The organism is Streptomyces sp. NPDC051136 (genome assembly GCF_044455745.1).
GTDB lineage: Bacteria > Actinomycetota > Actinomycetes > Streptomycetales > Streptomycetaceae > Streptomyces.
Genome location: NZ_JBITFE010000002.1, coordinates 721,289 through 776,380, shown reverse-complemented (window position 1 = coordinate 776,380; position 55,092 = coordinate 721,289). Strand labels below are relative to the sequence as shown.

The 55,092-nt window shown below is 73.1% G+C and carries 54 protein-coding genes, 1 tRNA gene and 1 riboswitch; of the genes, 27 read left to right on the top strand and 28 right to left on the bottom strand.

What is annotated here, in order from left to right; all coding sequences use genetic code 11:
* The first annotated feature begins 100 nt into the window (after positions 1-100).
* Both ACIBCJ_RS09010 and ACIBCJ_RS09005 read left to right on the top strand, forming a co-directional pair.
* Positions 101-982, top strand: coding sequence for a DUF5336 domain-containing protein (locus tag ACIBCJ_RS09010; protein WP_133885969.1), 882 nt, complete (start codon positions 101-103; stop codon positions 980-982).
* A 106-nt stretch (positions 983-1,088) separates the two neighbouring features.
* The gene (locus ACIBCJ_RS09005; protein WP_362098856.1) at positions 1,089-1,376 is read left to right on the top strand and encodes a hypothetical protein; all 288 of its coding nucleotides are present in this window, start codon (positions 1,089-1,091) and stop codon (positions 1,374-1,376) included.
* A 211-nt stretch (positions 1,377-1,587) separates the two neighbouring features.
* Here ACIBCJ_RS09005 and ACIBCJ_RS09000 read toward each other — a convergent pair whose 3' ends face one another.
* Genes ACIBCJ_RS09000 through ACIBCJ_RS08990 form a run of 3 tightly spaced genes read right to left on the bottom strand, consistent with a single transcriptional unit; the run spans position 1,588 to position 4,789 of the window.
* Positions 1,588-2,667, bottom strand: coding sequence for a prenyltransferase (locus tag ACIBCJ_RS09000; RefSeq protein WP_362098859.1), 1,080 nt, complete (start codon positions 2,665-2,667; stop codon positions 1,588-1,590).
* Positions 2,664-3,398 (bottom strand): class I SAM-dependent methyltransferase, encoded by a 735-nt coding sequence (locus ACIBCJ_RS08995; protein WP_109031652.1) that lies wholly within the window; start codon positions 3,396-3,398, stop codon positions 2,664-2,666. The genes ACIBCJ_RS09000 and ACIBCJ_RS08995 overlap by 4 nt, the downstream gene beginning before the upstream one ends.
* Entirely contained in the window at positions 3,392-4,789 is a 1,398-nt protein-coding gene (locus ACIBCJ_RS08990; RefSeq protein WP_365979237.1) for a glycosyltransferase family 4 protein, read from the bottom strand. The genes ACIBCJ_RS08995 and ACIBCJ_RS08990 overlap by 7 nt, the downstream gene beginning before the upstream one ends.
* Positions 4,790-4,951: 162 nt before the next feature.
* On the opposite strand from ACIBCJ_RS08990, the gene ACIBCJ_RS08985 reads away from it, so the two are divergent.
* From ACIBCJ_RS08985 to ACIBCJ_RS08960, 6 genes are all read left to right on the top strand, one after another.
* Complete coding sequence (locus tag ACIBCJ_RS08985; protein ID WP_365979236.1) at positions 4,952-5,629, top strand: TetR family transcriptional regulator; 678 nt, start codon at positions 4,952-4,954, stop codon at positions 5,627-5,629.
* A gap of 149 nt (positions 5,630-5,778) precedes the next feature.
* Positions 5,779-5,869: riboswitch (cobalamin riboswitch) on the top strand.
* Positions 5,870-5,999: 130 nt separating this feature from the next.
* The gene (locus ACIBCJ_RS08980; protein ID WP_365979235.1) at positions 6,000-7,247 is read left to right on the top strand and encodes a prenyltransferase/squalene oxidase repeat-containing protein; all 1,248 of its coding nucleotides are present in this window, start codon (positions 6,000-6,002) and stop codon (positions 7,245-7,247) included.
* Positions 7,244-7,888, top strand: a complete 645-nt coding sequence (locus ACIBCJ_RS08975) for an SCO2322 family protein (RefSeq protein ID WP_365979234.1) — start codon at positions 7,244-7,246, stop codon at positions 7,886-7,888. Before ACIBCJ_RS08980 ends, ACIBCJ_RS08975 begins: the two co-directional genes overlap by 4 nt.
* Before the next feature lie 76 nt (positions 7,889-7,964).
* On the top strand, positions 7,965-9,206 hold the full coding sequence (locus tag ACIBCJ_RS08970; RefSeq protein ID WP_365979233.1) for an energy-coupling factor transporter transmembrane component T: 1,242 nt from the start codon (positions 7,965-7,967) through the stop codon (positions 9,204-9,206).
* Positions 9,203-10,888 (top strand): ATP-binding cassette domain-containing protein, encoded by a 1,686-nt coding sequence (locus ACIBCJ_RS08965; RefSeq protein WP_365979232.1) that lies wholly within the window; start codon positions 9,203-9,205, stop codon positions 10,886-10,888. Before ACIBCJ_RS08970 ends, ACIBCJ_RS08965 begins: the two co-directional genes overlap by 4 nt.
* Entirely contained in the window at positions 10,885-11,772 is an 888-nt protein-coding gene (locus ACIBCJ_RS08960) for an ECF transporter S component (protein ID WP_365979231.1), read from the top strand. Before ACIBCJ_RS08965 ends, ACIBCJ_RS08960 begins: the two co-directional genes overlap by 4 nt.
* Here the strand turns inward: ACIBCJ_RS08960 and ACIBCJ_RS08955 are convergent.
* The 5 genes from ACIBCJ_RS08955 to ACIBCJ_RS08935 form a co-directional block, all read right to left on the bottom strand.
* A complete protein-coding gene (locus ACIBCJ_RS08955; RefSeq protein WP_365979230.1) occupies positions 11,738-12,457 on the bottom strand; it encodes a GDSL-type esterase/lipase family protein in 720 nt (239 codons plus the stop codon). The genes ACIBCJ_RS08960 and ACIBCJ_RS08955 overlap by 35 nt on opposite strands.
* Complete coding sequence (locus ACIBCJ_RS08950) at positions 12,454-12,924, bottom strand: cupin domain-containing protein (RefSeq protein ID WP_365979229.1); 471 nt, start codon at positions 12,922-12,924, stop codon at positions 12,454-12,456. Before ACIBCJ_RS08950 ends, ACIBCJ_RS08955 begins: the two co-directional genes overlap by 4 nt.
* An 85-nt stretch (positions 12,925-13,009) precedes the next feature.
* Entirely contained in the window at positions 13,010-13,846 is an 837-nt protein-coding gene (locus tag ACIBCJ_RS08945) for a helix-turn-helix domain-containing protein (protein ID WP_365979228.1), read from the bottom strand.
* Positions 13,847-13,899: 53 nt separating this feature from the next.
* Positions 13,900-14,745: a methyltransferase domain-containing protein gene (locus tag ACIBCJ_RS08940; protein ID WP_365979227.1), complete on the bottom strand. Its 846-nt coding sequence runs from the start codon at positions 14,743-14,745 to the stop codon at positions 13,900-13,902.
* A gap of 102 nt (positions 14,746-14,847) precedes the next feature.
* Positions 14,848-15,849, bottom strand: a complete 1,002-nt coding sequence (locus tag ACIBCJ_RS08935; protein ID WP_362098893.1) for a DJ-1/PfpI family protein — start codon at positions 15,847-15,849, stop codon at positions 14,848-14,850.
* A 161-nt stretch (positions 15,850-16,010) separates the two neighbouring features.
* Between ACIBCJ_RS08935 and ACIBCJ_RS08930 the strand changes: the two genes are divergently transcribed.
* The 4 genes from ACIBCJ_RS08930 (at position 16,011) to ACIBCJ_RS08915 (ending at position 20,381) form a co-directional block, all read left to right on the top strand.
* On the top strand, positions 16,011-16,601 hold the full coding sequence (locus ACIBCJ_RS08930; RefSeq protein WP_362098896.1) for a cysteine hydrolase family protein: 591 nt from the start codon (positions 16,011-16,013) through the stop codon (positions 16,599-16,601).
* Positions 16,601-17,323 carry an isochorismatase family protein gene (locus ACIBCJ_RS08925; RefSeq protein WP_362098899.1) on the top strand — a complete coding sequence of 241 codons (723 nt, stop codon included), beginning with the start codon at positions 16,601-16,603 and terminating at the stop codon, positions 17,321-17,323. Before ACIBCJ_RS08930 ends, ACIBCJ_RS08925 begins: the two co-directional genes overlap by 1 nt.
* A gap of 115 nt (positions 17,324-17,438) precedes the next feature.
* The gene (locus tag ACIBCJ_RS08920; protein WP_362508856.1) at positions 17,439-18,575 is read left to right on the top strand and encodes a hypothetical protein; all 1,137 of its coding nucleotides are present in this window, start codon (positions 17,439-17,441) and stop codon (positions 18,573-18,575) included.
* 168 nt (positions 18,576-18,743) lie between these two features.
* Positions 18,744-20,381, top strand: coding sequence for a hypothetical protein (locus tag ACIBCJ_RS08915; RefSeq protein ID WP_362508853.1), 1,638 nt, complete (start codon positions 18,744-18,746; stop codon positions 20,379-20,381).
* Here the strand turns inward: ACIBCJ_RS08915 and ACIBCJ_RS08910 are convergent.
* On the bottom strand, positions 20,335-22,434 hold the full coding sequence (locus tag ACIBCJ_RS08910; RefSeq protein ID WP_365979224.1) for a bifunctional glycosyltransferase 87/phosphatase PAP2 family protein: 2,100 nt from the start codon (positions 22,432-22,434) through the stop codon (positions 20,335-20,337). The two genes, ACIBCJ_RS08915 and ACIBCJ_RS08910, sit on opposite strands and share 47 nt — an antisense overlap.
* A 411-nt stretch (positions 22,435-22,845) precedes the next feature.
* Here ACIBCJ_RS08910 and proP point away from each other — a divergent pair, with 411 nt between their 5' ends.
* Positions 22,846-24,231, top strand: coding sequence for a glycine betaine/L-proline transporter ProP (gene proP / locus ACIBCJ_RS08905; protein WP_362098911.1), 1,386 nt, complete (start codon positions 22,846-22,848; stop codon positions 24,229-24,231).
* Between the two features lie 133 nt (positions 24,232-24,364).
* Entirely contained in the window at positions 24,365-24,952 is a 588-nt protein-coding gene (locus ACIBCJ_RS08900) for a GNAT family N-acetyltransferase (RefSeq protein ID WP_365979223.1), read from the top strand.
* On the opposite strand, the gene ACIBCJ_RS08895 is transcribed toward ACIBCJ_RS08900, so the two are convergent.
* Positions 24,937-25,329, bottom strand: a complete 393-nt coding sequence (locus ACIBCJ_RS08895) for an FHA domain-containing protein (RefSeq protein WP_365979222.1) — start codon at positions 25,327-25,329, stop codon at positions 24,937-24,939. The genes ACIBCJ_RS08900 and ACIBCJ_RS08895 overlap by 16 nt on opposite strands.
* 117 nt (positions 25,330-25,446) lie before the next feature.
* On the opposite strand from ACIBCJ_RS08895, the gene ACIBCJ_RS08890 reads away from it, so the two are divergent.
* Positions 25,447-25,854 (top strand): DUF1992 domain-containing protein, encoded by a 408-nt coding sequence (locus ACIBCJ_RS08890; protein WP_362098920.1) that lies wholly within the window; start codon positions 25,447-25,449, stop codon positions 25,852-25,854.
* 10 nt (positions 25,855-25,864) lie between these two features.
* On the opposite strand, the gene ACIBCJ_RS08885 is transcribed toward ACIBCJ_RS08890, so the two are convergent.
* Both ACIBCJ_RS08885 and ACIBCJ_RS08880 read right to left on the bottom strand, forming a co-directional pair.
* A complete protein-coding gene (locus tag ACIBCJ_RS08885; RefSeq protein WP_399282093.1) occupies positions 25,865-26,641 on the bottom strand; it encodes a hypothetical protein in 777 nt (258 codons plus the stop codon).
* A gap of 4 nt (positions 26,642-26,645) precedes the next feature.
* Positions 26,646-27,317, bottom strand: coding sequence for a hypothetical protein (locus tag ACIBCJ_RS08880; protein WP_365979221.1), 672 nt, complete (start codon positions 27,315-27,317; stop codon positions 26,646-26,648).
* 165 nt (positions 27,318-27,482) lie between these two features.
* On the opposite strand from ACIBCJ_RS08880, the gene ACIBCJ_RS08875 reads away from it, so the two are divergent.
* Positions 27,483-27,983, top strand: coding sequence for a GNAT family N-acetyltransferase (locus tag ACIBCJ_RS08875; protein ID WP_365979220.1), 501 nt, complete (start codon positions 27,483-27,485; stop codon positions 27,981-27,983).
* 27 nt (positions 27,984-28,010) lie between these two features.
* Here ACIBCJ_RS08875 and ACIBCJ_RS08870 read toward each other — a convergent pair whose 3' ends face one another.
* A complete protein-coding gene (locus tag ACIBCJ_RS08870; protein ID WP_365979219.1) occupies positions 28,011-30,062 on the bottom strand; it encodes an MFS transporter in 2,052 nt (683 codons plus the stop codon).
* A gap of 201 nt (positions 30,063-30,263) precedes the next feature.
* On the opposite strand from ACIBCJ_RS08870, the gene ACIBCJ_RS08865 reads away from it, so the two are divergent.
* Positions 30,264-31,541, top strand: coding sequence for a peptidoglycan-binding domain-containing protein (locus ACIBCJ_RS08865; protein ID WP_365979218.1), 1,278 nt, complete (start codon positions 30,264-30,266; stop codon positions 31,539-31,541).
* 341 nt (positions 31,542-31,882) lie between these two features.
* Here the strand turns inward: ACIBCJ_RS08865 and ACIBCJ_RS08860 are convergent, their stop codons facing one another.
* Positions 31,883-32,548, bottom strand: a complete 666-nt coding sequence (locus ACIBCJ_RS08860) for an HAD family hydrolase (RefSeq protein WP_365979217.1) — start codon at positions 32,546-32,548, stop codon at positions 31,883-31,885.
* A 172-nt stretch (positions 32,549-32,720) separates the two neighbouring features.
* A complete protein-coding gene (locus ACIBCJ_RS08855; protein ID WP_133885943.1) occupies positions 32,721-33,302 on the bottom strand; it encodes a TMEM165/GDT1 family protein in 582 nt (193 codons plus the stop codon).
* A 544-nt stretch (positions 33,303-33,846) separates the two neighbouring features.
* On the opposite strand from ACIBCJ_RS08855, the gene ACIBCJ_RS08850 reads away from it, so the two are divergent.
* The 4 genes from ACIBCJ_RS08850 (at position 33,847) to ACIBCJ_RS08835 (ending at position 37,807) form a co-directional block, all read left to right on the top strand.
* Complete coding sequence (locus ACIBCJ_RS08850; RefSeq protein ID WP_362508825.1) at positions 33,847-34,491, top strand: HNH endonuclease family protein; 645 nt, start codon at positions 33,847-33,849, stop codon at positions 34,489-34,491.
* An 89-nt stretch (positions 34,492-34,580) separates the two neighbouring features.
* Complete coding sequence (locus ACIBCJ_RS08845; RefSeq protein WP_365979216.1) at positions 34,581-36,215, top strand: alkaline phosphatase D family protein; 1,635 nt, start codon at positions 34,581-34,583, stop codon at positions 36,213-36,215.
* A 264-nt stretch (positions 36,216-36,479) separates the two neighbouring features.
* Complete coding sequence (locus ACIBCJ_RS08840; protein ID WP_362098950.1) at positions 36,480-36,941, top strand: DoxX family protein; 462 nt, start codon at positions 36,480-36,482, stop codon at positions 36,939-36,941.
* A 230-nt stretch (positions 36,942-37,171) separates the two neighbouring features.
* Positions 37,172-37,807, top strand: a complete 636-nt coding sequence (locus tag ACIBCJ_RS08835) for a VTT domain-containing protein (protein ID WP_362098953.1) — start codon at positions 37,172-37,174, stop codon at positions 37,805-37,807.
* Between the two features lie 359 nt (positions 37,808-38,166).
* Here the strand turns inward: ACIBCJ_RS08835 and ACIBCJ_RS08830 are convergent, their stop codons facing one another.
* Both ACIBCJ_RS08830 and ACIBCJ_RS08825 read right to left on the bottom strand, forming a co-directional pair.
* A complete protein-coding gene (locus ACIBCJ_RS08830; protein ID WP_133885938.1) occupies positions 38,167-38,400 on the bottom strand; it encodes a DUF2277 domain-containing protein in 234 nt (77 codons plus the stop codon).
* 4 nt (positions 38,401-38,404) lie between these two features.
* Positions 38,405-38,947: a GNAT family N-acetyltransferase gene (locus ACIBCJ_RS08825; RefSeq protein ID WP_365979215.1), complete on the bottom strand. Its 543-nt coding sequence runs from the start codon at positions 38,945-38,947 to the stop codon at positions 38,405-38,407.
* Between the two features lie 115 nt (positions 38,948-39,062).
* On the opposite strand from ACIBCJ_RS08825, the gene ACIBCJ_RS08820 reads away from it, so the two are divergent.
* Positions 39,063-39,419: a hypothetical protein gene (locus ACIBCJ_RS08820; protein ID WP_133885936.1), complete on the top strand. Its 357-nt coding sequence runs from the start codon at positions 39,063-39,065 to the stop codon at positions 39,417-39,419.
* Between the two features lie 72 nt (positions 39,420-39,491).
* Here ACIBCJ_RS08820 and ACIBCJ_RS08815 read toward each other — a convergent pair.
* Positions 39,492-39,566, bottom strand: a tRNA-Val gene (locus ACIBCJ_RS08815).
* Between the two features lie 227 nt (positions 39,567-39,793).
* Between ACIBCJ_RS08815 and ACIBCJ_RS08810 the strand changes: the two genes are divergently transcribed.
* The 3 genes from ACIBCJ_RS08810 to ACIBCJ_RS08800 all read left to right on the top strand — a co-directional run bounded on the left by ACIBCJ_RS08810 (position 39,794) and on the right by ACIBCJ_RS08800 (position 42,375).
* Positions 39,794-40,564, top strand: coding sequence for a DUF4097 family beta strand repeat-containing protein (locus ACIBCJ_RS08810; protein WP_362513641.1), 771 nt, complete (start codon positions 39,794-39,796; stop codon positions 40,562-40,564).
* A 71-nt stretch (positions 40,565-40,635) separates the two neighbouring features.
* Entirely contained in the window at positions 40,636-42,048 is a 1,413-nt protein-coding gene (locus ACIBCJ_RS08805; RefSeq protein ID WP_365979214.1) for a hypothetical protein, read from the top strand.
* Positions 42,049-42,144: 96 nt separating this feature from the next.
* Positions 42,145-42,375: a zinc ribbon domain-containing protein gene (locus ACIBCJ_RS08800; protein ID WP_365979213.1), complete on the top strand. Its 231-nt coding sequence runs from the start codon at positions 42,145-42,147 to the stop codon at positions 42,373-42,375.
* Positions 42,376-42,466: 91 nt separating this feature from the next.
* On the opposite strand, the gene ACIBCJ_RS08795 is transcribed toward ACIBCJ_RS08800, so the two are convergent.
* A complete protein-coding gene (locus ACIBCJ_RS08795) occupies positions 42,467-43,111 on the bottom strand; it encodes a response regulator transcription factor (RefSeq protein ID WP_166661642.1) in 645 nt (214 codons plus the stop codon).
* Entirely contained in the window at positions 43,102-44,244 is a 1,143-nt protein-coding gene (locus ACIBCJ_RS08790; RefSeq protein ID WP_365979212.1) for a histidine kinase, read from the bottom strand. The genes ACIBCJ_RS08795 and ACIBCJ_RS08790 overlap by 10 nt, the downstream gene beginning before the upstream one ends.
* Before the next feature lie 132 nt (positions 44,245-44,376).
* On the opposite strand from ACIBCJ_RS08790, the gene ACIBCJ_RS08785 reads away from it, so the two are divergent.
* Positions 44,377-45,183, top strand: a complete 807-nt coding sequence (locus ACIBCJ_RS08785) for a DedA family protein (RefSeq protein WP_365979211.1) — start codon at positions 44,377-44,379, stop codon at positions 45,181-45,183.
* Here the strand turns inward: ACIBCJ_RS08785 and ACIBCJ_RS08780 are convergent.
* From ACIBCJ_RS08780 to ACIBCJ_RS08770, 3 genes are all read right to left on the bottom strand, one after another.
* Complete coding sequence (locus tag ACIBCJ_RS08780) at positions 45,125-45,937, bottom strand: HAD family hydrolase (RefSeq protein ID WP_362098979.1); 813 nt, start codon at positions 45,935-45,937, stop codon at positions 45,125-45,127. The genes ACIBCJ_RS08785 and ACIBCJ_RS08780 overlap by 59 nt on opposite strands.
* The gene (locus ACIBCJ_RS08775; RefSeq protein WP_365979210.1) at positions 45,937-48,444 is read right to left on the bottom strand and encodes a phosphoribosyltransferase; all 2,508 of its coding nucleotides are present in this window, start codon (positions 48,442-48,444) and stop codon (positions 45,937-45,939) included. The genes ACIBCJ_RS08780 and ACIBCJ_RS08775 overlap by 1 nt, the downstream gene beginning before the upstream one ends.
* 79 nt (positions 48,445-48,523) lie before the next feature.
* Positions 48,524-49,690: an HpcH/HpaI aldolase/citrate lyase family protein gene (locus ACIBCJ_RS08770; RefSeq protein ID WP_365979209.1), complete on the bottom strand. Its 1,167-nt coding sequence runs from the start codon at positions 49,688-49,690 to the stop codon at positions 48,524-48,526.
* A gap of 208 nt (positions 49,691-49,898) precedes the next feature.
* Between ACIBCJ_RS08770 and ACIBCJ_RS08765 the strand changes: the two genes are divergently transcribed.
* Positions 49,899-50,879, top strand: a complete 981-nt coding sequence (locus ACIBCJ_RS08765; protein ID WP_362513663.1) for a TerD family protein — start codon at positions 49,899-49,901, stop codon at positions 50,877-50,879.
* A gap of 57 nt (positions 50,880-50,936) precedes the next feature.
* Here ACIBCJ_RS08765 and ACIBCJ_RS08760 read toward each other — a convergent pair whose 3' ends face one another.
* The 5 genes from ACIBCJ_RS08760 to ACIBCJ_RS08740 form a co-directional block, all read right to left on the bottom strand.
* On the bottom strand, positions 50,937-51,674 hold the full coding sequence (locus ACIBCJ_RS08760) for a Tellurium resistance (protein ID WP_365979208.1): 738 nt from the start codon (positions 51,672-51,674) through the stop codon (positions 50,937-50,939).
* A 151-nt stretch (positions 51,675-51,825) separates the two neighbouring features.
* Entirely contained in the window at positions 51,826-52,968 is a 1,143-nt protein-coding gene (locus ACIBCJ_RS08755) for a DUF475 domain-containing protein (RefSeq protein WP_362098992.1), read from the bottom strand.
* A 49-nt stretch (positions 52,969-53,017) separates the two neighbouring features.
* Entirely contained in the window at positions 53,018-53,593 is a 576-nt protein-coding gene (locus ACIBCJ_RS08750; protein ID WP_356197082.1) for a TerD family protein, read from the bottom strand.
* A 142-nt stretch (positions 53,594-53,735) separates the two neighbouring features.
* Positions 53,736-54,311, bottom strand: a complete 576-nt coding sequence (locus ACIBCJ_RS08745) for a calcium homeostasis/redox stress adaptation protein (protein ID WP_133885924.1) — start codon at positions 54,309-54,311, stop codon at positions 53,736-53,738.
* A gap of 151 nt (positions 54,312-54,462) precedes the next feature.
* Positions 54,463-54,921: a peroxiredoxin gene (locus ACIBCJ_RS08740; RefSeq protein WP_362098998.1), complete on the bottom strand. Its 459-nt coding sequence runs from the start codon at positions 54,919-54,921 to the stop codon at positions 54,463-54,465.
* Between the last annotated feature and the right edge of the window lie 171 nt (positions 54,922-55,092).

Here is a 55,092-nt window from a genome sequence, read left to right as displayed (position 1 = left end):
ACGATGAGGGGCCACCCCCGCGCTTCACACCGGAACCTTTCGGCGCCATCGTGACAGCGACGCCTCTACCGACGACGAGACGACCTACGAAGGACCTGAAGTGAATATCCGCTCCCTCACTCGAGGCGACGGCGTGGTGATCGGAGCAGCGGTGTTGCTGTTGATCGCGTCGTTCCTCGACATCTACTCGTTCGAAGGTGCGCCGGACAGCGCCGACATCCCCAGCCTGTGGGGCAGTGGACCGGTCGTGCTCGGTGTCGTCCTGGCGGGCGTCATCGGCGCCGCGCTCGTCGTCGTGGCCCGTGCCATGCCGCAGCCCCTGAAGGTGGCCGGTCTCGACCTCGGCCAGTTCGGCATCGCGTTCACGGTCTTCGCCGCGTGGTGCGCGCTCGGCAACATCTTCGACCCGGCGGGCGCCTTCGACAACGACGGGGGTGTGAGCGGTCTCAGCGCCGGCACCGGCCTGATCCTCGCCCTCGTCGCCACGCTGCTCATGGCCGCCGCGGCCGTGGCCACGCCGCTGCTCCCGGCCCTCAAGGGCTCCCTGATCCCGGCCTCCCGCCCCGCCGCCCCGCAGCCCTACGGCGGCCAGCCCCAGGGTGGTTACGGCTACCCGGGCGCCCAGCAGCAGCCGTACGGCGCCCAGCCGGGTCAGCCCGGTCAGCCCGGCCCGTTCGGCGGCCAGCCGCAGCCGGGACAGCCGCAGCCCGGTCAGCCGCAGGCCGCTCAGCCGCAGGCTCCGCAGCCGCACGCCCCGCAGCAGGCGCAGGCCCAGCCCGCCGGGGACTTCTCCCCGTTCTGGTTCGCCGTGCCGGTGCCGCGTCCGCTGTTCGCGGAGGACGGCTCGCCCACGCCCATCGCCGAGCTGGCGCCGGGCACCTGGTACCTGGCCGTCGAGCAGCGCGGCGCCAACCTGGTCGCGCAGACCCAGGACGGCCGTCGCGGCGTGCTCCAGGACACCTCGGGCATCCAGCGCGGCTGATCGCTCCGCCCCGCCGAAGCCTCAACGGCCCCCTGTCCGGAACCTGTTCCGGGCGGGGGGCCGTCGGCGTAGGTTTCCTCCCGCCCTGCGCGGCCATACGCAAGGCATGTCTAGATACCACGGTTCGAACTCCGCGGGCAGGGCCGTCGCGATCGTCGCCGACATCATGGCCCTCATCCTCGGCCTGTGGATACTGATGTACCTGTTGGACGCCAACCGGGCCAACGACCTGGTGCAGTTCGTCCATGACGCGGCCAACTGGCTGGCCGGCTGGTCCCGGGACCTGTTCACCTTCGACGAGGACTGGGCGCGTGTCGTCGCAGGCTACGGCCTGGCCGCGGTCGTCTACCTCTTCGTCGGCCACGCCCTCGCCAACCGCCTGGGCCGCCACTGACGCGCCACCCCCGGCCGGGCCCACACCGCCCCCGCCCGGCCGGCCGATCAGGCGCAACAGCCCGTCGCCCGCCCCGGCCGGTCACGGGACCAGGGGGCCCGGGGGCACCCCCGGAGAACGCAGCGACTTCGACGGGCACCGGGCCCGCGCCACCGCGGACCGGGCCACGTCGGCGGGCCGGACCGCCACCGGCCACCGCCCGCCCGGCCGGTCAGACGCAGCAGTCCGGGTCCAGGCCCCGCGGCAGGCGGTCGCCGGCGAAGACCTGGCAGGTGGCCTCGTGGCCGCCGAGTGCGGCGACGGCGAGGAGCAGCGAGCCGGCCGTCCAGGTGGTCAGCTCGCGGGGCCAGATCGCCTCGTCCTCGAAGACGTAGCCCGTCCAGTACAGGCCGCTGTCCGCGTCCCGCAGGTGCTGGATGGACTGGAGGATCTCCAGCGCGTGGTCGGACTCGCCCACCGCCCACAGGGCGAGCGCGAGTTCGGCCGACTCGCCGCCGGTCACCCACGGGTTGGGGACGACGCAGCGCACACCGAGGCCCGGGACGACGAACCGGTCCCAGCTCTCCGTGAGGCGGCTCCTGGCCTCCGTGCCGGTCAGCGCGCCACCGAGGACGGGGTAGTACCAGTCCATCGAGTAGCGGCCCTTGTCCAGGAACCGCTCCGGATGGCGTCGGATGGCGTGCCGCAGTGCACCCGCGGCCAACTCCCAGTCGGGCTGCGGCTCCTCGCGCTGTTCGGCGATGGCCAGCGCGCACCGCAACGCGTGGTGGACGGACGAACTGCCGGTCAGCAGCGCATCCGTGGTGTCCGTGCCGTCGTCGTCGCGGCGCCAGCCGATCTGCCCGCCCGGCTGCTGCAGGCGCAGCACGAACTCGACGGCCGCGTGGACGACGGGCCACATCCGGTCCAGGAAGGTGTCGTCGCCGGTGGCGAGGTAGTGGTGCCAGACGCCGACGGCGACGTACGCGACGAAGTTGGTCTCCCGGCCGCGGTCGGTGACGTCGGCGGAGTCCCCGTCGGCGTAGGCGGCGTACCAGGAGCCGTCCTGGTTCTGGTGCCGCGCCAGCCACGCGTACGCCCGCTCGGCGGCCTCGTGCTCGTCGGCCGTGTCCAGGGCCATCGCGGCCTCGACGTGGTCCCACGGGTCGAGGTGGTGCCCGCGGAACCACGGGATCGCCCCGTCCTCGCGCTGCACGGCGAGGATGCCGCGGACGGTCGCGGCGGCCTCGGCGGCGGTGAGGACGCCGGGCAGGACGAGGTGTTCGGTGCGGGGGGAGCGCGAGGCCGTCACGCGGCGTCCACCGGCGGCAGGTGCGGCTTGGTCGCGTAGGCCACGAAGCTCTTGCCGATCAGCGGGTTCAGCGCCTGCTCGGCGACCCGCGTCGCCAGCGGCTTCTTCATGATGTCCCACACCAGCAGCTTGTGGTACGCCCGCACCGGCAGCGCCTTGTCGTTGTCGACGCCGAACGCGCACTTCAGCCACCAGTACGGCGAGTGCAGCGCGTGCGCGTGGTGGGTGCCGTACGGCTTGAGGCCGGCCTCGCGGATGCGGGCGAGGAGCTGGTCGGCGCGGTAGATGCGGATGTGGCCGCCCTCGACCTCGTGGTAGGCGTCGGACAGGGTCCAGCAGACCTTCTCGGGGCCGTAGCGCGGCACGGTGATCGCGATGCGTCCGCCGGGCTTGAGGACGCGGACCATCTCGGCGAGGACGCCCTTGTCGTCGGGGATGTGCTCCATCACCTCGGAGATGATGACGACGTCGAAGGACTCGTCGGGGAAGGGCAGGGCCAGCGCGTCGCCCTCCATGGCGGTGGCGGTGGCACCGGCCGGGGCCTCACCGGCCTCCTCCATCGCCGCGAACCACTTGGCGACCTCGCGGATCTCCTCGGCGTTCTGGTCCAGCGCGACGACCCGGGCCCCGCGCCGGTAGCACTCGAACGCGTGCCGGCCGGCGCCGCAGCCGAGGTCCAGGACGCGGTCGCCCGGGGCGAGCGGGAACCGGGAGAAGTCGACGGTCAGCACGTGGCCCTGCTTTCGGGATAGACGCCGGTGTCACTGGTGGTCGGGGTCGGGGGCACGGCCTCCTGGGCGGCCGTGGCGGAGGGGCGCTCTCCGATCGCCTCGCGGTACCGGGCGACCGTGCCCTCGGCAGCGCGTGCCCAGGTGAAGTGCTTCAGCACCCGTTGCCGTCCGGCGGCGCCGAGCCTGGCGCGCAGTTCGCGGTCGCCGAGCAGCCGGTTCAACCCGGCGGCCAGCGCGTCCGCGTCACCCGGCGGCACCGCGAGGCAGGTCTCCCCGTCGGGTCCGGCGACCTCCGGGACGGCCCCGCCGGTGGTGGCGAGCAGCGCCGTGCCGGTCGCCATCGCCTCGGCGGCGGGCAGCGAGAACCCCTCGTACAGCGACGGCACGCACGCGACTTCGGCGGAGCGCACGAGGTCGACCAGCTCGGCGTCGGAGATGCCCTTGACGAACTCGACGGCGCCTTCGAGGCCGTACCGCTCGATCGCCTGCGCGACGGGTCCCTCGGCGGGCCGTTTGCCGACGACGACGAGGTGCGCCCTGGGGTGCTCGGTGCGCGCCTTGGCGAGCGCCTCGACGAGGAAGACCAGGCCCTTGAGCGGCACGTCCGCGCTGGACGTGGTCACGATCCGGCCCGGCACCCGCGGCACCGACGGGTCGGGGGAGAAAAGGTCGGTGTCGGCCCCGATGTGGACGACGTGGATGCGGTCGTCGCGTACGCCGAGGTGGTCGACGATCTCCTGGCGGGAGGTGCCGGAGACGGTGAGCACGGAGGGCAGTCGGCGCGCGACGCGCTTCTGCATCCGGGTGAAGGCGTACCACCGGCGCACCGAGTAGCGGCGCTTGCGGCCGTCGGCCGCGTCCAGCTCCAGCTGCCGGTCGACGGTGATGGGGTGGTGGATGGTGGTGACGAGCGGGGCGCCCACGTCTCCCAGCAGCCCGTACCCGAGGGTCTGGTTGTCGTGCACGACGTCGAAGTCGCCGCGGCGGGCGCGCAGATGGCGCCGGGCGCGCAGCGAGAAGGTCAGGGGCTCCGGGAAGCCGCCGGTCCACATGGTGCCGACCTCGAGTGCGTCGATCCAGTCGCGGTACTCGCCCCGCTTCGGGGTGCGGAAGGGGTCGGGCTGGCGGTAGAGGTCGAGGCTGGGCAGCTCGGTGAGGGAGAGCCGGTCCTCGCGGCCGTCGACGACGTCCAGCACCGGGTAGGGCTGGGCGCCGATGACCTCGACGCGGTGGCCGAGGCGGGCCAGTTCGCGCGAGAGGTGGCGGACGTAGACGCCCTGGCCGCCGCAGAACGGATTCCCCTTGTAGGTGAGGAGTGCGATGCGGAGCGGTCGCAACCCGTCGGCGGCGGGCTCCGGACGGGGAGCCGTCCGACTGGCCTCGGCGGTCACTCTGGGCCCCCTTCTCGCTGCGCTGTCCCGCGACACTACGTCGGGAGGCTAATCTAGAACAAGTTTCAGACTTGATCGTCAGAGCCTCCGAATCTACCGGCAGGTAGCCGGGCTGTGACGAGTGGATCAGGTGATTCGCGCCACGGCCGTGAGGGGGACGAGGTGACCGAGGCGGAGAAGCCGGCGGCAGAGGCGCCGGGTCCGGCGCACCGCGCCACGGCCCTGCCCCTCACGGAGCGTCAGCGGGAGCGCCGCGGCCGCATCCTGCGCGCCACCGCCCAACTGGCCTGCCGGGGTGGTTTCGAGGCGGTCCAGATGCGCGAGGTCGCGGAATCCTCGCAGGTCGCCCTGGGCACCCTGTACCGCTACTTCCCCTCGAAGGTCCACCTGCTCGTCGCCACGATGCACGACCAGCTGGAGCGGCTGCACGGCACCCTGCGCGAGAGCCCGCCCACCGGCGAGACGGCGGCGGACCGGGTGGCGCAGACGCTGATGCGGGCGTTCGGCGCGCTGCGACGCGAACCCCGGCTGGCCGAGGCGATGGCCCGCGCCCTCACCTTCGCCGACCGCAGTGTCTCCCCGGAGGTCGACCGGGTCTCCCGGCAGACCGCGGCGATCATCCTGGACGCCGTGGGCGGCCCGCGGAACCCGACCCCGGGGCAGCTCTCCGCGGTCCGCGTCATCGAGCACACCTGGCTCTCGACGCTGATCACCTGGCTGGCCGGCCGCACCTCCCTCGACCAGGTGCGGGTGGACATCGGGACGGTCTGCCGCCTGATCGACCTGACGGACGACGGCCCGACGGACACCCCGGCGGGAGACGAAGCCAGGCGTTCCTGAGGGCCGCCGCCCGGCCCGGCCGGCCGCTCCCGCCTCCCGGGCCGCTCCCGCCGCCCGGCTCCGCGCCGCTCCCGCACCTCCCGTCCGGCCGCCCCTCGGCCCGCGTCCCGCCGCCGGGTAAAGTGGCGGCGTCGTCATCACCCGTACGGGGGGAAGCCGGTGCAATTCCGGCGCTGACCCGCAACCGTGAGCCGCCCGCCGAGTCCCCGAGGGACTCCCGGACGGTGAGCCGGACTGCCCCGCACGGACGTGACCGGCTCACGTGCCCGGCGCCCGCCGGCGCACGGGCACCGTCGAGGCATACGGGGCCGAGCCGCCGGGGGGTGCCCCGTGCTGCCGGGCCTCGCACAGGGAAAGGCACCCGCCGATCATGAACGTCCGCCGTCGCAGCAGCGCCGCGGCTCTGGCCGCCATAGCCGTGCTCGGCGCCGCCACCGCGCCCGCGGTCGCCGCCGGTCCGTCGCCGTCCGCCTCCGCGTCCACGCCGTCCGGGCTGTACGGAACCACCGACCCCCAGTACGACGGGGTCTGGCGCCAGTCCCTCGCGCTGCTCGCGCAGGACACGGCGGGCGTCGTGCCGTCGTCGAAGGCCGTGAAGTGGCTCACGGACCAGCAGTGCGCGAACGGTGCCTTCGCCCCCTTCCGCGCCGACCCGGCCAAGGCCTGTGACGCCAAGACCATGGTCGACAGCAACAACACGGCCGCCGCCGTCCAGGCGCTGTGGGCCGTCGGCGGGCACGGCGACGTCGTCGAGGACGCCCTCGGCTGGCTGAAGTCCGTGCAGAACAAGGACGGCGGCTGGGGCTACAGCCCCGGCACCCCCAGCGACGCCAACTCCACCTCCGTCGTCATCGGCGCCCTGACCGCCACGGAGACGGACCCGGCGAAGGTCGTGAAGGACGGCAAGTCCCCCTACGACGCCCTGCTGACGTTCGCCCTGCCCTGCGCGAAGGACGAGGGCGCGGGCGCCTTCGCCTTCCAGCCCGACAAGGACGGCAAGCTCCTGCCCAACGCGGACGCGACCGCCGCCGGCGTCCTCGGCGCGCTCGGCAAGGGCCTGGTCGTCAAGTCCGGCGCCCCGTCCGGCGCCGCCGCCTGCGCCGACGGGGACGCGCCGACCCGCGAGCAGGCCGCCGCCAACGGCAGCGCGTACCTCACCGCCACGCTCGCGAAGAAGGGCCACCTCGTCTCCGCCCTCGGCGGCTCCGCCGACCAGCCCGACTACGGCAACACCGCCGACGCCGTCGTGGCCCTCGCCGCGCAGGGCGGCGCCGACCGGGCGGCCGAGCCGCTGGCCTGGCTGAAGAAGAACGCCGCGACGTGGGCCGCGGAGAGCGGCCCGGCCGCCTACGCCCAGCTGATCTTCGCCGCCCACGCCACGGGCACCGACCCGCGCGACTTCGGCGGCACGGACCTGGTGGAACGGCTGAACGCGACGGGCCCGGCCCCGCAGGGCGCGACGGCGGAGGACACGGCGACCGCGAGCGACGAGGGCAAGGACGAGAAGAAGGACGACGATTCCCCCTTCGGCGTCTGGTGGTTCGTCGGCGTCTGCCTGGTCTTCGGCATCGGCATCGGCTTCCTGCTGAGCAACCGCAACAAGAAGCAGCAGCCGTGACCCGCCGCGTCGTCCTCCTCTTCCTGGCCGCGTTCCTGCTGACCGGGACCGCGGGCCAGGCGCAGGCCGCCGGGTACCGCTACTGGTCCTTCTGGGACCGCGACGGCGGCACGTGGGTCTACGCCACCCAGGGCCCGTCGCTGGTCCGCCCCTCCGACGGCGACGTGCAGGGCTTCCGCTTCTCGGTGAGCGAGGACTCGGACGACGCGGCCCGGCCACGCGGCACGGCCGACTTCGCGTCGGTCTGCGCGAAGACACCGGCCGAGGGGGGCAGCAAGCGGGTGGCGCTGGTGCTCGACTTCGGCACGGCTCCCGACGCCCCGCCCGGCGAGACCCCGCCCGCCCCCCGCACGGCCTGCGCCCGGGTCTCCCCCGACGCGACGACGGCCGACGCCCTGGCCGCCGTGGCCGGCCCCCTGCGCTACGACACCAACGCGCTGCTGTGCGCGATCGCGGGCTATCCGAAGTCGGGGTGCGGGGAGCAGGTGTCGCGGAAGAACACGGCCGCCCCGCGGCAGCAGGACACCTCGGACGACGGGGGCGGCCCCTCGGTCGGCCTCGTCGCGGGCATCGCGGTGATCGCCGCCCTGGCCGGCACAGCCACCTGGCAGGCAAGGCGGCGCAGGAATGCCACCCGCTGAACCAGCGCGCAACGATCCCCCGCAAGCTGCGGGCAGCAATGCCCCGCAACCTGCGGGCAGTCGTGCCGCTGGGGCGATGGGGGTCCCCCCGCGCGAGCGAAGCCGAGCGTGGGGGAGGGTGGGCGCTGGGGGTGCCCCCTCTGGGGGAGGCACCCCGTCAGCTCCGGCCAGCGTCCCCACCCCCCGCCGACAACTCACCGCACCCGTACACCCCGGCGCCTGGTGGCTCTGGGCCCTGTCCCTCGGCACCGCCGCCACCCGCACCACCAACCCCCTCCTCCTCGCCCTCCTCGTCACGGTCTCCGCCTACGTCGTCATCACCCGCCGCCCGCACGCCCCTTGGTCCCGCTCCTACGGAGCCTTCGTCAAACTGGCCCTCGCCGTCATCGTCATCCGCATCCTCTTCACCACCTTCCTCGGCTCCCCCGTCCCCGGCACCCACACCCTCGTCACCCTCCCCGAAGTCCCCCTCCCCGACTGGGCGCAGGGCATCCGCCTCGGCGGCCGGGTCACCGCGGAGGGCCTCGCCTTCTCGCTGTACGACGCGATGAGGCTGGCCACCCTCCTCATCTGCGTCGGCGCCGCGAACGCCCTGGCCAACCCCTCCCGCCTCCTCAAGTCCCTCCCCGGCGCCCTCTACGAGATGGGCGTCGCCGTCGTCGTCGCCCTCACCTTCGCGCCGAACCTCATCGCCGACGTCCAGCGTCTGCGCGCCGCCCGCCGGCTGCGCGGCCGCCCGGACCGGGGCGTACGGGGTCTGCTCCAGGTGGGCCTCCCCGTCCTGGAGGGCGCCCTGGAACGCTCCGTCGCCCTCGCCGCCGCGATGGACGCCCGCGGCTACGGCCGTACCGCACGCGTCCCGGCCCCCGTCCGCCGTACCACCGCCGCCCTCACCCTGGGCGGTCTGCTCGGCGTCTGCGCGGGCACGTACGGGCTGCTGACCGCCGCGGGAGGCACGTACGGCATCCCCGTGCTCGTGGCGGGTGTCGCCGCCGCGGTCGCGGGGCTGTGGCTCGGCGGACGGCGCACGGTCCGCACCCGCTACCGCCCGGACCGCTGGGACGCCCGGGCGTGGCTGGTCACCGCCTCCGGCGCGGCGGTCGCCGCGCTGCTGTTCCTCGCCGCCGCCCGCGATCCGGCGGCGCTGCACCCGGGCGTGGTCCCGCTGACCGCGCCCACCCTGCCCCTCTGGCCGGCGGCGGCCGTCCTCGTCGGCCTGCTCCCCGCGTTCGTCACCCCCGCGCCCGAGCCCTCCTCCCCCGAGACCCCGGCACCCCGGACCCCCGCACCCAAGACCGCCCTGAAGGAGCCGTCGTGATCCGCTTCGAGGACGTGTCGGTCACCTACGACGGTGCGGCCGAACCCACCGTACGGGGCGTGGACTTCGAGGTTCCGGAGGGCGAACTCGTGCTGCTCGCCGGTCCCTCCGGGGTCGGCAAGTCCACCGTTCTCGGCGCGGTCGGCGGCCTCGTCCCGCACTTCACCGGCGGCACGCTCAGCGGCCGGGTCACCGTGGCCGGCCGCGACACCCGCACCCACAAGCCGCGCGAACTCGCCGACGTGGTGGGCACGGTCGGCCAGGACCCGCTCTCCCACTTCGTGACGGACACCGTCGAGGACGAGCTGGCGTACGGCATGGAGTCGCTGGGGCTCGCCCCGGACGTGATGCGCCGCCGCGTCGAGGAGACCCTTGACCTGCTGGGCCTGTCCGACCTCCGCTCCCGCCCGATCGCCACGCTCTCCGGCGGCCAGCAGCAGCGGGTCGCCATCGGTTCCGTCCTCACCCCCCATCCTCAGGTCCTGGTCCTGGACGAGCCGACCTCCGCCCTGGACCCCGCCGCCGCCGAAGAAGTCCTGGCGGTCCTCCAGCGCCTGGTCCACGACCTCGGTACGACGGTCCTGATGGCCGAGCACCGCCTGGAGCGGGTCATCCAGTACGCCGACCGGGTCGTCCTGCTCCCGGCCCCGGGCGAGGCACCGCTCCTCGGCGCCCCGGCGGAGGTGATGGCCGTGTCCCCGGTGTACCCGCCGGTGGTGGGCCTGGGCAGGCTGGCGGGCTGGTCCCCGCTGCCGCTGACGGTCCGGGACGCCCGCCGCCGTGCGTCCGGGCTGCGTGAGCGCCTGGCCGACCGGGAGATCCCGGACCACACCCCGCCGGCCTCCGCCGTGCTCCCGGCGCCGCCCGCCCCGCGCCCCGCCGCCTCCCGGTGGCGCCGCCGCGCGAAGCACCCGGAGCCGGCCCCCGCCCCGTACGCCGCCGAGGTCCGTTCCCTCTCCGTGCGCCGCGACCGCGTCCAGGCGTTGCGCCATGTCGACCTGACCGTCTCCCCCGGCGAGACGGTCGCCCTGATGGGCCGCAACGGCGCCGGGAAGTCCACCCTGCTGTCCGCGCTGGTCGGCCTGGTCGAACCGTCCTCCGGTGCGGTGCGGGCCGGGGACGCCGTACCGCACCGTACGGCCCCCCGCGACCTCGTCCGCCGGGTCGGCCTGGTCCCGCAGGAGCCGCGCGACCTGCTCTACGCCGACACGGTCGCCGCCGAGTGCGCGGCCGCCGACCGGGACGCGGACGCGACGCCCGGCACCTGCCGTGCCCTCCTCACCGACCTGCTCCCCGGCGTCACGGACGACACCCACCCCCGGGACCTCTCGGAGGGCCAGCGCCTGACGCTCGCCCTGTCCGTCGTCCTGACGGCCCGCCCTCCGCTCCTCCTCCTGGACGAGCCGACGCGCGGCCTGGACTACGCGGCGAAGGCCCGGCTGTCCGGCATCCTGCGCGGTCTGGCCGCCGAGGGTCACGCGATCGTGCTGGCGACGCACGACGTGGAACTCGCCGCCGAGCTGGCCCACCGGGTCGTGCTGCTCGCCGAGGGCGAGGTGATCGCCGACGGTCCGGCCGCGGACGTGGTGGTGGCCTCCCCGTCCTACGCCCCGCAGGTCGCCAAGGTGCTGGCGCCGCGCAAGTGGCTCACGGTGGCGCAGGTGCGGGAGGCGCTGGCATGACCGGCGGCCCCCCTCCCCAGCGCCAGGCCCGCGCCGTCCGCCTCGGCCCCCGCTCGGTCGCCGCCCTCGTCCTGGTCAGCGCGGTGGGTGTGGCGGGCTTCGGCTGGCCCTTCCTGGCCCCGCCGGACGCCTCGCTGAACGCCCACACGCAGGACGCGCCGTGGCTGTTCGCAGGCGTGCTGGTGCTGATGGTGGCGGTGGTGGCGGCGACGATCTCGGAGTCGGGCCTGGGCCCCAAGGCGGTGGCGATGCTCGGCGTGCTGGCGGCGGCGGGGGCGGCGCTGCGCCCGATCGGCGCGGGGACGGCCGGCCTGGAACCGATGTTCTTCCTCATGGTCCTCAGCGGTCGCGTCCTCGGGCCCGGCTTCGGCTTCGTCCTCGGCTCGATCACGATGTTCGCGTCCGCGCTGCTCACGGGCGGGGTGGGGCCGTGGATGCCGTTCCAGATGCTGTCGATGGGCTGGTTCACGATGGGCGCGGGCCTGCTGCCGGGTCCCGACCGGCTGCGCGGCCGCGCCGAGCTGCTGATGCTGGCCACGTACGGTTTCCTGGCGGCGTTCGCCTACGGCACGGTGATGAACCTCGCGGGCTGGACCTTCATGAACACCCTCGCATCGAACATCGCCTTCGACCCGGACGCGTCGGTTCCCGACAACCTGGCCCGCTTCCTCTCCTACTGCCTGGCCACGTCGCTGGGCTGGGACGGCGGGCGCGCCGCCATGACGGTCGTCCTGACCCTGGCGCTCGGCACCCCCCTCCTCAAGGCCCTGCGCCGCGCGACCCGCAGGGCGGCCTTCGAGGCACCGGTCACGTTCGAGGAGGCATCCGACCGGCCGGGCGCCGGACCGGCTACACCCTCCGGGTCAGCAGACCGGTGTCGATGACCTCGGCGATGAGGGCGGCGCCGCGGCTGTTCTGGTGGATGTGGTCGGTCGTGAGCACGAGGCCCCGCCGCCGCGAGATCGTGTCGAGGCCGCGGCGCAGCACCGCGCGCTGGACGAGCACGCCGACGGCCGCCGCGGGCGTCACCTCCCGGTACGGGATTGGCGGCGGGTCCGCTCGGCGCAGTTCCTCCGTCTGGCGTTCGTGGAGCGGAAGGTAGGCCACCTCGTCGGCGGCGGCGACCTCGGCGATCAACCGGCTGTACGCCAGCGACGCCTGGGCCGCCGCCCCGTCGAGCTGTTGGCCGAGTACTGGTATCGACAGCAGCCCGATCGTCGCGTCGGTCTCCGCGCGCAGCCGTGCGACGACGGCTCCCAGACACTGCTGGAACCAGCCGGCCGACGGGCGCTCGGGGAGCCGCTTGCGCTTCATGGCCTGCTCGACGGGGTAGCCGGCGAGGCTCGCTCGGGCGTCGTTGGTACCGATCAGCACGGTGATCACCTCGGGTGGGTCCGCGACGACGGCGTCGAGGCCCTGCAAGAGGTTGTGGGCGAAGTCGCCGTTGGCACCGAAACGGGCCGGCCGTACGTCGCCGGGAGCGTGGCGCCGGCCGAGGGGTTCCAGGTAGTCGGCGCTGAACTGCGCGCGGGTGAGGCTGTCGCCGAGGCACGCGATGCGGGTCGTCACGGCGTCTCCTGCGCGCTGGGCGTGCCGACGCGGTCCGCCGGGCGGGTGCCGGTCCGAGGCCGGTGGTCGGTGCCGAGGCCCGCGGTGACGGCCAGGATGGTCGCCGGCCCGTCCATGTCCACCACGTGCCACACCCCGGCCGGGTTGACGGTGGCCTCGCCCGGCCCGAGCCTGACGTGGTCGGGCACCCCGTCCACGTCACGGGTGACCGTCACGGAGCCGCTGAGGCACACGACGAGTTCGTCACCCGCGGGGTGGCGCTCCTCGTGGTCGCCGGGCCCCTCGCCGTCGAAGACCATGACCATCCGGCCCTCGGCGCCGTCCGCCGCGACCGCGGCGCTGTAGGCGCGCAGCACCTCCGGATCCCAGGCGAAACCCTCGACGGGTCTCGCCGTCGATCCCAGTCCGAGGTGCACGGGAGTGGTCCGCAGATCCATGGCCTTGCGTGCGTGGTTGCCGAGTCTCATGCCCACGATCGTCCACGACGGCGATCGGGCGGTCTTGAAGAAAAGGGAAGGGAAGCGGAGGCGAAGGGAGTCGGCGGCTGCCCGGCTACCCGGCTCCGAGAAGGACTTCGCCGCGCCGCCAGGCCGTCGGCGACCGGCCGGTGAACTCGCGCCAGTCCCGCACGAGATGGGCCTGGTCGGCGTAGCCGGAGACGGTCGCCACCTCGCCCCACGGGAGCGGGTTCCGCGCCGCCGCGAGTTCGTGGGCGTGCTCGAAGCGCAGGACGCGGGCGAGGGTCTTCGGCGACAGGCCCACCTCACCGCGGAACCGCTCGGTGAGGTACCGGCGGCTCCAGCCGAGTTCCGCGGCGACCGCGCCGACCCGGACGCGTCCCCGCGCGGCGACGAGGCGGCGCCACGCCTCGGCCACCTCGGGGCGCACCCGGCGCCCGTGGTCGTCGCGGGCGTCACGGCCGACGGCCCGGAGGAGCAACTCGTCCAGCGCGGCGAACCGGGCCGCCCACGTGGTCGCCGCTCGGAGCCGGTCGACCAGCTCGACGGTGAGCGCTCCGAGAAGCTCGTCGAGGGGGACCAGCCGGCGGGCGAGTTCGGCGGAGGGCATGCCGTAGACGGCCCGGGCCCCGAGCGGTGTCAGCGCCACCTGAACACCGTGCTGGCGGCCGTCGTGGTGGATCGCGACGGACCGGCACATCAGACCGCCGGCCACGCTGTCGAACGGGGTGACCGGTGACCCGTCGTCGACGCCCGCCGCCACCTCCAGGGGATCCGACAGGCTGATCACCGCGGTGAGCGCACGGCCCGGCGGGCCGCAGTGCACCCCCGTCGGGAGCCCGCGGAGGTCGAAGCCGACGTACGAGGAGACGTACTCCCGCAGGACGGGCGCCGGACGTGCACTGATCCCGGTGGCCGTGTGGTCCTCCATCCGCACCAGTGTACGAGCCGCCCCGCACGGGGAGTTCGCGGTCCGAGGACCGGTCACCACCGTTTCCCGGCTCGCTCGACGCGCTGTCCGACACGCAGGAAGCTCAGGTAACGGCGTGATGCCCGATCACCCATCCGCGTGCGGATGCGCTCGGCCACGGCGTCGAGCAGGGGCTCACGGACGTCGCGGTCGAGCTTGCGGTACAGCGACAACGAGCGAAGGTGATCGGCGAAGCCGTCCCCGTCGAACCACTGAACGGTCGGACACCAGCGCACGATCGCCTGGCCGAACAGTCCTCCGGGAGCGTCGACCCGGCCCCAGCCCTCGTCGGTGGCGCGCACGTGGTCCTCCAGCGGCGGATGACCCCAGCCGGGGTTCCCGGGGCAGAACCGCTCATGGAGATCGGCGGTCTCGGCGTACACCTCCGGCTCTCCCGGCCGGCGGACGACGACGTGGCCGAGCAGCGCCATCCAGCCTCCGGGACGGAGCACGTCGTGCGCCCGCTGCCAGCCGGTCGGCGGGTCGACCCAGTGCCACGACGACGCGGCCACGACAACATCGAAGCGTCGGCCGCCGCCGTCCCACTCCTCGAACGTCGACGTCTCGACCTCGACGTTGCGCAAGGATGCGAGCTTTCGGCGAGCGAGCGCGGCCATGTCTGCGCCCGGCTCGACGGCGGTCACCGAGCATCCGAGTGCCGCCAGCGAGCGCGTCGCCTGACCGGTGCCGCAGCCCACCTCCAGCACCGACGACCTGTCGTCCGCACCGGTGACGGCGACGAGGTCCGCGAACAGCTCGTCGGGGTATCCCGGCCGGACCCGGTCGTAGAGCTCCGGCACCTCGTTGAACACCCGGCCGAGGTCCCGTGGAGTCGGGCGCTTCTTCGGAACATCGGTCACGAGCGCACAAGTTATGCGGTCCCTCGACGGGGTGCCAGTGGGGGGCCGCACGAGACCGGCCTGAAAGCTGCGCGAGGCCCGTAGGCCGTCGGCGAAGCCGGCCTAGCCCTGGGCGCCCGCGCCGGTCCGGAAGCGGCGGCGGTACTCGGTCGGTGTCGTGTCGAGTCTGCGGCGGAAGGCCCTGACCAGGGTGTCGACGGTGCCGAAGCCGCAGGCGGAGGCGACGCGTTCGAGGGTCGCGTCGGTGGATTCGAGCTGCTGGCGGGCCACTTCCACGCGCGCCGACTCGACGTAGGCGTGCGGGGTCGTGCCGAGTTCGGTCTTGAAGATGCGGGTGAGCTGCCGGTCGCCGACGTGGGCGTGGGCCGCGAGGTCGGCGACGGTGAGGGGTGCGGCGATGTTGCGCAGGATGTGGTGGCGGAGGTCCTCGATGCGCCGGGTCGCGGAGACCTGCTCCAGGGGCACGCTGAACTGGCTCTGCCCGCTGGGCCGTTTCAGGTACATCACGAGCTGCCGGGCCACGCGCAGCGCGACGGCCTCCCCGAGGTCGTCGGCGATCAGCGCGAGGGACAGGTCGAGGCAGGCGCTGATCCCCGCGCCCGTCCACACGTCGCCCTCGCGGATGAAGATCGGGTCGGCGTCGACCTCGATGGCCGGGTGCTCGTCGGCGAGTTGCCGCGCGGTCGACCAGTGGGTGGTGGCGCGCTTGCCGTCGAGGAGGCCGGCGGCCGCGAGGATGTGCGCCCCGACGCAGACGGAGGTGACCCGCCGGGTCCGGCCGGCGAGCTGCCGGACCCGCTCCACCACGGCGGGGTCGGTGAGCGGGTGCACGCGGCGCTGGTCGTCCATCCGTACGGCGCCGGGCACGATCAGGGTGTCGATGCGCCGGGTGGCCAGCTCGTCGAAGGTGGTGTCGGGCAGGACCCGGACCCCGGCGCCGGTGATGACCGGGTCCATGGTCTCGGCGGCGAGGACGACGTCGTAGCCCGCCGCCTCGTCGGTCTCGCGGCGCGCGAGGGAGAACACCTCCGGCGGTCCGGTGACGTCGAGCAGGTCGACGTCCTCGAAGAGGACGATCGCGATCAGTCGTCCGACGGTGCTCAAGGGACCCCCCAGGTTCGGCGACCGTCATGCCGGTATCTGCCATGTCGGTATCTGCATGTTAGACGACATTGCCGACACGGGCCGGTGGCCATAGCGTCGTAGGCGCAGCTCACCGCACCGGTGAACTGCCTTCCCCTCCACGTGAATCCAGGTGGTTCCCCATGCCCAGAACGACGCTGCGCGAGCTCAACGGCTTCGACCAGACCCCGGCGAAGCTCGCCGGGTCCACGCTGATCCTCGTCGACTACCAGAACACCTACACGACCGGCGTCATGGAGCTGGACGGCTGGCGGGAGGCGCTCGACGCCGCCGCCGAACTGCTGGCCCGGGCCCGCCAGGAGGGCGCGAAGGTCATCCACGTCGTCAACGACGGCGGCGAGGGCACGCCGTACGACATCCGGGCCGAGATCGGGCAGATCCACCCGAGCGTGGCCCCGCTCGACGGCGAGACCGTGGTCGTCAAGAAGGTGCCGAACGCCTTCGTGGACACGGACCTCGCCGAGCACGTGGACGCCGCGGGCCACAGCGACGTCGTCATCGCCGGCTTCATGACGCACATGTGCGTGGCCTTCACCGCCCAGGGCGCCTTCCTGCGCGGCAACCGTCCCACCGTGGTGGCCGACGCCAGCGCCACCCGTGCGCTGCCCGTCGCGGGCACCGAGGTGGACGCCCGCCAGGTGCACTACGGCGCGCTCGCCACCATCGCCGACCTGTACGGCGTCGTCGTTGCGTCGCAGAAGGAGATCGCCTGATGAAGCTGCTCCGCCCGGCCGCCGCACTCGCCGCCGCCACCGTCCTCGCCGTCACCGCCACCGCGTGCGGCGAGTCGGAGGCCGCCTCCTCCGAGGGCGAGCCGTCGGCCTCCGCCACCACCGCGGCGGCCAACGTCGCGAAGGACACCACGACGCTGCGCGAGCTCAACGGCCTGGACGAGACCCCGGCCACGCTCTCCGACGCGACGCTCATCCTCGTCGACTACCAGAACACCTACACCGAGGGTGTGATGGAACTCGACGGCTGGAAGCCGGCCGTGGACAACACCGCGGCGCTCCTGAAGCGGGCCCGTGCGGCGGGTACGCCGGTCATCCACATCGTCGACAAGGGCTACGACCTGAAGTCGAAGGCGGGTCAGATCATCCCGGCGCTGAAGCCGGCCGAGGGCGAGCCCGTCGTCGAGAAGAGCGTCCCGAACGGCTTCCACGGCACCGACCTCGCCGCGCAGGTGAAGAAGGCCGGCCGGGAGAACGTCATCATCGCGGGCTTCATGACCAACATGTGCACGCTGTTCACCACCCAGGGGGCCTTCCTCAACGGCAACAAGCCGACCGTGGTGGCCGACGCCTCCGCGACCCGGCCGCTGCCCCTGAAGGGCGACCCGGACGGCATTCCCGCGCAGCAGGTCCACGAGGCCGCTCTCGCCACGGTCCAGGATCTCTACGGAGTCGTGGTCCCGTCGCAGAAGTCCCTGACCTGAGACTTCCCCCCACCCTGAAGCACCCGCACGTCCCCCCACCCTGATTTCCCCCCACGCTGTTCCCCCCCACGCCACAAGGCACTTTCACTCACCCAAGAGAGCAGGAAAACGGGGCATGGCAACACGTAGAGGATTTCTGGGCACCGCGTCGGCCGTCGGGGCGGCGACGTTACTCACGGGCCAGACCGCCTCCACCGCCTCGGCGGCCACCACGGGCACCACCGCGACCGACCAGAAGGCCGCACGCGACGCGATACGCGCCGTCAACGCGAGGATGCGCGCCAACTACGCGACCCTCAAGAGCGAACTGACCACACAGCTCAGCCCGGTCGTCGTCGTCTCGAACAACGCGGTCGGCGGACGCTTCACCCTCATCAACGGCGGCAAGCAGGTCGAGACCGTCGACCCGGTTCCGGAGTACTTCGAACTGGCCAAGTCGATCGCCCACGTCCCCCTGGGCCTCTTCTCGATCCTCGCCTCCTACCTCGGCGAACAGGTCCCCAACATCCCCAACGCGGACCGCATCGACCCGCACGACCTCGCCATGGTCGTCACCAGGACACCCGGCGACAAGGGCTGGATCACCCCGCTGAACGCCTTCAGGACCACGCTCCAGACGGCGTACACCAAGCTCGGCACGGCGAATCTGCCGCTCGACCTGGAGAACTCCTGCGACCGGATCCTGAGCGAGGCCGTCAAGTTCATCGACGCGTCCGTCAAGGCGCAGGCGTTCGACATGGTGTCGTTCAACAGGTTCGCCGCCACGGTCTATCCGTCCATCCGCGTCAACATGACCTTCGCCGCCACCGCGCAGATCACCGGCATCGAGGGCCTGATGAAGCGGTGGCGCACGCTGATCGGCGAGACGGCGTGGAGCGATCTCTACGTCACGGTGCTGTCGATCTGGACCACGGCCGAGCTGAACCAGGCGTCCATCATCATCCGCCGCACCATGAACCAGGCGAAGGTGGACACCCACCTGATCGACCTGCCGACCGTGGAGACGCCCTCGGACCCGATCGCCGTGGCCCTGGACAACCTGGCCCGCATCGTCCAGGACAACGTCGCCGCCGAGATGGTCTTCAACACCGACCTCAAGGTCGCCGACGCCCTCAAGGGCAAGGAGGACCTCCTCTCCGACGAGATCCTCCAGCAGATCGGCGGCACGGCGCCCGTCGCGAGGACGGCCGGTTTCGCCGCGACGGCGGCGGCGGGCACCTGCCCGATCACCGGGCACACCGCGACGGTGTGACCACCCGGCGTCCCCCGTCCCCGAGGCGGGGGACGCCTTCCTCTACCGGTCCTCCCAACGGCCGTTCGACCGGGGCCGGGTCAGGTCAACGTTTCCGTTCGATTTATCGTCTTCGCACGTGTGTCCGCACCGGGCACCCTCTGACGAAGCCGAACGGAATCGCCGACCGTGGTCCCTGCCGATCTCACCGTCTCCCGGCCCGACCAGCGGTCGGACAGACGCCCGGACGCGGCGCCGCGCGCCCTGTGGCACCGGCTTCGCGTCCCGCTGCTCGCCACGCTGCCCACCCTGCCCCTGTACGGGCTGTGGTGGGCCTTCCTCGCCACCGGCGGCGGTGACCTCGCCGCGCAGGAGACGTGGGCGGACTTCGCGGCGCGGCACGGCGGATCGGCGTACGGGCTGTTCTGGTACGGCGGGATGCACACCGCCAACTACAGCCTCATATCCCCGTACTTGATGGCCGCGCTCGGCGTGCGCACGGTCACCGTGGCGTCCGGTCTCGCGGCCGGCTGGCTGGCGGCGGTGCTGATCCGGCGGGCGGGGGTGCGCCGGCCGCTGTGGCCCGCGCTGCTCGCGTCGCTCGCGCTGTGGTGCAACGTCGCCTCGGGGCGGACCACCTTCGCCCTGGGCGTCGCCTTCGGGCTGGCCGCCTGCGTGCCCCTGGTCCGTGAGCGGCGGCTCGCCCGCGCCGCCCTCTACGCCGCGCTCGCCACCATGGCGTCCCCGGTGGCCGGGCTGTACCTGGCCGTGGTCGGGGCCGGGTTCCTGCTGGTGCGGGACTGGGGACGGGCCCTGGTCCTGCTGACACCGCCCGCCGCAGTCGTCGGACTCACCACGCTGTACTTCCCCTTCACCGGCGAGCAGCCGATGCCGGCGGACCGGATCTGGCCGCCCGTCGCGCTCGGGCTGGCCGTCACCGTGCTGGCGCCGCGCGCCTGGCGGGTGGCGCGGTGGAGCGGGGCCGTGTACGCGGCCGGAACGGTGCTGACGTACCTCGTCGCCTCGCCGGTCGGGACGAACGTCGAGCGCTTCGTCGAACTGTTCGCGCCCGCCGTGCTGCTCGCCGCCCTGCTCGCCACGTCCCGGCTGCGGCGGGTCACGAGTGCTCTCCTGGTCGTCGCGCTCGTCTGCTCCGTCGGGTGGGTGGGGAAGAAGACCGTGGACGATCTGCGGGTGTCGACGGCGGTGCCCGCCTGGGCCACCGAGACGGACGGGCTCGTCCGGGCGCTGGACGGGCTCGGCGCCGACCGCACCCGGGTGGAGGTCGTGCCCGCCCGCAATCACCGCGAGGCCGCGGGGCTCGCCCCGCACGTCAATCTCGCCCGCGGCTGGAACCGGCAGCTCGACGTGGAGCGCGGCCGTCTCTTCTACGACGGCAGCTTCTCCCCGGCGGCCTACCGGGCCTGGCTGGACCGCTGGGCCGTCGGCCTCGTCGTCCTGCCGCTGGGCAGGCCGGACGGCCCCGCCGAGGCGGAGGCGGCGCTCGTACGGGACCCCGCGCTGCGGCCCGAGTGGCTGGAGCCGGCCTGGCAGGACGAGCACTGGCAGGTGTACCGGGTGCGGGACGCCGTGCCGCTGGTCTCCGCGCCCGGCACCGTCGTGACGACCAGCGGCGTCGACCTGGTGCTGCGCGCCGAGCGGCCCGGCCCGGTCACCGTGAAGGTCGCGTGGTCGCCGTGGCTGCGGGCCGACGGCGGATGCCTGACCCGGGACGGCGAGTTCACCCGGCTGACCGTCCCGGCGGCGGGCGAGTACCGGATCAGCTCGGAGTACCTTCCTTCGCCGACGATGCCGGACCGCTGCTGACCTCGCCGGCCGCGGGACGGGACGGAGCGACGACCGGCGTCTGCGCCGCGGCCGTCACCGTCCGGGCCCGGGGACCCTGGAACAGGTACGTCAGCCCGAAGCCCGCCGCGACCACGGCCGCACCGCCCACCGCGTCCAGGACCCAGTGGTTGCCGGTCGCGACGATCGCCGAGACGGTGAAGAGCGGGTGCAGCAGGCCGAGCGCCTTCATCCACATCTTCGGCGCGATGACCGCGATCACCACCCCGCACCACAGCGACCAGCCGAAGTGCAGCGACGGCATCGCCGCGTACTGGTTGGTCAGGTGGGTCAGCGTGCCGTAGTCCGGCTTCGTGAAGTCCTGCACGCCGTGCACCGTGTCGATGATGCCGAGCCCCGGCATCAGCCGCGGCGGGGCCAGCGGGTAGAGCCAGAAGCCGACCAGGGCGAGCAGCGTGGCGAAGCCCAGGGAGGCGCGGGCCCAGCGGTAGTCCACCGGGCGGCGCCAGTACAGGACGCCGAGGACGGTCAGCGGGACGACGAAGTGGAACGACGTGTAGTAGAAGTCGAAGAAGTCCCGCAGCCAGCCGACCTTCACCACCGCGTGGTTGATCGCGTGCTCGATGTCGAGGTGCAGGAAGCGCTCGATGTCGAGGATCTGCGTGCCGTGCTCCTCGGCCCGCGCCCGGCCCGCCGAGTTGCTGCCGCCGGTCGCCGCGAGGCGGACCTGGGAGTAGGCGGCGTAGGTGACCCGGATGAGGAGCAGTTCGAGCAGGAGGTTGGGCCGGGTGAGGACCCGGCGCAGGAACGGCAGCAGCGGGACGTGCCGGAAGCGGGTGGGGACCGGCGGCGCGTAGGCCGTCGGCACCGGGGCCTCGAAGTACGGCGACGTACGCGGCAGGAAGGGCACGGCGACGGCGGCGGCCAGCGCGGCGAGCAGCACGACGTTGTCCCGCAGCGGGTACAGGGCCGCCATGTTCGGCAGCATCATCTTCGCGGGCAGCGTCATCACCAGGACGACGGCGACCGGCCACACGTACCGGTCGGAGGCCCGCTTGCCGACCCGGCCGACGACGGCGGGCAGCACCCACAGCAGCTGGTGCTGCCAGGTGGCCGGGGAGACCGCCACGGCCGCGCAGCCGGTGACGGCGACCGCGAGCAGCAGCTGGCCGTCACGGGCGTAGCGCACGGCGCGACGCAGGGCGAGGACGGCGACGGCGGCGCCCAGCAGGAGGAAGAGGGCGATCTCCAGGGGGCCGTTCAGGCCGAGGCGCAGCAGGACGCCGTGCAGCGACTGGTTGGCGAGGTCGTCGGCCTCGCCGCCCAGGCCGACCCCGGCCATGTGGTGCACCCAGTACGTGTAGGAGTCCTGTGCCATGGCCGCCCAGGCGACGGCGGTGCAGGCGAGGAAGGTGACCCCGGTCGACACGGCGGCGCGTCTGCGGTCGGTGAACCACAGCAGGGGGACGAAGAGCAGCACGGTCGGCTGGAAGGCGGCGGCCACACCGATGAGTACGCCGCCCACCCGGTCGCCCCGGGCTCCGCGCACGGCGAAGCAGCCCAGCAGCACGAGGAGGACCGGGATGATGCTGGTCTGGCCGAGCCAGAAGGCGTTGCGCACCGGGAGCGACAGCATCAGCAGGCTGATGGCGACCGGCGCGGCCAGCAGCGCCGTACGGCGTCCGACCGGCTGGGGCAGGGCGCGGGCGGCGACCAGGCCGAGGGCCACGACCAGCAGCAGCGAGCCGAAGGTCCAGCCCCAGCCGAGGGCCTGCTCGGCGGCGCGGGTGAAGGGTTTGAGGACGAGGCCGACGAACGGGGTGCCGGTGAACTGCGTGGAGTCGTACAGCGACCCCTCCACGTGCAGGACGCCGTGCTCCCCGACCCAGGTCTCCAGATCCGTCAGGCGTTCCCCGCGCGGGGTGCCGAGGACCGCGGCCACCTGTCGTACGGCCAGGACGGCGGCGATCAGCCACAGGCCGAGGCGTGCGACGCGCAGCCGTGCTCTGGTCGCGTCGGCGGCCGAGGGTCCGAAGGTCTCCGCCGGTCGCCCACTGTGCTCCGCATTCGCCACGCCTCGTCGGCCTCCCGCCCCGTTCGTACCGTGCGTACCGCGTTCGTGTACGCGATGTGTCGCTCTTGCGAACCCTATGAGGCTCGCACTGCCTCCGGAGGAAGACGCGAGCGACCCCCACTCAACCTGACAGCCGCCCGCCTTTCGTTCCGAGGAGCGAGAAGGATCACAGCTCGCGGGTACCGGAACGGCGCGCGGCCCGGGTATGTGCCCTGCGTGTACGCCTTTTCGGTGCAGAGTGCAACGAAAAGCATACCGGGCGTAAGCGGCGCATCAGCGCCTATGGTCGCTTTTCAGCCCGTGGCCGATATGCCGCGGGCTCTTTCCGGCCCGGCGACAGCGCCGCCGTGCGGGCCGTGGCGTCCCCGCGCCCCTGTCCCTTGTCCCCGTCGAAAGCAGGCGAGCACAGTTTTGTCGGCCGTCCCCGTCGCCACCGCCCCTCTGACCCGTACGAGCCCCGCCACCGTCCCGCGTGCCGCCGGCGCGCCCACCGCCACCGACCCCGCGCTCGTACGGCGTGCCGTCAAGGCGGCGGCGCTGGGCAACGCGATGGAGTGGTTCGACTTCGGCGTCTACAGCTACATCGCCGTGACGCTGGGCAAGGTCTTCTTCCCGTCGGGCAACCCGACCGCGCAGCTGCTCTCCACCTTCGGTGCGTTCGCCGCCGCGTTCCTGGTCCGCCCGCTGGGAGGCGTGGTCTTCGGGCCGCTCGGGGACCGGGTCGGGCGGCAGAAGGTGCTCGCCGTGACGATGATCATGATGGCGGCGGGGACGTTCGCCATCGGGCTGATCCCGTCGTACGCGACGATCGGGGTGTGGGCACCGGTGCTGCTGCTGGCCGCGCGGCTGGTGCAGGGCTTCTCCACCGGCGGCGAGTACGCGGGCGCGTCCACCTTCATCGCCGAGTACGCGCCGGACAAGCGGCGCGGGTTCCTCGGCAGCTGGCTGGAGTTCGGCACGCTCGCCGGGTACATCGGCGGTGCCGGTCTGGTGACGCTGATGACGGCGCTGCTGTCGGACGGCGACCTGACGTCCTGGGGCTGGCGCATCCCGTTCCTGATCGCCGGTCCGATGGGCATCGTCGGCCTGTACCTGCGGATGCGCCTGGAGGAGACCCCGGCGTTCGCGGCCGAGGTGGAGAAGGCGGAGGCGACGCGGCGCAAGGTGCCGCTGCGGGAGATGATCACGGGCCAGTGGCGGGCGCTGCTGCTCTGCGTCGGTCTGGTGCTGGTCTTCAACGTCACCGACTACATGCTGCTGTCGTACATGCCGAGCTACCTGACCAGCGAGCTGAAGTACGACGAGACGCACGGGCTGCTGGTGGTGCTGGCCGTGATGGCGCTGATGATGATCGTCCAGCCGTTCGCGGGCGCGCTGACCGACCGGGTCGGGCGCCGGCCGGTGATCGCGGCGGGCTGCGCGGGCTTCCTGCTGCTGTCGGTCCCGGCGCTGCTGCTGATCCGCGAGGGCAGCCTGCTCGCGGTGGCCCTGGGCATGGGCGCGCTGGGCATGCTGCTGGTCTGCTTCACGGCGTCGATGCCGTCCGCGCTGCCGGCGCTGTTCCCGACGCGGGTGCGCTACGGCTCGCTGTCGATCGGCTTCAACGTCTCGGTGTCCCTGTTCGGCGGGACGACGCCGCTCGTGGTGACGGCGCTGATCGGGGCGACCGGCAACATGATGATGCCCGCCTACTACATGATGGCCGCGGCCGTGATCGGCGGCGTGGCGGTGTGGTTCATGACGGAGTCGGCCGGGCGGCCGCTGCCGGGTTCGGCACCCGCGGTGGAGAAGCGCTGAGGCCCTGCCCGGCCTACGGGCCGGCTGGGGACGGCGGAGGACGGCTGAAGCCCCGCCGGACTCCCGGGACCGCCGGGGACGGCTGAAGCCCTGCCCGGCCCCGGTACCGCTGAGGCCCTGTCAGACTGCCGGGATGATGGTCAGACTTGCGGAGGAACGCGACTTCGCCGGCTTCCTCGACCTGGCGGCCCAGGTCGAGCACTGGTTCGGCCCGATGGTCGAGGACGCCGGATTCCATGACGCGGTGCGCGAGCACATCCGCCAGGGCGCGGCCCTGGTGGCCGTCCCCCCGGACGGGGACCCGCATACCGGCACGGACGGGAACACGGGCACGGGCACCGGCACCGGCACCGGCACCGGCACCGGCACGCACACGAGCACGGACACAGGCACGGGCACGGACCTGCTCGGCGGACTCCTGTTCGGGTCGGACGACGGGCCGGTCCACCACGTCCACTGGCTGGTCGTGTCGCAGCGGGTGCGGGCGGGCGGCGTGGGCCGCGAGCTGATGCGGGACGCGCTGCGCAGGTGGGTGCGGGGCCCGGCCGACATCGAGGTGGTCACGTTCGGAGCCGACCACCCCGGCGCCTCGGCGAGCGGCGCCCGCGCCTTCTACGAGCGCCTCGGCTTCACCCCCGCCGAAACGGTCGCCCCCGGCCCGGAGGGAGGCTCTCGCCAGCTCTACCGCCGTACCGTGCCGCCCGGCTACGCCTCGTGGTAGAAGCCGACGTTGACGCTGCGCGGCTCCGCGCGGTCCTGGACCACGACCTCGCCGCTGCCGCCCCTGGGCAGCGGCACGGTGCCGCCGTACCGCAGGGACTGCGGATGTCCCCCGACGGTCAGCCGGATCTCGCTGGAGGGCTCCTGCTGCGAGCCGCGCAGCCAGGTCAGCCGCCAGGTGCCGTCGGTCCCGCAGCGGAACTCCAGGTGGACCCGGGAGACGAAGAGCCAGTCGTCCGGCGTCACCAGCCGGCACACGGACCTGTCCCGGCCCACCCGCAGCACCGCGTCCGGTTCGCTGGGCGCCTCGGCCATCTGCATACCGGCCGTGGCACCCGCGTCGGCCGCGGTGACGGCGGCCATGGTGAGTTCGAGCACGTGCGCTCCTTCGGGTCCCCGAGACGTCCGTCGTCGGCCGGTCGCGTCGTCCGTCGTCGGACTGCCGCCGCCGCATGATAGATCGACCCGTGGTGCGGTGTCCGGCACAATGGGGTCATGACCGAGCGAAAGCCACCCGGCGTCGACTTCGAGTCCTGGATCGACAAGCAGATTCGGGACGCGGACGCGCGCGGTGAGTTCGCCGACCTGCCCGGCGCGGGCAAGCCCCTGCCCGGCGAGGTGGACAGCACCTACGACGAACTGTGGTGGGTCAAGCGGAAGATGGCGCGCGAGGGCTTCTCCGTACTGCCGCCCACGCTGGCCCTGCGCAAGGAGGCGGAGGACGCCCTGGAGGCGGCGGCGAGTGCCCCGTCGGAGCGGGTGGTCCGGCGCATCGTCGAGGAGATCAACGTCAAGATCCGCGACGTCATGTTCAAGCCGCCGCCCGGCCCCCCGCTGGGTCTGAAGCCCTACGACGTCGAAGAGGTCGTACGGCAGTGGCGGGAGGGCCGGGCGGAGCGGTGACGCCGGTCGTTCAGATGTGCATCAGGCGGTCCGCCAGCTCGCGGTAGTCCCGCAGGGCGAGGCGGAGTTGCTCGGTGTCCGCGGTCGGCGCGCCGTCGCCCGCACCGTCCTCCTGCCACGAGGTGCGCAGGGTGCGGCGGCGCTGTGTCACCGCGTCCGTGAAGCGGGCGGCGAGCTCCTCCAGGACACGGTCGGCCTCCTCGACGGAGACGCGGGGCGCGTCGATGAACCCGGCCACCGCGTGATGCAGCCGCTCACCGAGCCGGTCGGACTCGCCGGACGGCAGCAGCGGCCGGTCGGCCCCGGAAGCGCTCGCCGGGGTCGCCGTCGCCGCGGTGCTCGCCGGGGAGGCGGCGGCACGGGGGTCGGCGGCTCCACCGGAACCGGCCCCTGTGCCGGGCCCGGCATCGGTACGCGGCTCGGCCGGCGTGCGCGGTCCGGCGTCGGTACGCGGCTCGGCCGAGGTACGGGGCCCGGCGTCGGGCCGGACTCCGCCCGCGGTGCCGCGTCCGGCGTCGGTGCCGGTCGCGTCGGTGCCGATGCCGGTAGCGCTGCCGTGCCCGGTCGCGCTCCTGGGGACGGCACCGCTGCCGGGTACGGCGTCGGGGTCCGTGCGGGTGCCGGGTCCGGTGGCGGCGCCCAGGCCGGCACCGTCTCCGGGTACGGCTTCGGCACTCGTGCGGGTGCCGGGTCCGGCGGGGGTGCCGGGGGTCGCGGCGGTGCCGGGTTCGGCGGGGGTGCCGGGGGTCGCGGCGGTGCCGCGTCGCTTGCCTGTCAGATCTGACATCGTCTCAGCTCTCCTTCGGCCGGCGCTTGCCGAACGACAACGTGTGGGACTCGCGGGCCGCGGGTGCCGACCGGTCGGCCTCCGTGCCGGTCCGCTGCCGGTCGCCGCCTTCGTGGCGGGACGGACGCATCAGGGCCTCGAACAGCGCACGGGCCTCGACCATGGACTCGCGCATGTGCTCCGTGTCCGCGCCGCCGTCACGGGCGTCGTCCGCGCGCGAGTGCGTCACGCGGTGCACGCGGCGGTAACCCTCGACGTGGTGGGCGTGGTGCACGGACAGCGCTGTGAGCTGTTCCTCGTACTGCTCTCCGCCCGGGAAGCCCCGGGCGCCGGCGAGTTCCGCGATCAGCCGGTCCGCCTCGCCGACCGCCTCGCGCGGGGAGTCGACGAAACGCTCCTGGGCCGCGGTCCAGCGCGCCTCGAAGCGCTCGCGCTCGGCCGGCTCCAGGGGCCGGGTGTGCAGCGACCCGTGCCGCCGCACCCGTTCGGCCAGTTCGCGTTCGGCGGCCTTGGTGTCGCCGTCGTGCCGCGCCACGGCCAGGTCGTACTCGGGCCCGAAGCGCCGCTTCAGGCTCCCGCCGTGCTGGGGGCCCCGTGCGCGCAGGGCAAGGACGGCCGCGACGACGAGCACGACCGCCACGATCACGATCAGAGCGATGATCACGCCTGTGGACATGAGTGCCTTCCGGGTTTTTCAGCCTGCCGGCTCTCCGAGCGGGCCGGTTCGCGGTTCGTGTTGCCGCCGAAGCCGTGCTCAAACGGCGCACGGCGTGCGCCGATGGCCCACCGGTGGGAAAATCCGCTTGCACGGTGTCCGGGTCCCCCGCCGACAATGCCGGTCATGACCTGGACCGTCGACCCGGAGCCGTACGACTCCCCCGTGGCAGCCGCCCTCTGGCGCGCGTACTACACGGAGGTGAGCGACCGCTGGTACCAGCTGCACGAGGGACACACCACGGACCCCGACGAACTGGAACGGGAGATCGCCGCGCAGTCCGGCGCCGACCTCGCCCCGCCCCGGGGAGCACTGCTGGTCGCGCGCTACGGGGGTGCCCCGGCCGGCACGTCGGGCGTGCGGCTGCTGGACGACACCACCGCGGAGCTGACCCGGGTGTTCCTGTACGGCGGGATGCGCGGCCGGGGCGGCGCCGCGCTGCTCGTGCGGGCGGCCGAGGACGCGGCCCGCACGCTCGGGGCCGAGCGCATGGTCCTCGACACGCGCAGCGACCTCGTCGAGGCCCGTGGCCTGTACGCGCGCCTCGGCTACACCGAGACCGAGGCGCACAACGAGAGTCCGTACGCCGAGCACTGGTTCGCCAAGCAGCTGCGCCCGGCGGCCTGAGCCGGTCGGCGAGGGTCCGCAGGAGGGTCAGGAGGGTGAGCCCGCCCGCGCGGGCGTACGCCCCTCGTGCGGGCGCTCCCGCTCCGAGCCGCACAGTTCGCCGGTCAGCTCCCGTACGAGCTGCACCAGGTCGGTCGGGCGGTCCGGGCCCCACCAGTCGCCGAGCAGTTCGGCGAGCGACTCCTCGCGGGCCCGCGCCAGCCGTTCGGCGACCTCGCGGCCCCGGCCGGTGAGCACCAGGTCGGGTCCCTCGCGGACGGCGAGGTGCCGCTCCTCGACCTGCCGGGCGGCCGCCATCACGGTGGCCAGCGGGACGGGGCTGCGCTCCGCGAGCTGGGCCGGCTCGACCCGGCCGTACTTCCTGACCCGCAGCAGCATCCAGCTCGACGCCGGCAGCAGGTCGTAGCCGGCCCGCGCGGTGATCCGGCGGTAGATCTCCCGGCGGCCCTCGCGGGTGCCGAGGACCGACAGGGCGCGGCACACCTCGTCGTGCGAGGACCGTTCCACCGGGTTGCTGGCGAGGGTCTGGGTGGCGTCCGGTGCCGTGACCGAGCCGCGCAGCCGGTCCTCCTTGAGGAACCAGGCCAGGACGAAGGCGATCAGGGCGACGGGGGCCGCGTACAGGAAGACGTCGGTGATGGAGGAGGCGTAGGCGTGGACCGCCCCGGGGCGCAGCGCGGGCGGCAGGGCGCCGATGCCGCGCGGGTCGCCCTTGAGGGTGTCCACGGAGACGCCGGGCGGCAGGGCGGCGCCCCGGAAGGCGTCCGTGAGCTGGCCGGCGAGGCGGCCGGCGAAGATCGTGCCGAAGATGGCCACGCCGAACGACGCGCCGATGGACCGGAAGAAGGTCGCGCCGGAGGTGGCGACGCCCAGGTCCTCGTAGGGGACCGCGTTCTGCACGATGAGGACGAGGACCTGCATCACCAGGCCCAGGCCCAGGCCGAAGACGAAGAAGTAGGCGCTCACCTCGGCGGTGGCGCTGTTCTCGTCGAGCTGGTGCAGCAGGAGCAGCCCGAGGGTGGTGACGGCGGTGCCCGCGACGGGGAACACCTTCCAGCGGCCGGTCCGGCTGACGATCTGCCCGGAGACGGTCGACGACAGCAGCAGGCCGAACACCATCGGCAGCATGTACACACCGGACACGGTGGGCGAGACGCCTCGCACGACCTGCAAGAACGTCGGGAGATAGGTCATCGCGCCGAACATCGCGAAGCCGATGACGAAGCTGATCACGGCGGACAGCGTGAAGGTGCGCACGCGGAAGAGCCTGAGCGGCAGGACGGGCTCGGCCGCCCGGCGTTCCACGGCCACGAAGAGGACCGCCAGGACGACCGCGACCACCGCGAGGCCGATGATCTGCGGGGAGCCCCAGGCCCAGGTCGTGCCGCCGAGCGAGGCCACCAGGACCAGGCAGGTGGCGACGGCGGCGATGAGGAGGGTGCCGAGGTAGTCGATGACGTGCCGGGTGGTGCGGCGCGGGATGTGCAGCACCGCCGCGATCACGGCGAGCGCGACGACACCGACGGGCAGGTTGATGTAGAAGACCCAGCGCCAGCTGAGGTGCTCGGTGAAGACCCCGCCGAGCAGCGGCCCGAGCACGCTGGTGGCGCCGAAGACGGCACCGAACAGCCCCTGGTAGCGGCCGCGTTCGCGGGGCGGGACCAGGTCGCCGACGATCGCCATCGACAGCACCATCAGGCCGCCGCCGCCCAGGCCCTGGAGGGCGCGGAAGGCGATCAGCTGGGACATGCCCTGCGCGATGCCGCACAGGGCGGAACCGACCAGGAAGATGCAGATCGCCAGCTGGAACAGCCTCTTGCGCCCGTACTGGTCACCGAGCTTGCCCCACAGCGGCGTCGCGGCGGTGGCCGCCAGCAGATAGGCGGTGACCACCCAGGACAGGTGCTCGAGACCGCCCAGGTCGCTGACGATGGTCGGCAGGGCCGTGGAGACGATGGTCTGGTCGAGCGCGGCGAGCAGCATGCCGAGGAGCAGGGCCCCGATGGAGACGAGCACGCCGCCGGCGACCTGCTCCTGTCCGTCCGGCGCCGGGGCCCGTCTCCGCCGCCTCGCGCACATCTCCGGCCATGTGGACCTCCACGGGTGTCATGACGCTCACGGGTGTCGACGCGTACCGCCCATCCCGGTCGGTGTGACCCGATTCGACCGTTTCAGTCCTCCGGGAGGCCGGCATTCCGGGGGCGTGTGCGCGGAAGTGTGGAGAAGATCTGCATAATCTCTGGAGTTCGCGAGGGGAGTCGCGAGGGGAGGGACGAACGCGTGGAGCAGCAGAAGGAGCCGTCTCAGGAGCCGCCCGCGAGGGGCTCGTGCCCGGAGTGCGGCACGCCCAGGGAGGCGGACAACACTCCGTCCTGCGCCTGCGGGGCGCGGGCGTCCGACGCCCTGCGCGACGCCCGCACGGCCCAGGCGGCAGCGGCGGAGGACTTCGACCCGCTGCGCATCCGGCCGTACGTGGAGCTGGACGGGAGCAGGGAGCCCGCGGGGCCGGGCGCCGCAGGGCACCCGGAGTCCGGTCCGCCCGGCGGGCACCCTGCCGCACCCCCGGCCGACGAGCCGCCCCCGGCCGCCGCGCAGGAGGCCGGGAGGGCCACCGCTGACGCCGGCAGCGGAGCGGGGGCCGGGGCGCCGGTATCCGACCGGGACGCCACCGTGACCCTGCGGGCGGTCGACGCCGGGGCGGACGGTGCCCGTACCGCCGCAGGTCCCGCGGACGGGGACGCGAAGCCGAAAGCCGTACTGCCGACGCCGCTCGCCCCCTCGGCCGGCTCCCCCAGCGCGCACGACCTGCGCCTGTTCGAGACGTCCGGCACGGCGCCCCTGCCGCGGACCCTTCCGGACGGGAGCGGCGCACCCGGCACACCGGGCACGGACGGCGCACCGGGTACGGACGGCGACGGACGGCCGCCACGGAGGCGCCGCACGGGCCTGCTGCTGAGTGCCGCCGGAGCGGTCGTGGTCGTGGTGGGCGCGGCGGGATTCGCGAGCGGGCTGTTCTCCTACGACACACCGTCGCGGGACGGGGCCCTGCCGACCGATGTCCGGGCCGGTGTGCCCGACCCGTCGACCGGCGAGGCATCCCCCGGCACCGCCGCACCGAGCACGGCCTCGTCCCCCTCGGCCCGCTCCGTGCCGCCCTCCCCCTCCGCGTCCGCCTCCCCGTCGCAGAGCGCGAGCGCGTCGGCCTCGCCGTCACCGTCGGCGTCGAGCGCCTCGACCGCACCGTCCCGGTCTGCCGAGCCGACGGGGGCCACGACCGCGCCGGCCGACGACGCCCCGCAGGAGCCCGAGGACGACGACCCCGACCTGGCCGCCGGTCCGACCCTGCGGCGCGGCGACCAGGGCCCGGAGGTGGTGGAACTCCAGCAGCGGCTGGCCGGGATGAAGATGTACCGGGGCGACGCCAACGGCGACTTCGACCGCCAGGTCGAGGACGCCGTCCGTCAGTACCAGTGGTTCCGCGGCATCTACACCGACGGCGTCGGCGTCTACGGCCCGGACACCCGCCGCAGGCTGGAGTCCGAGCCGCAGAAGTCGTGAACCGGGGACCTCGGCGACAGCCGGGGAGGCCGAGGCGTCGCGTGCAGCCGGGGAGGCCGAGGCGTCGACGGCAGCCGAGGAAGCCCGAGCCTCCCCGGCACCAGGAGAAGCCGCGACCTCATATGCAGCAGGAGAAGCCGCGGCCCGAGCAGCGGCAGCCGGGAAAGCGGTAGCCGGAGCAGCAGGAGCAGCAGCGGCGGCCACGGAAGCCGCAGCCGGAGAAGCGGCAGCCGCGGAAACCCGCACCGCAGCAGCCGCAGCCCGGAGGGGGCGACCCCGGGCGCGGGGACCCCGCACAGCGACCCCGTACGCGGCGACCCCGCACGCGCAGCGGGCGGCCGTCAGCCGATGTGCAGGCGCAGCGTGCCGTCCTCGTCGGCCTCGACGCGCACCCGTGTCAGGTCCTGGACGACCACGTCCGGCCCGTGGATCCCGGCGCGCGGCCCGACCCCGACGACCCGCATCCCGGCGGCGCGCGCGGCCGTGATGCCGGCGCCGGAGTCCTCGAACGCGATGCAGTCGGCCGGGGCGACGCCCAGCTCGGCGGCGCCCTTGAGGAAGCCCTCCGGGTCGGGCTTGCTCGCCCCGACCGACTCGGCGGTGATCCGGACGTCGGGCTGAGCGAGCCCGGCGGCGGCCATCCGCGCGCTGGAGAGGGCCACGTCGGCCGAGGTCACCAGGGCGTGCGGCAGGCCGCGCAGCGAGGCGAGGAAGTCCGGGGCGCCCGGTATCGCGACGACGCCCTCGGTGTCGGCGGTCTCCTCGGCGAGCAGGCGCGCGTTGTCGGCGTGGTTCTGCTCCATGGGCCGGTCCGGCAGCAGCAGCGCCATCGAGGCGTAGCCCTGCCGCCCGTGGACGACCTTCATGACCTCGTCGCCGTCCAGGCCGTGCCGGTCGGCCCACCGCCGCCAGACGCGCTCGACGGCGGCGTCCGAGTTGACGAGGGTGCCGTCCATGTCGAGCAGCAGGGCACGGGCGGGCAGAACGGTGGTGGCGGTGGCCGTCATCGGCAGGCTCCAAGGCGCGGGGAGGGGACAAGGCGGCCCCGCCCGCCGGTCAGGGGGAGCGGGCGGGAGCCACTTTGTTCATCCACGGTACAAAAAAGACCGGGGATCGCGCCAGCGGCCCCCGCCGCCGGACCCCACCGGACCCCACCGACATCCCCCCGACGGCCGCCGCTCAGCCGGCGATCGCCTCCCACAGGCTCCACACGCCGAGGCCCAGCATGAGCACCGCGGCGATCTTCGTGATCAGCCCCAGCGGCACCCGCTTCATCAGCGCCTTTCCGCCGACGATGCCGAGCCCGGCCACCGCCCACAGCGCGAGCACCGCACCGAGGCCGACGGAGAGCGGATCGTCGTAGCGGGCGGCGAGGTTGGCCGTCATGATCTGCGTCAGGTCACCGAACTCGGCGACCAGGATGAGCATGAACCCGGCCCCGGCGACCTTCCAGAAGGACTGGTCCTCCGGCTTGCGGATCTCCTCGTCGTCGTCGTCCTTCTTCATCAGCAGCACGGCGGCGCCGCCCAGGAACAGCACCCCGGTCACCGCGTGGACGATCTGCTGGGGCAGCAGGGTCAGCACGCTGCCGGCCGCGACGGCGAGCACGACGTGCAGCAGGAAGGCGGCGGCCACGCCCGCGAAGACGTACGAGGCGCGGTAGCGGGTGCCGAGGACGAGGCCGGCGAGGGCGGTCTTGTCCGGCAGTTCGGCGAGGAAGACGACACCGAAGACGAGCGCCGTCACGGTCAGGCTGATCAAGGTTCCTCAATCGGTCGGGGCCACCCCACCGAGAGTGCTGGTTCGGGACTTCACGACGTCCGCGACGGGAGACACCTCGGCACGGCAGCACACGGATCCACCCCTGCCGTACGGCACGGGCGTGCACTGCTTGCCGAAGGTCTCGCTGGCCGGTCTCGCGGTGCGAGACCTGCCTCCGGGCGCCGGCTCAGCGGGCTGAGCAGTATGTCGACGGTCCGGCGAAGAGCTACTCCCCTTCTGCGCCGTCCATAGTACGCGAGCCCGCGGACGGGACCGAGGGCCGAAAGTCCCACGGACCCCGGCCGACTCCCACGAGTCCCCTTCGGCTCCACAGGCCCCGCCGCGCTCCCGCCGGACTCCCCGGCCCACGCCGGGCCCTGTCACGCCTCCCGTGACACCCCCCCCGTCACGAGTCTCGTCGCACTCCTAGACGCGCCATGCACACGTCACTAGTTTCTTACCGACCGCACATCTGTGCGCCATGCGGCGTCGCGAGCATTCCCCTGCCCGCGTCCCAACACCCCCACACTCCAAGGGAGTTCGCATGCCGAAGTTCTACGCGCGTCGACGGCTCGGTTTCCTCGCCGCGTTCACCGGGCTCATAGCCTCCGCCGGGCTCCTCAACGGCCCGGCCGCCTCCGCCGCCCTCCCCACCCCGGTCAGCGCCGCCACCGCCCGCACCTACCTCGCCTCCCTCACCGTGGCCACCGAGGACCGCACCGGCTACGACCGCGACCTCTTCCCGCACTGGATCACCCAGTCCGGCGCCTGCAACACCCGCGAGACGATCCTCAAGCGCGACGGCACCGGCGTCGTCACCGACTCCTCCTGCGCCGCCACCAGCGGCAGCTGGTACTCCCCCTACGACGGCGCCACCTGGTCCGCCTCCGGCGACGTCGACATCGACCACGTCGTGCCGCTCGCCGAGGCCTGGGACTCCGGCGCCGACGCCTGGACCACCTCGCGTCGCCAGTCCTTCGCCAACGACCTGACCCGCCCCCAGCTCATCGCGGTCACCGACAACGTCAACCAGGCCAAGGGCGACCAGGACCCGGCCACCTGGATGCCCTCGCGCAGCGCCTACCGCTGCACCTACGTGCGCGCCTGGGTGCAGGTGAAGTACTACTACGACCTCTCGGTCGACTCGGCGGAGAAGTCCGCGCTGCAGGGCTACCTCGCGAACTGCTGACGCCCCCCGTCCGCCGTCCGTTCGGCGCGGACCCTCCCACCGGTCTTCGTCGCCCCGTACCGTACGGGGCGACGAAGGAGAGGATCATCATGGCGGGACTGCGCCTGGGCCCACTGCTGAGGTACACCGACGGTTCGTGCGCGACGGTCTGGGTCGAGACGAGCGGCCCCTGCACCGCCGAGGTGCGCTGCGCCGACGGGGCGCGGGGCACGGCCGGCACCTTCCTCGTCGCCGGCCACCACTACGCCCTGGTCCCGGTGGAGGGTCTGACCCCCGGCACGTCGACGCCGTACGAGGTGCTCCTCGACGGGGCGAGCGTGTGGCCGCCGCCCGATTCGCCCTTCCCGCCCTCGGTGATCGCCACGCCCACCGACGAGGACGGCCTGCACGTCGCCTTCGGCTCCTGCCGCTGGGCCGCGCCGCCCGCCGGCGGCAAGGACCCGGTGGGCCCGGACGCCCTGGACACCCTCGCCGCCCGGATGGCGGCCGACCCCGGGGGCGCCCGCCCCGACGTCCTGCTGCTGCTCGGTGACCAGGTGTACGCCGACGAGGTGTCCGACGCCACCCGCCGCTGGATCGGCGACCGCCGCGACCTGGACCAGCCGCCCGGCGACCAGGTCGCCGACTACGAGGAGTACACCCGCCTCTACTTCGAGTCCTGGCTCGACCCGGAGGTGCGCTGGCTGCTGTCCACCGTGCCCAGCTGCATGATCTTCGACGACCACGACGTCATCGACGACTGGAACACCTCGGCCGCCTGGCTCACCGACATGCGGGCCACCGACTGGTGGCAGGAGCGGCTGCTGAGCGGGCTCATGTCGTACTGGGTGTACCAGCAGCTGGGCAACCTCTCCCCGGCCCAGCTGGCCGCCGACCCGCTGTACGCGGCCGTCCGCGAGGCCCCCGACGGCACCGCCGCCCTGCGCGCGTTCGCCGCCCGGGCCGACGCCGACGCGGCCTCCGTCCGCTGGAGCTACCGGCGCGACTTCGGCCGCACCCGGCTGCTGATGGTGGACTCCCGCGCGGCCCGCGTCCTGGCGGAGGACCGCCGCTCGATGCTCGACCCGGAGGAGGCCGCCTGGGTGCGCGAGCAGGTCATGGACGGGCGGGGCTCGTACGACCACCTGCTGATCGGCACCTCCCTGCCCTGGCTGCTGCCCCACCTGGTGCACGACGTGGAGGCCTGGAACGCAGCGATGTGCGGCGGCGAGCGCGGCGAGCGCTGGGCCGAGCGCGGGGAACGGATCCGGCGCGGGGCCGACCTGGAGCACTGGGCCGCCTTCCCGTCCTCCTTCGACGCGCTGGGCGACCTGATCGCCGAGGCCGGTACGGGACCGGAGGCGCCCGCGACGGTGAGCGTGCTGTCGGGCGACGTGCACCACGCCTACATCGCCGAGCCGTCCTGGCCGGGGCGTGCGCCCGACGCGCGGGTGGCCCAGCTGACCTGCTCGCCCGTCCACAACTCCGTACCGCTCTCGATGCGCCTCGGTTTCCGCTTCGGCTGGAGCGCCCTGGCACGGGCCCTCGGCCGGCGCATCGCCCGGCACGGACGCTGCGCGCCGCCGGCAGTGAGCTGGCGCAGGACCGGCGGCCCCTGGTTCGGCAACCAGATCATGACGCTGACCTTCCGGGGCCGGTCGGCGCGGCTGCGCCTGGAACAGGCCCGGGCCGACCGTGCCGGGGCGACCGCGCTGCGGACGATCACGGACCGGGAGCTCGCGTAGCACGGGCTCCGGCCCGTGCGGGCGGCACGGGCTTGTGGCGCAAGGGGCGAGGGTAGGAAACGAGACATGTCCGAGGACCGCTCCGCGGGCGTGGGAGCGCTCCCACCTGGCTCGGCGACGAGGAAGCGCCGGTGACCGCACGTCACGCTATGGCGAAATGTTGAACTTGCAAGCACTGATTAGGTGCACCTAACGTGGGCAGCCCACTCGGTTCCGTCCCCCCACCGGCCCCTTCCGCGGCCGGCCGACCGAAGGAGCACCCGCATGCCCATACGCCTCAACGGCACCGACGCGCAGCCGTACGTACTCGGCCTGTTCCGCATCGTCTTCAGCCTGCTTTTCGTCTGCCACGGTGCCGCCTCCCTGTTCGGCGTCCTCGGCGGCGCCGCGGGAACGGGCGGCACGCTCGAAGCGGGCACCTGGCCGGGCTGGTACGCCGCTGTGATCCAGGTGGTCGGCGGCGGCCTCGTGCTGCTGGGCCTCGCCACCCGCCCGGCCGCGCTGATCTGCTCCGGCTCCATGGCCTACGCGTACTTCAAGGTCCACCAGCCGAACGCCCTGTGGCCGATGGAGAACGGTGGCGAGACCCCCGTCATGTTCTGCTGGGCCTTCCTGCTGCTCGCCGTCACCGGTTCCGGCGCCTTCGGCGCGGACCGCCTGCTCGCCCGGCGCACCTCGCAGCGGCGGCAGTCCACCCCGGAGCCGCAGACGCCGGTCGCGGCCTGACCCGCCTCCTCCCGCCCGGCAGCGGTGCCTTCCCGGACGCGGGGCACCGCTGCCGCGCGTCGGAGGCCGGGCGGGCAGCTCCGTGTGAACATCCCGCGTCGATCCGACAAGCCCCCTGTGAACCCTCTGTCACACCCCCGGCGTACGCTGTATGGCTGTCATCGGCCGCTCCTGCCGTCCCCGCGTCTCGCGGCAAGGCCCGGCCCACGGGGGCGTATCGGGGAGTTGTGGTGGTCGAGAGTCTGGGAAGTATCGGTTCGCTGGTCAGCAGCCCGTGGATCTACGCGTTGGTGGCCGTCTCGGTGCTCCTCGACATCTTCCTGCCGGTGCTGCCGAGCGGTGTCCTGGTGATCGCGGCGGCGACGGCGGCCGCGGGGTCGGGAGCGGCGGCGGCCGGGCGGGTTCCGGAGGACGTCCCCGACATCCTCGTCCTGACGCTCTGCGCGGCGACCGCATCGGTCATGGGCGACCTGGCCGTGTACCGCCTCGCCTGGCGCGGCGGGGAGCGCCTCGACCGCGCGATCGCCCGTTCCCGGCGGCTGACCACCGCGCAGGAACGTCTCGGCGGGGCCCTGGCCCGCGGCGGCGGTGCCCTCGTCGTCCTGGCCCGCTTCGCTCCGGCCGGCCGCTCGGTCGTCTCGCTGGTCGCGGGCGCGGCGCACCGCCGGGTCCGGGAGTTCCTCCCGTGGTCGGCGCTCGCCGGGCTCGCCTGGGCCGTCTACAGCGTGGCCCTCGGTTACTTCGGCGGGCAATGGCTGGGCGCGACCTGGCTGGCGACGGGCGTGTCGCTGGTGGCGCTGTTCGGAGCGGGGGCGGGGGCGGCGTTCCTGATGCGCCGCCAGCCCCGCACCACCGAGGCATCCTGACGGTCCGGCCCGACTCGGGACGTCCTGACGACCTGCCCCGCCCGAGGCATCCTGACGACCCGGCCCGACTCGGGAAGTCCTGACGACCTGCCCCACCCGAGGCGTCCTGACGACCCGCCCCGACTCGGGGCGTCCTGACGCCTCCTCGGCCCGTGACGCGGCCGCCGTGCTGCGGGCCGGACGACCCGCTCCAGGGCGGCGGACGGCGCGGGCGCTCCTCGAACGGCACGGCGCTCGTCGAATGGCACGGGCGCCAGCCGAACGGCGGAGCCCGCGCCGCCGGACGGCGGGGGCACACCTCCGGAAGGCGGGGTCACACCGCCGGACGGCACGGCCGCCGCCCGCATCGCCGGACGGCGTCAGGAGGCTCGCCGGGCGCCTGCGCCGCCCCGCACCTCAAGGCCGGCCAGCAGCTCGGCCGTGGCCTCGGTGACGGCCTCGACGGCACGGTCGAAGACCTCCTGGTTGTGCGCGGCGGGCGCACGGAAACCGGAGACCTTGCGGACGTACTGAAGGGCGGCGGCCCTGATCTCGTCCTCGGTGGCCTCCTCCGCCAGCACGGGCGGACGCAGGGTCTTGATGCTGCGGCACATGACGTCAGTCTCCCCTCTCCAGGTCCACGCACCAGTCGTTCGACGTGATCCGGTGACCCTTCGGATACTCGAAGTCGACCTGCCCGAGAAGCTCGAAACCGGCCCCTCGGCAGACCGCGTTGGAAGCGGTGTGGCCCACCTGGGGGAACGCGTGCAGATACCGGTGGGACCCGGCCGCGCGGGCCTGCTCCCGGACGGCACGGGCCGCCCGCACGGCGAGCCCCCGCCCCTGGAATTCCGGCAGCACGCTCCATCCGGTCTCCCAGACCTCGGAGTCCCGCCAGGTCCGCTGCCAGTACCCCACGGAGCCGACGGTCTCGCCGCCGTCCGCCAGGACCACCCGGAACATCCGGCCCGGCGTCAGCTCGACGTACCGCCGGTGCCGGTCCAGGAGTCGCTCCTCGGTCTCCGGTCCGCCCAGGTGCACGGTCATCTCCGGGCTGTTGATCCTGCGCAGCAGCCACAGGTCCCCCTCCGCCCAGGGGACCAGGCTCACCCGCTCCCCGCCCGCTCCGGTCCGCTCCGCCACGTCAGCCGTATCCGCCATGTCTTTCACGGTAGGCCAGGGGTCTGACAGTGGGCCCCGGCCCGCGGACCACACGTTCGCGTGAACCCCCGAAGGGAACGCGCGCCTCAAAATCGAACAGGCGTATCATTGGATCGTGGCTACGACCTATGATTTCCCCAGTGACCTCCTCGCCGGCCAGGAGGAACTGCATCAGGTCCGGGCCGAGCTGTCGGCCCTGCTGAAGAGACTCCCCTGGTCCGTCGAGCCCCTCGACGGCTTCAGCGACGACAACGGCTGGCGCAGGATCGAGCGCCCGGCCTCCCCCGGCTGGTCCGCGGACGAGCAGGCCGAGGTCGAGAAGCTGCGGCAGCGCGAGCGCGAGCTGGCCGTGTTCGTCAGCACCCACCGGTACTGGTCGGAGGTGACCGGCTCGGACCGGGTGAGCGCACGGTCGGAGCTGAAGCACGCCCACGAGGCCCCGCTCCCCCGGACCCCGCCCGAGGACGACTGAGACCGGGCGACCGCATGCGAAAGGCCCCCGGAGGATCTCCGGGGGCCTTCGCACCGACGACGGCGCCGGTCCTGGTGGGCGCGGACGGTTTCGAACCGCCGACATCCTGCTTGTAAGGCAGGCGCTCTACCCCTGAGCTACGCACCCAGGACGAGTCGACAGCCTACATGGCCCGCGACGCGGCACGGCACCCGCGTTCGCGCCGTGCCGGGGCGGTGGCCGGGGGTTAACCCCACCCCTGATCCGGTAGCCGACCGGATCCCGCGCCGCTCCCGTGCTCCGTACGGTCGTAGAGCCTCGCCGACCCGGCTCCGCGCCACCGCGCAGGGCCCCCCGGGGGGCCACCTCGTCGTGCGTTCCAGGGGGAGACCGTCATGCCCGCCCGTACCGTTCCCGTCCGCGCGCTGGCCGCCGCCGGCGCCGTCGCCGTTCTCGCCGCGGGCCTGAGCGCCTGCGCCTCCGCCTCGGACGACAAGGAGCCCGAGCACCGGTCCTTCGCCCTCCAGGGCCGTACCCTCACCGTCGACTCCGACGACTCCGCCCTGGAGATCGTCGCCTCGGACGCGCACGCGTCCGGGAAGATCGAGGTCACGCGGTGGTTCTCCGGGTCGGTCGCCGTCGGCTCGGAGCCCGAGGTGACTTGGCGGATGAACGACGACCGGCTGGTGCTGCGCATGCACTGCTCCGGAGTGGTCGCCGACTGCGCGGCCAAGCACCGCATCGAGGTGCCGCGGGGCATCGCCGTCGAGGTGAAGGACGGCGACGGCAGCGTGCGGGCGAGCGGGTTCGAGGACGCGCTGGACATCCGTACCGGTGACGGCTCCGTGCACGTCACCGACTCCTCCGGCCCTCTGGAACTGCGCACCGAAGACGGTTCCGTCCGCGCCGCGGTCTCCTCCCGGCGGGTGACGGCGCGCACCGGCGACGGTTCGGTGCGGCTGGACCTCGGCACCGTCCCGGACCAGGTGGAGTCCCGTACCGGCGACGGCTCCGTGACGATCTCGCTGCCCCGGGCCACGTACAAGGTGACGACGCACACCGGGGACGGCGCGGTCGACGTGTCCGTGCCCACGGACGGCGCCAGCGCGCACCTGGTCGACGCCCGGTCCGGTGACGGCAGAATCACGGTCCGAACCGCGAACTGACCGGCCCGTGTGTTCGTCCCTAACGGGTGGGAGAATGAACCCGGGCAGGACGGACGACACGGGAGAGTGATGTGACGGCGACGCCATCGCAGCCGTACTCGCCGATGGTGGCGCGCGCTCGGCGCCCGCCCTGCCGCTCCCGCCGCCCGTCCGGCGCGGCGCTCACGACGCTACGGGACACGCTCACCCTCGTGGGCCTGCCGCTGCTCGCCGTGCTCGCCCTGCCCGCCGCGTTCGCCGGCGGCGGTACCCGGCGCTGGTTCGGTGGCCGGGCCGAGAGCCAGCGCGCCGAGGCGCAGGCCGCGAAGGACGACGCGGCCGCCGCGTTCTACGAGCTGGACACCGCGCAGCGGGATCTGCGGATCTCGATAGAGACGATCGCGGCCGTCGACTCCTCCCCCGCCGCCCGGCGCGCGGTCACCGACTTCGAGGCGCTCGGCCGGCGCATCGACGAGGTCAGCCGGCAGTACATCGGCGCCGTCGACGCCCACGACCTGGACCGGGACGACCTGGAGGCCTCGGCCGCCTCCCGTGCCCGTACCGAACTGACCGCGGCCAGAACGGAGCTGGGCCGGATCAAGCAGGAGCTGGACCGCTTCGCCGAGGGCCTCGGCCCCCTGCTCGGCAAGGCCGAGACCCAGCTCGCCCGGCTGGCCCCCGCCGTCGAACGGGCCCGGCAGGCGCTGCTCGCCGCCTCCAACGCCCTGGACGCCGCGCGCGGCTCCGGTCTGAAGGCGGACGACCTCGCCACCCGGCTCGCGGCCCTCGGCCCGGAGCTGACCCGGCTGAACCAGGGCGCGGGGCAGCACGGCGTGCCCCAGACGCTGGAGCGCGCCGAACGGGTCACCCGGGAGGCCGAAGCGGTCCGCGCCGAGGCGGAGCGCCTGCCCGAGCGTGCCGCGGAGATCGACCACCGTCTGGTCTCCCTGCGCACCCGCGCCCAGGCCCTGACCACCCGCACGGAGCAGGTCGAGCCGGTGCTGAGCGAGTTGCGGCGCCGGTTCACCGCCGCATGCTGGCAGGACCTCCAGCACGTGCCGGACCAGGCGGCCGAATCGGTCCGCCAGGCCGAGCGGAAACTGGCCGAGGCGCAGGCCGCCCGCGACGAGCAGCGCTGGCCCGACGCCACCTCCCTGCTGTCGACGGTGCGCGCGCTGCTGAACGCGACCGACGAGGCCGTCTCGGCGGCCGGCGACCGGCTGCAGCGGCTCAACGCCGTGCAGAAGGACCCGCAACAGGAGATCGAACGCACCCGCTTCGCGATCCGCGACGCCCAGCGCCTGGCCATGGCCGGCCGCAACACTCCCGAGCCCCGTCACGCGCGCCCCCTGGACGAGGCCGTGGCCCGGCTGGAACGCGCGATCACCACGCTGGAGGGCCGGCACCCCGACTACTGGCACTTCCTGACGGAGACGGAGACGGTCCGGCAGACGGTGGCCGGCGTAGTCACCCGCATCCGCGAGGAACGCGGGTCCGGTCACTGATCACCGGGCCCGGTCACGGGTCACCGGGTCCGGTCACGGGTCACCGGGTCCGGGCGACCGGGGTCACCGGCCGGCCGGGCCCGTTAACCTGTGCGCATGCCTCGCTACGAGTACCGCTGCCGCAGCTGCGGCGACACCTTCGAACTGAGCCGCCCCATGGCCGAGTCCTCCGCTCCGGCCGCCTGCCCCGCGGGTCACGAGGACACGGTGAAGCTGCTGTCGACGGTCGCGGTCGGCGGCTCGGCCTCCGCACCGGCCCCCTCGCCGGGCGGCGGTGGCGGCGGTGGCGGTGGCGGTGGCTGCTGCGGCGGCGGCTGCTGCGGCTGAGTTCGGCTCCGGTTCTCCCCCGCGCGCTCCCGTCGGGGCTTCTCCGGCCCCGTCGGGACGTCTCCGGCTCCCCGGCAGGTTCTCCGCCCCGTCAGCTGCCCAGGTAGCGCAGCACTGCCAGCACCCTGCGTGAATACCCCTCGCCTCCCGTCAGCTCCAGCTTGTCGAAGATCGCATTGGTGTGCTTCTCCACCGCGCTCTGCGAGATGTGCAGCCGCCGCGCAATCGCCGCGTTGGTGTGCCCCTGGGCCATCTCGGCCAGCACGTCCCGCTCCCGCACGGTGAGCCGGGCGAGCAGGTCGGTGTGGGTCGTGCGGCCGAGCAGCTGGCGGACCACTTCGGGGTCGAACGCCGCGCGTCCTGCTGCGACCCGCTCCAGTGCGTCCAGGAACTCGTCGATCTGGACCACCCGGTCCTTGAGCAGATATCCGACCCCTTCCGTGTCTCCGGTGAGCAGCTCGGTCGCGTACCGCTTCTCCACGTACTGCGAGAGGACCAGCACGCCGACCTCCGGCCATCGCGCGCGTATCTCCAGGGCCGCGCGCAGGCCCTCGTCCGTGTGCGTGGGCGGCATCCGGACGTCGGCGACGACCACGTCCGGCGGGTCTTCGGCGACCGCCTTCAGCAGCAGCTCGGCGTTGCCGACGGCCGCGAGGACCTCGTGGCCCTCCTCCGCCAGCAGCCGCACCAGCCCCTCCCGCAGCAGGGTGGAGTCCTCGGCGAGGATCAGGCGCATGGCAGCTCCGCGGCGACGAGGGTCGGCCCGCCCTGCGGGCTGACCACACTGAGACTGCCGTCGAGGGCGGCGACGCGCCGGGCGAGCCCGAACAGTCCGCTGCCCCCGGCGTTCGCCCCGCCGCAGCCGTCGTCCCGCACGCTCACGTACATCCGTTCCCCCTCCGCTCTGACCGCGACGCTTATGCGTGTCGGCGCCGCGTGTTTGACCGCGTTCGTGACCGCCTCGCAGACCACGAAGTACGCGACGGTCGCGACGGCCTGCTCGGGTTCCTCGGCAAGGTCGTACTCCACTCCCACCGGTACGGACGCCCGCTCGGCCACCGTCTCCAGGGCCGCGCGCAGCCCCGCCTCGTCCAACGTGGTCGGGTAGATCCGCCAGGCCACCTCGCGCAGCTCGTCCAGGGCACGGCGGCTCTCGTCGTGGGCCTGGCCCAGCAGCCGGTCCCGGCGGTCGGCGTCCTGACTGCGGCGGGCCCGGCCGAGCAGCATGCCGAGGGCGACGAGCCGCTGCTGCACGCCGTCGTGCAGGTCGCGCTCGATGCGGCGCCGCTCGTCGTTGACGGCGTCGACGACCGCGGCGCGGCTGGCGGACAGCTCCGCGATCCGCCGCTCCAGCTCCTCCTGGTGGCGAGGGCCGAGGAAGTGCCGCGCCAGCTGCCCCTCCAGCCCGGCCACACCGAATATTCCCTGCACGGCGAGGAACACGAGGAACAAACCGCCCAGACTGCCCAGGACCAGCGAACCGGGGTTGCGTATGCCGTCCAGCAGCAGCCAGCCGTACAGCACGAACGTGCCGTACGCCAGGCCGACGGCGGCCGTCAGCATCACGACGCCGCCCAGGATCCCCAGGGTCCAGCGGCAGGTGACGTACCGCAGCGCCCGTACGTCCGCGTACGCGGGTGTGACGCGGAGGCCGAGCCACATCCGCAGCCGGGCCCGCTCCAGCTCCGCCAGGAACCGCGCGCACGCGAGAACCGGCCGCAGTACGGCACGGCGTCCGTCCGGCCAGGCCGCCACCGGGGCCAGCGCGACGCCGGCCAGCAGGGCGAAGAGCAGCTCGACGGCGGCCGAGGCGGTCCCCATGATGAGGCCCACCCCGCACCGCACTCCACGTCGCGCCGTATTTCGCATGATCGCGAGGCTAGCCGGGCGCGACGGCCGGGCACACTGCGGAAAACCGCAATTCCCGCCTGCGGTGGACCGCAGGCGATCATGCGGTCTTCCTCAGGGTCCCTTCAGCCGCGATTTTCTAGCGTGGTCGTCATGACAGCCATCGCAGCGCAGCCGGCCGCGGACAGCGGTGCGGCACCGCAGTGGATCAACGACCTCATGGACGCCCTCGGTGCCCCCGGTGCCGGTCTCGCCATCGCTCTGGAGAACCTTTTTCCTCCTCTGCCGAGCGAGGTGATCCTGCCGCTCGCCGGGTTCGCGGCCAGCTCCGGCCGGATGAACCTGATCGCCGTCCTGCTGTGGACGACGGCGGGTTCGGTGATCGGGGCGCTCGCCCTGTACGGGATCGGTGCCCTGCTCGGCCGGGACCGCACGGTGGCGATAGCGGGGAAGCTGCCGCTGGTGAAGGTGTCCGACATAGAGAAGACGGAGGCCTGGTTCCTCCGCCACGGGACCAAAGCGGTGTTCTTCGGCCGGATGATCCCCATCTTCCGCAGCCTGATCTCCGTGCCGGCGGGCGTGGAGCGGATGCGGCTGCCCGTCTTCCTCGCCCTGACGACCCTCGGCAGCGCGATCTGGAACACCGTGTTCGTGCTCGCGGGCTACGCGCTGGGGGACAACTGGTCCAAGGTCTCGGGCATCGCCTCCACCTACTCGAAGGTGATCCTCGCCGCGGCGGCCCTGGCTCTGGTGGTCTTCGTCGGCATGCGTCTGCTGCGGCCGGGCGCCGGTCACCGGCGGCGGGGCCACGGACACGAGGGGAGGCAGGGCATACGGCCGCAGGCGGACGACGACGGCCACCCCGGCACCGGCGGCGGTACCGGGGACCCGGACGGCGGTCTCAGCGAGCAGGGCCCGCCGCGCCGAGGAACTCGCGGAGGATCCGCTCCCCGGCCATGACTCCGCGCTCGGGCAGGGCGCTGATCGTCGGGGCCGACCATCCGGAGTCGGCCAGTTCGCCGTGGCCCGGACGCCAGCCCCGGTCGGCGGCGAGCAGCAGGTCGGCGTCGAGGAGCGAGTCGCCGGCGGCGAGGGTGAGTTCGGCACCGGTGCGGCGGGCGACCTCGTGGACGGCGGCGCTCTTGGTGAGCGGCTTGGGGACGGCGTAGATCTTGCGGCCCTGGAGGGACACGGTCCAGCCGCGGTTCTCGGCCCACACGGCGAGTTCCTTCACCCAGTCCAGGGGCAGCAGGTCGCGTTCGACGACCAGGTAGGCGAAGAGGTCCTCGGCGACGCGGTGCTTGCGCACCCACAGCGGGTCGGCGGTGCTCGTCAGGTGGTCGCGGACCTCGGCCAGGGAGGCGCATTCGTCGGCCAGCCGTGCGGTCACCCGTGCGTGCCAGCCGGGGTCGGAGACGCCGTCCACCAGCAGGTGGCCGCCGTTGGCGCAGATCGCGTACTTGGGCGCGGGGCCGGGGAGGTTGATCCGCTGGTACTGCTTGCGGGTGCGGGTGGTGGTCGGCACGAAGACCGCCGTGTCGCCGAGGTCGGTCAGCAGCTGCGCGGCCGTCTCGGTCATGTAGGACAGGGGTCTGCTCTCGTAGACCTCCACGCACAGCAGGCGGGGCGCCCTCAGGTCGGGCATGGTCAGCCCGAGCGCGGCCGCCGAGTAGATGAGGGTGCGGTCGAGGTCGCTGGCGACGAGTACCGGCATCAGAGGGTCACCGCCTTGCCGTCGGCGCCGGTGGCGCCCCGCGTGTACTGGGGGTGGATCAGCCCGACGCAGGTGTACGGCAGGTCGGCGACCTCCTCCACCGGCACGCCCCGCTGCTCGGCCAGCAGGCGGACGTGGTCCAGGTCGGCGCCGGCGCCGGCGCGGGCCAGCACCTTCCACGGGACGCGGCGCAGCATCACCCGGGTGGTCTCGCCGACGCCGGGCTTGACCAGGTTCACGTCATGGATGCCGTACTCCTCGCTGATGCGCTCGACGGCGGCCCAGCCTTCCCAGGTGGGGGTGCGGTCGGCGGAGAGCAGTTCCTTGGCCTGGGCGTCGACCGTTTCCGTGACGTCCGGGAAGCGGGCGGCCACGGCGTCGAGGAAGACCGGTGACAGGTCGGCGCCGGCGAGTTCGCGGTAGAACTTCGCGCCGTGGAAGTCGTGCGGGCCGACCAGGTCGGCGCGGAGCACGGTGCGGGAGATCAGGCCGGAGACGGTGGAGTTGAGGCAGGCGGAGGGGATGAGGAAGTCGTCACGGGTGCCGTAGGTGCGGACGCAGGAGCCGGGGTCGGCCAGTACGGCGATCTCGGGGTCGAAGCCGGTGACGCCGTCGGAGGTCTCGAAGTCACGCAGGGCGGCGGCGAGTTCGCGGGTGATGGCGCCCTTGCCGGTCCAGCCGTCGACGAAGACGACGTCGGCGGGGTCGTGGTGGGCGGCCAGCCAGCGCAGGGCGTTGGCGTCGATGCCGCGGCCGCGGACGATCGACACGGCGTAGTGCGGGAGGTCGAGCCCGTGACGGAACTGCGCCCAGCGGCGCATCAGTACGCCGACGGGGGTGCCCGCGCGAGCGAGGGAGACCAGGACCGGGCGGGGCGAGCGCTCCGCGAGGACGATCTCGGTGACGGCGCCGACGGCACGCGCCAGCCGAGCGGCGGACGCGTCAAGCGCCGCGTGGAACAGCTCCTGGTACTGCTCGCTGGGCTGGTACTCGACGGGCAGCGACTCGGCGTAGTGCGCGCCGCCGCTCTGGATCGCCTCCTCGCGCTCCTCGGTCGGCGCTTCCAGGGTCACGTCCGAGAGGTCCTGGAGCAGCCAGCCGACCTCGTCGGGCGCGTACGAGGAGAAGGCGGGGCCGCGCAGCGGCTCGGGCAGCATGGAGGGCCTTTCGGAGGCGTGCGGGGGTCGCGGGACGTACGAGGGGACGACCGCGAGCCGGACGTGCGGGACGTGCGCGGCCAGGCGGGCCACCAGTCCGTCGGGGGCGTGCAGCGCGGGGGTGTCGGCGGCCGAGTCGACGACGGCGACGACGGCGTCGAAGCCGGCGCCCGCGACGTTGTAGGCGTAGCGCTCGCCGGGGCCGTCGGCCGGGTCGTCGTGCGCGGGGAAGACCAGTCGGGTGCGTATGGCGTAGCCGGGGTCGTCGACCGCGAGGACGGGAGAGCGGGTGGTGGTGGAGAAGCGCACGTCGACGCCGCCGCCGGCGGTCTGCTCCAGCGCGTGGGCCAGGCGCAGCGGGGCGTACATGAGTTCCTCGGAGCCGAGGACGAGCACGCGCCGGGCGTCGGCGGGCAGCGCTTCGGCGATCCGGGCCGCCATGCCGGGCAGCGCCTCCTCCAGCCGCTCCCGGTGCACGGCGGCGAAGCCGTGCCGTCCGCCGTCGGGGACGTCCTGGGGCCAGCGCAGGTCGACGCGGGCGACGGAGCCGGCCGGGCCGGACGCCGCCGCGCCCCGGCCGGTCACGTCCGTGACGGGTGCGGTCGGCGTCTCGTGCCGGGCGACGAGTTCCTGGCCCTTCTCCAGCACGCCCGTCGGCAGGCGGACCGTGCCGGAGGCGGTGGTCACCAGGTCGACGCGGGCGCCGATCTCCCGGGCGAGGTCGTCCAGCCGGCCGGCGTCGGCGGGCGAGCGCATGTCGACCAGGGCCACCACGACGTACCGCGTGCGGGGGTAGCGCTCGTGCAGGGCGCGGACGGTGTTGAGCACCGTGTTGCCGGTGGAGAACTCGTCGTCGACGAGGACCAGCGGCCCGTCCCCGGCCAGCAGCGCCGGGTCCTCGGGCAGCAGGAGGTGGGAGGTCGCGTGCGAGTGGGCCTCCTCGAAGCCGCCCGCCCGGGCCACCGAGCCGACCGGACGGCGGGTGGAGTGCAGGTACGGGGCGGGTCCCAGGCCGTCGGCGACGCAGTGGCCCAGTCCGGTGGCGGTCTCCGCGTAGCCGAGGACGACCGCGCGTCCGGCGTCCTCGGTGCCGAGCAGGTCGCGGACGCGGCGGCCCAGGGCGACGCCGTGGCCGTAGACGACGGAGGGCGACTGCGGGACGTGCTTGCCGAGCACGTTGGAGACGAGCAGGTGCGCCCGCTTGGGGTTGCGGCGCAGGGCGAGGCCCAGCAGGCCGGGGAGCGTCTCGTCGCCGGCGAGTTCGACGCCGAGCCGCTCGGCGACCCAGCTGCCGGACCAGGTTCCGGCGCGCTCTTCGGCGGGCTCCTCGGCGTGCGCCCTGTCGGTCATGTGGTCGTGCCTCCCGTTGTCCGCCGCGGCTCGGGGCCCCGGCGTGGTCATGGATCGCGTGCGTCCGGTCGCCCGGCGGTCAGTCGGCCAGGCCGGCGGCGAGCAGCTCCACGAAGCCGATGTCCTCGTTGGCCACCCCGAAGACCTCGGCGCGCAGCAGGGTCCGTTCGGCCCAGGCGCGGTGGGGCTTCACCTCGTTCATCTTGTTCGTGTAGGCCGACCTCATCACGCCTCCGCCGCCCCGCTCGGGCCGCAGGATGTCCTGGGCGTCGCTGAACTCCTCGTGGCTGACCACGGACAGCGCGTGCACGGGGAGCACGTGCGAGGGGTGGATGCAGGTCTTGCCCAGCAGTCCGTTGGCCCGGTCAAGGGAGATCTCGCGCAGCAGTCCGTCCATCGAGTGCTCGATGAGCTTCTGGCGCAGTCCGACGGCCTGGCCCTCCAGGAAGGGGCTCTGCCGCAGCTGCGGTTTGAACATGCGTTCCTGGACCCGGAAGTACTCCCACACGGGTCCGGTCACGGTGAATCCGGTGCCGTCGGCGCGGGCCAGCATGTTCACCACGTCGGCGATGACGGAGGCGACGATCTGGACGTCGTAGGCCGTCATGTCGGGGCCCCTGCGCAGCCCGTAGGAGGAGCAGAAGTCGGTCACGCCGAGCCGCAGGGCGAGCACGCGGTCCCGGTACTTGTCGACCGCGCGGAAGATCCCCTCCAGCGTCTGCACCCGGGACTCCCGGTACAGCAGGTCCGGGGATTCGAGCACCGGCATGGCGAAGAGCCTGCGTCCGCAGGTGGCCTCGGCGGCGGAGAGCGCCTCCAGGAAGGGCATGCCGCGTTCCTCGGTGAACTTCGGCAGCACGAATCCGGACAGCAGCCGCACGGCGGGGCCGAGGCGCCGCACGAGGTCGGGTATCTGCTCGGGGGTGCGGACCCGGACGAAGAGCAGGGGGACGTCGGCGTCGGGGCGTTCCGCCAGCTCCGTGAGCTGGCGGACGAGGTTGGCCTCACCCTCGGGTACGTCGGCGTCGTCGATCGAGTCCTCCAGGCACAGCACCATCGACACCAGGCCGCGGGCCCCCTGCTTCAGGATGTCGTCGGCGAGGCTCGGACGGGTCGCCGGGCTGTAGAGCGTGGCGCCCAGGGCCGCGGACAGCAGTCTGGCCGGGGAGTCCGCCGTGAAGGAGCAGGGCTCCTGGTGAAAGAGACGCTTCCGCACATCAGGGGCTATCTGTCCGAAATGACGCATTTAAACTCCCCCGTGGTGTCTGGGCAACCTGCGAATCGCCGAAAGGTGGCCGGTAATAGTACGTACGCATCCATGTCGGAGGTTCCCACCGGGCATGAATTCCAGGTAACCCGGCCGTGTCGGCGATGGCGACCCGAGGCGGCCGCGGACCCGCCGAGTACCCGCCCCCGCGTTGTCGTGACCAGGACCGAGAAGGCAGGATGACGGCATGACGCACGCGATGCTGAAGGGGTCGAACGTCCCGCTGCAAGCCACCACGGTACGCGCCGTGCTGCGCTGGGCCCCCGGGCAGGGGGTCCCCGACGTCGACGCGTCCGCGCTGCTGCTGGGCCCGGACGGCCGTGTGCGTTCCGACGAGGACTTCGTCTTCTACAACCAGCCCCGGCACCCCTCAGGCCAGGTCTGGCGGCTCGGCAAGAAGCGGGTGGCCGAAGGCCTGACCGACACGATCCAGACGGACCTCTCGCGCGTCGAGCCCTCCGTGGGCCGGATCCTGCTGGTCGCCTCGGCGGACGGCGTCGCCTTCGACCGGGTCGCCTCGCTGCGCATCCTGCTGTACGACGCCACGGCCGCCGACCCGGAGCCGTTGGCGTACTTCGACGTCAAGCCCGAGACGGGTCAGGAGACCGCGCTGATCTGCGGCGAGCTGTACCGGCGCGGGGAGGGCTGGAAGTTCCGGGCGCTGGGCGAGGGCTACTCCAACGGCCTCAAGGGCCTGGCGACCGACTTCGGCATCTCGGTGGACGAGTCGGAGGGGGCGGACGACCCCATGTCGGCCCCCCGGCCCCGACCGGCCCCGCCGGGCCCCGCCCCCTCGGCTCCGTCCCCGTCCACACCCGACCAGCCCACGACCGCCCGGTCCGTCCCCGCGCCCTCGGCGGTCGGGCCCGAGCACCCGACGGCCGTGCAGCCCCTGCCGGGGGCCTCGCGGCCGCTGCCGCCGGAGCAGCCCGTCGGCGTACCGGCCCAGCCCGCGTACGGCTATCCGCAGCATCCTCCGGCGGCCCAGACCGCCTACGGCTATCCCCAGACGGGTGCGGACCGGTCCGGCTACGGGTATCCGCAGGCACCCGCGGCGGCCGGGGCCACCGGAGCGCCGTCCGGCTACGGCTACCCGCAGCCGGTGCCCGGGGCGCCCGATCCGGAGTTCCGGCTGCCCCCGCAGGGACCGCAGTTCATCGGCCGGTAGCCGCCCCTCAGGCCCCGGGCGGCCTCCGCGGGTGTCCGCGGTCCGGGCCCGGGTCCGTCAGCGCTCGGCCTTGCTCTTGTGCCCCCGGCCCCATTGCAGGCCCCAGCCGTACAGCCGGTCCAGCTCGCCCTGGAAGCCGTACACGAACTTCACCTCGCGGCGCACGATGATCTCGTCCTTGACGTTCTCGATCATCACCACGGCGCAGGACCTGGCCTGCGGATGGCGCTCGTCCAGACCGATCTCGATGCGGGGGCCGTTGCTCGGGTACAGCGTGACGACGGCGTGCGTCCGGTCGAAGGCGGGGGTCTGGTCGTAGATGTAGGCGAAGAGCAGCAGGCGCTTGATGGCGTCCCGGTGGTCGAGGTTGATGTAGACCGTCTCGCCGGAGGCCGAGCCGAAGCGGTCGTCGCCGCTGAGCTTGACGTAGGGCGGGGCGTTGACGTCGCCCAGGAAGCCGCCGAGCGGCTGGACCACCCCGCGGGTGCCGTCCTGGAGTTCGTAGAGGCAGCCGAGGTCGAGGTCGACGTTGACCATGCTCTGGCTGTGGCCCACGACCTCCGGGGGCTTGAGCGCCTTGAAGGGGTGCCGCAGCAGGCTCTCCCGCTGGACGCCGGAGATGTCGGAGGTCCGCATCCGCCAGGACAGGTTGACGCGCAGGTTTCCGGTCGCCGCGCCCTGCCGGGTCAGGGAGACCTGGCTGTGCCGTTTGGTCAGCTGGATGGAGTTGGTCGCCGCGCTGCCCGAGTCGAACTCGGACTCGCGGCCACGCCACAGCCCGCTCAAGAAGCCCATTCCCGCCCCACCTTCACCTCACCGCCGACGGGGCGGCCCCGAGGAATCGTCCTCGACGGCCGCCCCGCTCAGAGCGTTCCTCGTCCGGGCCGGGTTCACACCAGGGGCGTGGGCGCACCGGGGGCGCGCCCCGGCCCGGGAATCAGGGGGCTCACACCCCGGAGGAGACCTCCGCCCGCTCCTGGTCGCCGTCTCCGCCGGCCGCGGCGAGCCGCTTGTTGCGGCGCACCGAGGACCAGAAGGACCAGCCGATCAGGACGACGCCGACGAGACCGGTGATGATCTCGTTGATCTCGTACTGGATGGTGACCAGCAGGATCACCGACAGGGCGCCGATGGCGTAGTGGGCGCCGTGCTCCAGGTAGACGTAGTCGTCGAGGGTGCCCTGGCGGACCAGGTAGACCGTGAGCGAGCGGACGTACATGGCGCCGATGCCGAGACCGAGGGCCATCAGGACGATGTCGTTGGTGATGGCGAAGGCGCCGATGACACCGTCGAAGGAGAACGACGCGTCCAGGACCTCCAGGTAGAGGAACATGAAGAACGCGGCCTTGCCCGCCAGCTTGACGGCCGACTTGGGCTTCCCGGCGCGTTCGGCCTTCTCCTCCTCCTCGTGCTCGCGTTCCTCCTCCTCTTCGAGTTTGTCCTCGAAGTAGCCGGAGAGACCGCCGACGATCATGTAGGTGATCAGACCGGCGATGCCCGCCAGCAGGACCGTCTCCGCCTTGTCGGCATGGGCGCCGCCGTGCTGGTGGGCGTGGGCACCGAAGGTGATCGCGGAGACCAGCAGCACGATCAGGGCGATGCAGACCGACAGCATGTCGACCTTGCCGAGCTTGGCCAGCGGGCGCTCCAGCCACTGGAGCCACTTGATGTCGCGGTCCTCGAAGATGAAGTCGAGGAAGATCATCAGCAGGAACATGCCACCGAAGGCGGCGATCGACGGATGGGCGTCCGTCACCAGCTCCTGATAGCGGTCCTTGTCCGTCAGGGCGAGGTCGACGGCCTCGATCGGTCCGAGCTGGGCACTGATCGCCACGATCACGACCGGGAAGACCAGACGCATGCCGAACACGGCGATGAGGATGCCGACGGTGAGGAAGATCTTCTGCCAGAAGGCATTCATCTTCTTCAGGATCCCGGCGTTGACCACCGCGTTGTCGAAGGACAGCGAGATCTCCAGGATGGAGAGGATCGCCACGATGCCGAAGGCGGTCCACCCCCCGTAGAAGACCGCCGCGACCAGGCCGAGCGCGGTGACCGCGAACGACCAGCCGAAGGTTTTCAGAAGCACTGGCTACCCAATCCTGTGTGTACGGGGCTCCCCCGCGCCGTACTCGGCTTTACGAAACGTTGACTCCGAAGTCTAGAGCGATGCCGCGCAGCCCCGACGCGTACCCCTGACCCACTGCACGGAACTTCCACTCGCCCTGGTAGCGGTAGAGCTCGCCGAAGATCATCGCGGTCTCGGTGGAGGCGTCCTCACTGAGGTCGTAGCGGGCCAGCTCCTGGCCGTCGGCTTGGTTGACGACCCGGATGAAGGCGTTGCTGACCTGGCCGAAGGTCTGGCCGCGCTCGTCGGCCATGTGGATCGAGACCGGAAAAACGATCTTGTCGCAGTGGGCGGGCACCTTGGAGAGGTCGACCAGCAGCGACTCGTCGTCGCCGTCGCCCTCGCCGGTGAGGTTGTCGCCGGTGTGCTCGATCGAGCCGTCCGGGCTCTTGAGCTGGTTGTAGAAGACGAACCACTCGTCGCCGAGCACCCGGCCGCCGCTGCACACCAGTGCGCTCGCGTCGAGGTCGAAGGGTGCTCCGGTGGTGGAACGCGCGTCCCAGCCGAGCCCGACCAGTACCTGTGTGAGGTTCGGTGCGGCCTTGGACAGGGAGACGTTGCCGCCCTTGGCAAGCGTGACGCCCATGGTGATGGTCCCTCCCCGGGTGATGGTTCTTGGGTTCCTGCGCGTCCGGCGCCGCACGTAAACCGTGCGGCGCCGGACGTGTCGAGACTGTGGCCCCGCCGGACGGTCGAGTCCGTGCCCGGCGGTCGGGTCGCTCGGTCGCTCAGACGTTCACGCCGAAGTCCTGGGCGATGCCGCGCAGGCCGGAGGCGTAGCCCTGGCCGATGGCGCGGAACTTCCACTCCGCGCCGTGACGGTACAGCTCGCCGAAGACCATGGCGGTCTCCGTGGAGGCGTCCTCGCTCAGGTCGTAGCGGGCGATCTCGGTCTCGCCGGCCTGGTTGACGACGCGGATGAACGCGTTGCGCACCTGGCCGAAGGACTGCTGGCGGTTCTCCGCGTCGTAGATCGACACCGGGAAGACGATCTTCTCGATGTCGGCGGGGACGCCGGCCAGGTTGATCTTGATCTGCTCGTCGTCGCCCTCGCCCTCACCGGTGAGGTTGTCACCGGTGTGCTCGACCGAGCCGTCCGGGCTCTTCAGGTTGTTGAAGAAGATGAAGTGCGCGTCGCTGGCGACCTTGCCGCCGCTGTTCAGCAGCAGCGCGCTGGCGTCGAGGTCGAAGTCGGTGCCGGTCGTGGTGCGGATGTCCCACCCCAGACCGACGATGACCGCGGTCAGGCCGGGGGCCTCCTTGGTCAGCGATACGTTGCCGCCCTTGCTGAGGCTGACTCCCACGAGTCCTCCATTGGTGTCCAGGGGCGGGGTGCCCCGTAGTGCGTGGATAACGGATCAACGAGTCGATCCTAGTGACGGGTTCCCGCACCCCGCAGTCCCCGGAGCCCACCAAATCACGCGGTGTCGGCCAGGTGGCCCCGGCGGGCGCCGGTCACAGGGTGTCGAGCGCCTTCACGTACTCGGCCAGGTCACGGGCGTCCGGCAGACCGTTGACCACGGTCCAGCGCACGACACCCTCCTGGTCGATGATGAAGGTGCCGCGGACGGCGCAACCCTTGTCCTCGTCGAAGACGCCGTAGGCGCGCGAGACGTTGCCGTGCGGCCAGAAGTCGGACAGCAGCGGGTACTCCAGACCCTCCTGGTCCGCGAAGACGCGCAGGGTGTGGATGGAGTCGTTGGAGACGGCGAGCACCTGGGTGTCCCGGTCCGAGAACTGCGGCAGGTTGTCCCGTACCTCGCACAGCTCACCCGTGCACACACCGGTGAAGGCGAAGGGGTAGAAGAGCAGCACGACGTTCTTGCGGCCGCGGAACTCGGACAGCCTCACGGTCGCGCCGTGGTTGTCCTTGAGCTCGAAGTCGGGGGCCTTGTCGCCGACCTGGATCGTCATGTCCCGTTCGTCCCTTCCGTGGGAAGTGCTCCGTGGGAAGTGCTCCGTGGGCACTTCGCTGGAATCACCCTACGCAGGGACGGTCACGGACCCGGGGGGGGGGGGGGGGGGGGGGGGGGGGGGGGGGGGGGGGGGGGGCGGGGGGGGGCGCGCGGCGCCCGCGCCCCGGGC

Excerpts from the sequence above, each read along its gene's own strand:
- ACIBCJ_RS08920 (WP_362508856.1), top strand. The coding sequence starts at position 17,439 with ATGGCAACACGTAGAGGATTTCTGGGCACCGCGTCGGCCGTCGGGGCG.
- ACIBCJ_RS08870 (WP_365979219.1), bottom strand. The coding sequence starts at position 30,062 with ATGTGCGCGAGGCGGCGGAGACGGGCCCCGGCGCCGGACGGACAGGAG.
- ACIBCJ_RS08760 (WP_365979208.1), bottom strand. The coding sequence starts at position 51,674 with ATGGGCTTCTTGAGCGGGCTGTGGCGTGGCCGCGAGTCCGAGTTCGAC.
- ACIBCJ_RS08785 (WP_365979211.1), top strand. The coding sequence starts at position 44,377 with ATGACAGCCATCGCAGCGCAGCCGGCCGCGGACAGCGGTGCGGCACCG.
- ACIBCJ_RS08740 (WP_362098998.1), bottom strand. The coding sequence starts at position 54,921 with ATGACGATCCAGGTCGGCGACAAGGCCCCCGACTTCGAGCTCAAGGAC.
- ACIBCJ_RS08750 (WP_356197082.1), bottom strand. The coding sequence starts at position 53,593 with ATGGGCGTCACGCTTGCCAAGGGCGGCAACGTCTCCCTGTCCAAGGCC.
- ACIBCJ_RS08890 (WP_362098920.1), top strand. The coding sequence starts at position 25,447 with ATGACCGAGCGAAAGCCACCCGGCGTCGACTTCGAGTCCTGGATCGAC.
- ACIBCJ_RS08925 (WP_362098899.1), top strand. The coding sequence starts at position 16,601 with ATGAAGCTGCTCCGCCCGGCCGCCGCACTCGCCGCCGCCACCGTCCTC.
- ACIBCJ_RS08880 (WP_365979221.1), bottom strand. The coding sequence starts at position 27,317 with ATGTCCACAGGCGTGATCATCGCTCTGATCGTGATCGTGGCGGTCGTG.
- ACIBCJ_RS08850 (WP_362508825.1), top strand. The coding sequence starts at position 33,847 with ATGCCGAAGTTCTACGCGCGTCGACGGCTCGGTTTCCTCGCCGCGTTC.
- ACIBCJ_RS08845 (WP_365979216.1), top strand. The coding sequence starts at position 34,581 with ATGGCGGGACTGCGCCTGGGCCCACTGCTGAGGTACACCGACGGTTCG.
- ACIBCJ_RS08830 (WP_133885938.1), bottom strand. The coding sequence starts at position 38,400 with ATGTGCCGCAGCATCAAGACCCTGCGTCCGCCCGTGCTGGCGGAGGAG.
- ACIBCJ_RS08825 (WP_365979215.1), bottom strand. The coding sequence starts at position 38,947 with ATGGCGGATACGGCTGACGTGGCGGAGCGGACCGGAGCGGGCGGGGAG.
- ACIBCJ_RS08770 (WP_365979209.1), bottom strand. The coding sequence starts at position 49,690 with ATGCGTCATTTCGGACAGATAGCCCCTGATGTGCGGAAGCGTCTCTTT.
- ACIBCJ_RS08930 (WP_362098896.1), top strand. The coding sequence starts at position 16,011 with ATGCCCAGAACGACGCTGCGCGAGCTCAACGGCTTCGACCAGACCCCG.
- ACIBCJ_RS08765 (WP_362513663.1), top strand. The coding sequence starts at position 49,899 with ATGACGCACGCGATGCTGAAGGGGTCGAACGTCCCGCTGCAAGCCACC.
- ACIBCJ_RS08885 (WP_399282093.1), bottom strand. The coding sequence starts at position 26,641 with ATGTCAGATCTGACAGGCAAGCGACGCGGCACCGCCGCGACCCCCGGC.
- ACIBCJ_RS08840 (WP_362098950.1), top strand. The coding sequence starts at position 36,480 with ATGCCCATACGCCTCAACGGCACCGACGCGCAGCCGTACGTACTCGGC.
- ACIBCJ_RS08780 (WP_362098979.1), bottom strand. The coding sequence starts at position 45,937 with ATGCCGGTACTCGTCGCCAGCGACCTCGACCGCACCCTCATCTACTCG.
- ACIBCJ_RS08790 (WP_365979212.1), bottom strand. The coding sequence starts at position 44,244 with ATGCGAAATACGGCGCGACGTGGAGTGCGGTGCGGGGTGGGCCTCATC.
- ACIBCJ_RS08800 (WP_365979213.1), top strand. The coding sequence starts at position 42,145 with ATGCCTCGCTACGAGTACCGCTGCCGCAGCTGCGGCGACACCTTCGAA.
- ACIBCJ_RS08950 (WP_365979229.1), bottom strand. The coding sequence starts at position 12,924 with ATGAGACTCGGCAACCACGCACGCAAGGCCATGGATCTGCGGACCACT.
- ACIBCJ_RS08945 (WP_365979228.1), bottom strand. The coding sequence starts at position 13,846 with ATGGAGGACCACACGGCCACCGGGATCAGTGCACGTCCGGCGCCCGTC.
- ACIBCJ_RS08970 (WP_365979233.1), top strand. The coding sequence starts at position 7,965 with ATGGGGGTCCCCCCGCGCGAGCGAAGCCGAGCGTGGGGGAGGGTGGGC.
- ACIBCJ_RS08810 (WP_362513641.1), top strand. The coding sequence starts at position 39,794 with ATGCCCGCCCGTACCGTTCCCGTCCGCGCGCTGGCCGCCGCCGGCGCC.
- ACIBCJ_RS08875 (WP_365979220.1), top strand. The coding sequence starts at position 27,483 with ATGACCTGGACCGTCGACCCGGAGCCGTACGACTCCCCCGTGGCAGCC.
- ACIBCJ_RS08860 (WP_365979217.1), bottom strand. The coding sequence starts at position 32,548 with ATGACGGCCACCGCCACCACCGTTCTGCCCGCCCGTGCCCTGCTGCTC.
- ACIBCJ_RS08900 (WP_365979223.1), top strand. The coding sequence starts at position 24,365 with ATGATGGTCAGACTTGCGGAGGAACGCGACTTCGCCGGCTTCCTCGAC.
- ACIBCJ_RS08775 (WP_365979210.1), bottom strand. The coding sequence starts at position 48,444 with ATGACCGACAGGGCGCACGCCGAGGAGCCCGCCGAAGAGCGCGCCGGA.
- ACIBCJ_RS08980 (WP_365979235.1), top strand. The coding sequence starts at position 6,000 with ATGAACGTCCGCCGTCGCAGCAGCGCCGCGGCTCTGGCCGCCATAGCC.
- ACIBCJ_RS08795 (WP_166661642.1), bottom strand. The coding sequence starts at position 43,111 with ATGCGCCTGATCCTCGCCGAGGACTCCACCCTGCTGCGGGAGGGGCTG.
- ACIBCJ_RS08960 (WP_365979231.1), top strand. The coding sequence starts at position 10,885 with ATGACCGGCGGCCCCCCTCCCCAGCGCCAGGCCCGCGCCGTCCGCCTC.
- ACIBCJ_RS09005 (WP_362098856.1), top strand. The coding sequence starts at position 1,089 with ATGTCTAGATACCACGGTTCGAACTCCGCGGGCAGGGCCGTCGCGATC.